We start from the raw sequence: 54,244 nt of genomic DNA, 5'->3' as shown, positions 1-54,244 counted from the left end.
GCATCCCCGGCGGCGCTGGACCGGTGGCGGGCTCGGGGCGTGCACCGGCGCTACCACCGTCGCATCGTGGAGTGTCGAGACGGCCTGGTGGACATCAGCCCGTACTTGCTCGACGGAGACGACGACGGGGCAATCCTGAGCATCGACTCCGGGGAGCTGGCCTCCAGGCTCCGACGCGCCTCGGCTCGAATCGAGCAGGGTTTCCCCGCGCCACGGCGGGCGGTCCCTCTGGCCATGGGGCTGGGAAGCGATCGGCAGTCGGATGTGAAACAACTGATTGCGGTGTCTGACGCGCTGCGTGATGCCGCATGATCCGTAATGATCAAGGAGACGAGATGCTGATCACCGGTGGACGAGTGCTTGTCGACTCGGGGACCTACCTGGAGGACGGCGCAGTTCTCATCGAGGGCAACTCGATCACTGCTGTCGGGCCGCGCGAACAGATCGCGGCGCAGGCCGGCCCCGACGTTCCTCACTTCGCATTCGACGACGGAACCATTCTGCCGGGGCTGATCGACGCACACGTCCACCTCGCCTTCGATGGCGGGCCCGACCCGGTTTCCACGCTTCAGGACTCGACAGACGAGGTCCTGTTCGAGGACATGCGGCGTCGTGCGGAACAGCTCCTGCTCAGTGGTGTCACCACGGCCCGTGACCTTGGTGACCGGGGTGGGCTGGCGCTTCGTCTGGCTGCGGAAATCAGCGATCGTCGTACACTGGGGCCGAGGATCGTGTCCGCGGGCACGCCCGCGACCACCGTGGGCGGGCACTGCCATTTCCTCGGCGGCGAGGTCTCCGGTGAAGCCGAGATCCGTGACCTCGTTCGCCGCAACGTGGCAGCGGGGGCCGGGGTCATCAAGGCCATGGTCACTGGCGGCGGCTTGACGAAGGACGGCCCCAAGAGCCACCAGTCCCAGTTCACAGTAGAGGAACTGACCGCCCTGGTGGACGAAGCCCACGCGGCGGGTGTCCCCGTCGCAGCCCATGCGCATGGGGCCGACGGCATCACTGCGGCCGTAGAGGCCGGTGTGGACACGATCGAGCACTGCACGTGGATGACAGGCGGCGGCCTTGACTTCCGGCCGGATGTGGTGGAGCAGATCATCGACCAGGGGATTACCGTCTGTCCGGCGGTCAGCCCTCACTGGCAGATGCTCCCCCGCGTCTTCGGCGAGGAGCGCGCCGCCGCGATGTTCGATCTGGTGCGGCAGATGGCCAACGCGGGTGTACGCCTGGTGGCCGGGACGGACGCGGGCGTGCAGCGCGCGGGCTTCGACGGCTTGGTCCCGGCTCTGTCGTTCTACTCCCACCTGGGCCTGGCGAACGCTTCGATCATCGACATGGCGACGTCTAAGGCGGCCATGGCGCTGGGGCTGGGTTCCACAACGGGGCGGATCGCCCCCGGATACCGGGCGGACCTCCTCCTGGTCGATGGAGACCCGCTCTCGGACCTCGGTGCGTTGAAGGGCGTCCGGGCTGTGTTCGCCGACGGCCAGCGCTACGAGCCCTACGCAGCGGCCGAGTAGGAAGTAGCCGTTCAGTGCCCTGTTCCCTCGACCTCGTGAGTCCTGGGTGCAGGGCACTAGTCGTTGGCGTCGGGGGCGGCCTTCTTCTCGAACTCGGTCGCGAGATCGTTCAGGATCGAGAGGACGCCGGCTGGCAGACCCTCTGCGCCGAGACCGCGGGCTCGGATTCGGCCCACCTGCCCGCTCTTGGCGGCTGACATCAGCCGAAGTCCTTCGTAAACCTGCCGGGCCACCGCGTCATCCGGCTCGAAGTACAGGCGTGCGACGCCGAAGAAGTCGGCGAGACCTTCCAAGACGACCGGGGCGGGGGCTTCGGCTTCGTCGGCGCCCGTTCGGAGCGCCGCCACCTTCTCGGCCGAGGTGACCAGCGATCCCGCGTAGGTGTTCACAGCCGCCGCGATCTCGGCGTCCGTCGGTGCGGTCCCCGCTGGGTAGGAGCGCTCCAGGAGAAGGGTGATCTTCGCAGCGAGCGTTCGGGGAGGCTCCTCGACTGCCGCGACGGCGGCGGTTTCGCCTTCCACCTCTTCGCCCCGAGCCTTCGCTATCGACCGCTCCTGGGCGCGATTCACCTCGTCCACGCTGACGCCATAAGCCGCCGCCAGGTCAGGGAGGTACCTGTCCTTGAGCCGCCGGATGCCGTTTTCCGCGCCGGCCACTGGACCGTCGCTCTTGGTGCCGATGACCGCTGCCATCTCGTACCGGTAGAGGCCAGCGTCGCACCGTAGGTCAGTGAGGTCGCGCAGGCCATTGCGGGGGAACAGGACGTCCAACGGTTCCTTGAGCACCCTGGCGAGGGCGGGCAACTTCTCCTGATCCGGCACGGACGAGCCCAGTTCCCACCCCGCCACTGTCGAATCCGCAGCGCCGAGGGCAGTTGCCACGTCGGACTGCGAGATTTCGGCGGCTCGACGTACCGCGCGCACACGAGTCCTATCGAAGCGTCGAGCTGGCACGAGACCTCACCTTTGCGTGAACCGAAGAAACATCGATTCGTTGACCTTTCCTGTGAACCGGGATAGCTTCAGGCTACCGAAAAATGCAGGGATTCGCATCCCCGCCCTCGGCAGCCAGGACGTGTGCCTGTCGAGGAGAACGTCGGTCAGGGGCGGACCGGGGAGGAGGCAGGGCGATGCAAGCGAACGCTCCGTGACGCGAACAGGCAACAAAAAACCGGCGCCCGGGAGCTATCAACTCCCAAGCGCCGGGCCGGCACCCCAAGGGGCGCAATTCACATCTCGCGGGCGGCGGGGCTTTTGCACGAGAACCGCCGCACCGCACTCCTACAAATAACGGAGTATCGCATGCTCGCCATGCCGAGCGGAACCCCGGCCTGCCCGGACACTGACCGCCAGCACCGCCTCGCCGCCCAGCTCGCCGACATGATTCCGGGCGCGGCCACAATCCGGGTCAGCCTCAACGACCCGAAGCAGGTGTGGCCCCACCCGCACGCCATCGTCAAGGACGAGGCCGGGGAGACCATAGAGCTGGCCCGGACAACCGCGAAGATCGCAGCACGCTTGGTCCTGCGGTTCTGGCCGGAGGCGGACTGGACGCGACCGCACACCTTCGACCTCGCCGATGCGACCCTCACCCGCAGCGACCTGATCACCGACGGCCGGGGCCGCTGACGTGGCGCGGATACGAACCATCAAGCCGGAGGCGTTCGTCTCCGAGTCGCTCGCCGAAGTGAGCGTCGAGGCCGAGCGGACCTTCTTCGGACTGCTCACGCAGGCCGACGACCACGGTCGCCACCGCGACAACGCCGCGATCATCGCCGGGCTGCTCTGGCCCCTGCGCGCCGAGCACAACTCGGTCCACGTCGAGGACGACCTCCACCAGCTCGGGAACGCCGGCCTGATCTGCCGGTACACCGGCTGCGACGGCCGCCGCTACCTCCATATCGTGACCTGGTCCGAGCACCAGAAGATCGACAAGCCGAGCCAGTCGCGCCTGCCCTCCTGCCCGCAGCACCAGGCCGCTGCCCGGTGCGCCCCCTGCAAGGGCACCTGCACCAAGCGGGAGGACTCGGCCACCGCTCCCCGCGCCGTCGCCGAGGCTTCGCCGAACCTTCCCCGCCCCCTCGATCCGGCCGCGCCCTCCGCTGCGATCCCTCGCGAGCACGCCGACGAGCGCCCCGCCGCCCGGGAGGACGCCTTCGACGACATCGTCGGCGCCCGCTCGTACACGGGAATGAAAGGCGCAGGTCAGAGCACATTCGCCGAGCCCTCCCCGAGCCCTCCCCGAAGCCCCGGGGAGGGCTCGGCGCCTGGATCTAGGATCTTGGATCCTGGATCTTCTTTCCCTACGGGGCGCACTGCGCCCGCAGCCGCCATCTCGGCCAACCAGCTCGTCGGCGAGTACATCGCTGCCTGCGACGAGCGCCCGCCCAGCGACGTGATCGGACACCTCGGGCGGATCGTCAAGCAGCTCTTGGGCGAGGGCATCGCCCCGGAGCACATCCGGGCCGGGCTGCAGAACTTCGCCGCCAACCCCAAGCACCCGAGCGTGCTGACCAGCATGGTCAACGAGGCCATGAACGCACGCTCCGCCGGTTTGGCGCGGCCGGGAATCCGCTCTAACGTGCCCGCCCACCAGGCGTGGACCAACCCCGCCAACGCTGCCGTCGCCTACGCCGAGGAGCTGTGATGAGCATCCGTAACCGCGAACCGCAGCCCCTTGGCGAGGGCACCCTGGACCGGATGGCACGCATCCTTGCTGCCCGGAACATCGACCAGGCCTCCGTCGCCGCACTGCCCGACGAGCCCGAGCCGTTTTCCAGGCTCGACGCCCTCTCGGCAGGGATGCCCCCGCGCTACCAGGCGGCCGTCGCCGACCACCCCCAGGTCCTGGCCTGGGCCAGGGAAGTCGTCGAGGCGGCTGTCGCCCCCAGCCGGGGAGCCCGGCGACAGGTCACCACCGGGCCGAGCCTGCTGATGGCCGGGGTCGTCGGCGCGGGCAAGACGCACCAGGCGTACGGCGCGGTCCGGCAGCTGGTGCAGAGCGGAGTCGGCGTGCGCTGGCGCGCAACCACCGCTGCCGACCTGTACGCCGACCTGCGTCCCCGCCCCGGCACAGACACCGAGCGGGAGCTGGCGGCCGTCAGCCGCTGCCCGCTGCTGATCATCGACGACCTCGGCGCGGCTCGGGCAACGGAGTGGACCGAGGAGATCACATATCGGCTGATCAACCGCCGGTACAACCACATGCTCCCGACCCTGATCACCACCAACCTGCGCATCAGCGATCTCCGGGCCTACCTGGGTGACCGCGTCACCTCCCGGCTGGCGCAGATGACCACCCGGGTCGAGTTCGAGCCGGTCGACCGCAGACGCCACCGCACCGCCGCCTGACCCACCGCAGGCCGCCACACAGGGCCGTGCGCCACGCGCCGCCCGTGCACCTCACCGACCTAGCGCACCTCTCCGCCGACGCCCCTGCGCGCGGAGAGCGATCGGAGCCAATCCGCATGACCACCACGACGATCAGCCCTGCCCGCCACCGGTCGCTCGGCGACCAGACCTGGCAGGACGAGGCCGTCTGCCATAGCACCGAGTACAACCCGGTGGACCCCGACATCTTCTTCCCGGAGCCCGACGAGACCGGCAAGATCACCGCCGCGAAGGCGCTGTGCGGCCAGTGCCCGGTCCGCCGCACCTGCCTGGACGCCGCGCTGGAAGGCGGCAACACCGACGGCATCCGGGGCGGACTGACCGAGGAGGAGCGGGGGCCACTGCACGAGAAGATCGCCCACCGCCTCAACTACAGCCGTGTCAACGACACGATCGCGGGGCGCGACGTCCACCTCACCAAGGCAGAGCGCCGCGCGGTCGTCTACGCCGCCTACCGCCACGGGGTCACCGAGCAGCGCCTGGCCTGGCTCCTGAAGATCACCGAGGAGCATGCCCAGAAGCTGTACCGCGAGACCCGCCGCGCCCTCGTACACCGTGACCTGGAGCCGGCCACGAGCGCCACCGCGCCTCCCGAGACCGACGGTGAGCGTCTGGGCCGCGACGACTTCGGGACGGCGGCGTGAGTACCGCGAGCATGCCGAAGACGGCGCACATCACCGGCTGGGACCGCGCGGTCGTCATCGCCCTGGGGGGCGCGGGATGTGCGCTGTCGTACGACGCCCTCCAGCAGATGGCCGTCGCTGTTCACGTCCGCGGTTTCCTCACCTACCTTTTTCCCCTGGTGATCGACGGGTTCATCGCCTACGGCATCCGGGCACTCCTGGTCCTGCGCGACGCGCCCCTGCGCGCCCGGCTCTACGTCTGGACCCTCTTCGGCACGGCCACCGCCGCCAGCATCTGGGCCAATGCCCTCCACGCGGTCCGGCTCAACGAGGACGCGGTCGCCGGCACCGGCCTCCGGCTCGGGGACATGGTGGTCGCGGTGCTGTCCACCATCGCCCCGCTCGCGCTGGCCGGAGCGGTCCACCTCTACATCCTCATCGCCCGGGGCCCGATCAAGGACAGCGACCGCGAGGACCCCGGTCAGGCCGGTCACGTCGGTCAGGCTGACCGGCCCGAGGACATCGCGGTCACCCGGACTGACCGGATCGGTCAGCAGCAGCCGCAGACCGGTCAGGTCAGCGCCGGACAGCCGGTCACCGCACTGACCGACCAGCGCCGACTGTCCCCGGACAAGCAGGCCCCGAGTCCTCGGCCGCTGACCGGGGACAGCGCTCCGGCGGACAGCAGTGACCCGGTCACCGGTCACCACGAGCAGCCGCCGCAGGCCGCTGACCTGCCCGGACAGTCGGACACTCCGCCGCCGGTCACTGCCCGCCCGGCCGCCACCGACCCGGTCACCGGACACCAGGACAGCCCGCCGCAGGCCACCGGTCGGCCGGTCACTCCGCCGCCGGTCACCGGCCGGGACACCCGGACACCCAGCGACCGGCGGTCTGACCCGGACACCGAGGACCTGCTGAAGATCGCCCGGTCAGCGGTCAGGGCCGAGGACAAGCTGACCCGCAAGGTGGTCGCCCAGGCGATCCGAGGCCAGCAGATCCCCCTGTCCAACGACACCCTGACCGCCCTGATGGCCCAGCTCCGCAAGCAGCACGGACAGCCGGTCACCTCCGCCCGGAACTGACCGGACAGCCCGAAGCGGGTGACCACGCCGGACACTCCGGCCGGTCACCCGCGCCGGACACGCACCCCCACAGACTCCCGAAGCGGAGCGGAGACCACCTCATGCGTACCAACCCGGCCACACCTGCCGAGGTCGATTCCTGGCTGACCGTCCTGCACCAGCACGGTCACCTCCACCGCGTGCATCCCGGCCCGGACAACATCTGGACCGTGCAACGCACCCCGCACGGCCGCCCCTGGACCCTGCACCACCCGGTCCTGGCCATGGACTGGATCGAGGAACTCGTCCGCGAAATCCGCCAGCAGAACCCGGAGACGAGCCGGTGACCGCCAACGAACCGTCGGTCACCACGCCCGGACAGCAGCGTGACCTCACGACGGCTCCCGGCGGAGCAAGCTATCGCGTACGACGGTCCTACGGCCCGACGTACGCACTTGCCCCCGCCCAGGAGGGCGGGGGAAGCCCGGCTGGTCCCCGAGCGGGGGCGCACGGGGACCAGCCGGGCAACCGGCACCAGGGGGCGCCGGTCACCGGGGGAGAAGCCGATCGCGACGACCACCGCGAGCAGCCGAGCCCGAGCACGCCCGCCTACCCCGACCGCAAACCGCGCCGCCGCACCCGCAACCCCAGCGAGCGCACCCGCAAGACGACCACCCGCCTCTCCGACACCGAGAAGACCGAGATCGCCGAGGCCGCCACCAAGCGCGGCGTCACCGTCGCCCGCTTCCTCGCCGTCTCCGGCCTGAGCGCCGCCCGCGGATGCGCCGCCGTGCACAGCAACGACCAGCTCGACACCGTCATCGACGAACTCGCCGCTCTGCGCACCGCGCTGGCCCGCATCGGCAACAACATCAACCAGATCGCCTTCGTCCTCAACAGCGGTGGCCAGCCGCGCGCCGGTGAACTCGAACACGCGCTGGGCGCGCTGACCGGACTTCTCGCCCGCGTCGATGACGCGGCGAACGACCTGGTGACCCGGCGGCTGTGATGGTTCCCGACATCGGACGCGGCTCCCGCACCCACGGCCTCCTCGTCTACCTGTACGGCCCCGGACGGCGCGAGGAGCATACTGACGCACACCTCGTCGGCTCCTGGGACGGCTTCGCCCCCGACCCCGGCCGCGACCCCGACCGCGACCCCGACCCGAAGGTCACCCTCGCCCGGCTCACCGCCGCCCTGGACCTGCGGGTCAAGCAGGCCGGCGACCGCGCACCCGCCAAGCACGTCTGGCACTGCTCGGTCCGCACCGCCCCCGGGGACCGGCGGCTGGACGACAAGGAGTGGAACGCCGTCGCCCAGCGCATGGTCCACGCCACCGGCATCGCCCAGGATGGCGACCCCGACGGCTGCCGGTGGATCGCCGTCCGCCACGCGGAGGACCACATCCATATCGTCGCCACCCTCGTACGCGGCGACCTGCGCAACCCGCGCCTGAACTACGACTTCAACAAGGCCCAGGCCGAATGCCGCCGCATCGAGAAGGAGATGGGCCTGCGGTGCCTGAACGCGGGCGACGGAACCGCAGCGAAGAATCCCAGCAGCGCCGAGAAGTTCAAGGCCGAGCGCACCGGCCGCCCGGAGACCTCGCGCGAGACGCTCCGCGAAGCCGTTCGTCGCGCCATGGCGGGAGCGGACTCGGAAGAGGAGTTCTTCACGCGGCTCCGAGAAGCGGGGGTACGGGTGAAGTTGCGGCACGCACCGTCCGGTGACGCGCTCGGCTACAACGTGGCCCTGCCCGGCGACCGCAACCGCGACGGAGACCCGGTCTGGTACCCCGGCTCCAAACTGGCCCCCGACCTCTCCCTTCCGAAGATCCGCCTACGCCTCACCGACGGGGCCGCCGAACCGAGCGCGCCCGCGGTCGGCGCTGACCGGACGAACTGGTCACCGCCCGCCCGTCAACGACGCAACGCCACCGTCATCGCAGAGCGCTCGGCCACGCTCCTGGAATGCGACGAGGACGGCGAGGCCGCCCCCCAGCTCGTCGGCGTCGGAGAACTCCTCGACGCAGTGGCCCAGACCTCACCGGCCACCACCCGCACCGAGCTGGCCGCCGCAGCTCGCGCCTTCGAACGGGCGACCCGCAGTCATGTCCGCGCCGAACGCGCCGACACCCGGGCCCTCCGCTCAGCCGCCCGGGGCATTGTCCAGGCCGGCGGGGCGCTCGGCCGGGGCGAGGACGGCGGCACCACCGCCATGCTCGTCTCCACCCTCGTCCTCGTCACCCTCGCCGCCGCCCGCTGGCACTCCGCCCGCGGACACGCCCAGCAGGCCCACGCCTCCCGACAAGCCGCCGCGCACCTGCGCACCGCCTACCGCCAGGCCGCCGCCACCCCGATGCGCATGCTGCACGACCAAGGCCGCGCCCTTCCTGACGCCCAGCGCCTCATGCACGAGGCCACCCTTCGCGCCGTACTGCCCGAGAAGGCCGTACGGGCAGGAGACACGGAAGCGAGGACCGACGCCTTGGTCGCCACCCTCGCCCAGGCCGAGCGGGCCGGCCACGACTCCGAAGCCCTCCTGCGCCAGGCCATCGACATGCGCGAACTCGACAGCGCCGACGACGTGAACGACGTCCTGGTCTGGCGCCTGCGGCGCATCGCCCAGCTCCCGGCACACCCGGGTGACGGTGCCCGTCGTCCGCAGGCCGCCACCCGCCAGGCCACCGCGCCGAGCAGCCGCACCAGTGAACGAAACGCGACGGCAGCCGTACCGCTCGGGACTGCTCAAGACCCCAATCGCCGCTCGCCACGTCGCTGACCACGTCGAACCGGACGTGGACCACCGTCCGAGCGGACGCCGCGAAATGTATGGACAGCCGGTTCCACCGGCTGTTACGGATGAAGACAGGACCGACAACCGGGAGATGACGCTCGTGCTCAGAACCACCACCCGCACCACGGAGCCGGCACCCGTCCTGCCCGTCGTCCCCACTGGTACCGACCCCCTGCTGCAGCTCCAGGCCGAGACTCGGTCGGCCGACGGCCCCGGGGCAATCCGCTGCGTCGGCCACTCACGCGAACTCGCTCTCGGGGGCATCCCCGTGATGTGCTCCGCCTGCAGTGCCCGACGCGACTGGCTGCTCATCAACCACGGGCGCAACGTCTGGGTCCGCTGCCGGTGCGGCAACCAGTGGCTCGAGCCCGAGATCGGCCGCGCCGACTTCGATGCCCTGGTCGGCGGCCCGCACGGGACGACCTACCCGAGTGTCGAGGCGGGCTTGACCGCGCTCGGGTTCGACGGCGTATTCGCCGGCATCTACCTGGAGTAGGCGAGCACCAGACGGAACGCCGAAGGGCGCCACCGGCATGTCGGTGGCGCCCCTTGGCGTGCAGGTGAGGTTCAGCCGCGTGCGCTGTCCTTCGCCAGCCCACCCCGGAAGTCGCACCCCGGGCACTCGTCTTCACCCTGGACGTGTCCCTCGTACCAGCCGTGGACCGCCGCATGCAGGATGGCCTCCTCCACGGTGGCCTCGCCGCTACGGACTGACTCGATGGCTCCGCCGACGATCAACCCGAGTACGGCGTTGTCGGTCGAGGGGAACGGGGGCGAGGGTATCTGCGAGTCGGGTGTCATGCCCGCAGCCTACGGGCGAGCACCCGCTCGGTCAGTCGGTCGACGTGGTCTCCTGTCGGGGGGAGCTGTGCAGGTCGCTGCGAAATCCCCGGCCGACCGGCCTCCAGTTCTGGAACGTGGACGGCTTCCAGCGGGGACGGTCCGGAACGCTGTCGTCGTCGGGCGAGGGCAGGCTGCCCCGGCTCTTGCGGCTGCGGGTCGCGCCGACGCTGATACCCAGGTGGGCGGCGACCTCCGGGTATCCCCAGAGCCTCTGGTCGTCGGCCATGGTGTTCTCCTTCGTCAGGTCGAGCGTACGCAACGAACGGGTGGACGCACGACGAGGCCGCCCCTGCCTGAGCGGCATGGGGCGGCCTTCGGCGGTCCTCGGTCAGACTCCGGAGAGCCGGTTGGAGAGGTCGAGGGCGTCGGTCGCGAATGAGAGGGCGGCGCACAGGCCGGTCACCTCGTACAGGGTCGGACGGACCAGGCGCGGCCAGTCGTCCGTGGCGGCGGGCCAGGAACCGAGGAGCACCTCGGCTGTGGTCAGCCCCAGGTACGCCGTGACGTCCCAGCCACTGCGCGAGGCGGGCTCCCAGCGCAGCCGGATGCGTCCGAGGGGAAGTTGGGGGGTTTCGGCAGCGAGCCAGGCGACGTCGAGGGGGCCGTCGGGGCGGGCGGAGATGCGCTGGAGAAGCGCGCTGTGCACGCCGTACGGCATTGGGTGCACGGCGACATCGTGCAGCGCGAGACGAGGTGCGGGGCGCGAGAGGGACGAGATGGAAGCCTCCGTGGTGGTAGGGAAGCGATCAAGCCCAGGTGAGGGCATCGCGCGCCCCCACCGGGAGGTAGTCCTCCTGGCCGTCATCGGCGATGTACGCCTTGCCGTCGCGGACGACGACCTCGGCCCCCACGAAGTGGGCGAAGGGGAAGTCGGGGTTGACGGCGAGACGGACCGGCAGGTTGGGGTCGAGTTCCAGGAGCTGGCGGAGCAGGTGGCCGACGGTCAGGTACTGGGGCACGGAAACCTCCGAGAGCGGTATGGGCGGGCGGGGCCGGACTGGCGGGGACATCGTCAGGGGCGTCGAGGCGGAGCAGGTCGCGTAGGGCCTTCGGGCCCTTGGTGTGGTCTGCGAGATGCTGCCGACGGTGGAGCCACTAGGTCAGCCGGTAGCGAGGTGGGAGGGGAACCGCGCCTTCCTCCGAGACGACCAGGCCGTCGGCGTGCAGGCGCTGCAGCGAGCTGGCGACCCGTTCCCGGCTCAGCCCCGTGGCGGCGCTGATCTTGGAGAGGTGCGTGTTCGGGTTGGCCGACAGGTAGGCGACGACACGGGTGTCGCGGCGGCGGAGGTAGTCCTGGAAGATCCCGGCGCTGTACACCAGCAGCACCCCGCAGAAAACCTGGGGGATACCGCGCGAGGCTATGCCGGAACCCGTGATGGCGTCGTAGGCCGCGAACATGGCGATGCCCGAGCCGACGATGTGGTTCGCGATTCTCATGAGGTCGTCGGAGTAGATGGTCATTGCAATGCCTTTCGGTCAGGAAGAGGGGGTGCGGCCGGTCCGCCGAGACGGGCGCGGTGAACGGGGCGGGCCGTCGTTTGCCCGCCCCGTAGTTCGGCGGTCAGCGCGAGGAGTGAGTGACGAGGGCGGCGAGGAATCCGGCGACGGCCTCGGAGGGGGTGTGGATGCCGAACTCCTGGACCCACACCTCGCCGTCGGCGGGCAGCACCTGGACGCGCCAGACGATCTCCCGCGCCCAGGCGGAGGGGTTTTCGGGAAGCCAGCCGACGTAGACGCCGCCGTCCGGGCTGGTCGCGTGGACGTTGGCCTCCGGGGTCTCGGCGATGGTCCAGCCGAGAGCGTCCAGGAGGTCGAGCACCGGAGCGGCGCAGTGGTCGGAGGAGAGCCAGTGGCAGTCTTCCACGGCGGGGCGGACGACGGCGGGCAGGAGGGTGGCGGAGGTGTTCACGGTGAGACGATCCCTTCGTTGACCTGCGGTTTTTCCCAACACCCGTACGTTGGCATGCGGCATGCCGAAGTGCGTAGTCGTTTCCCGGGGATGCCGTCTGCCGTGGGCGAACTGGAGACCACAGCCGAGCGGTCGGCGGGACGGGAATGGATCGGCGACTGCGGTTGTCGTACCTGGGTTGCGGTGAGGGACCGCACGTCGGTGAAGGGGAGCAGGGGATGGCCGAGGCGAGCAGACACTGGGACGGCGCCGGACTGGAACGCAAGATCCGCGCCGCCGGACGGCCCTGGACCGTGGGCGACATCGCGATGGTCGCCGACGGCCAGTGGGGAGTCGGCGCACAGCCCGACCGGTGGCCGGACGAGGAGACGGTGGAGCGCCGGGTCGCCGAAGGCCGACGCGTGGAGCTGACGGTGGAGGAACTGGCCCGCGCGGTGGGCCCCCGGGCCGAAGAGGGCCACCGCGACGAGAATCGGAGCTAAGCGTTCAACGTCGGGGCCCCGTTGTGGGCGCTGACGGCCCTACGACCGCCGCCGGAGAGGACGGTTCGGGCACGGCCCCCGGGGCGTGCCGCGTCTGCCCGGAGCGGGCGACCGCGGCCTGAGCCAGCCGTACCGCCGGTGCCTCAACCTCGGGTGCGGCGGCCTCCCGAGCCTCCACCACGCGCCGGATCGCCTGGAGGTACGCACGGCTCTCCGCGTGGGCGACGCGGAGCTTGACCGCCGTTTCGGTGATCCGGTCGAGTTCGTAGAAGTCAGGCACGTACCCATGCCGGGACAGGGCGTGAAGACGGTCCTGGTGAACGGTTACCGCGCTGTCCGTGATGGCCAGGGCCGCGCCGGTGTGCATGGCGCAGCGCAGGAGCGGGCCCTCGCTGGGGCGGCGGACCCCTAGGACCTCAAGAGCTTCGATGGGCTGGCCCCAGGCGTTCTCGATCATGGCCGTGGCCTGGTCGAGCATGGTGGTGGTGGGCATGGTGGAACTCCTGTTGGGCGGGGACGGTCGCGAGTGGAGTGCGGCCTGGGGTGGGAGTCAGCGTCCGCGCCGGGGCGTCGGCGAGCTGGCCGGCAGCCGGGCAGAGGTCGCGGGCGCGGGGTGTCCCGTCCGTTTCTGCGCCGCCCCCGTGGAGCGGCTCTGCGCGGCCATCACCCGGAGGTCGGCTGCTGTGCGTGGTGCCCGCGCGGCACGGTGTACGGCCTGGGTGACCGCGGTGCGGCGTACGTCCAGCGGAGTTGGAGCGCGCGGGACCTGAGCCTCGGCGATCGGCGTGGCCGAAGCGACAGGAGTCATGGTGACCAAGTGCTGCATCCGCCGGTCGACTTGGTGGCGCTCGCGGACCACCGGCGTCGACTCCGCCATCACAGCGGCGGTTGCGGCGATCAAATGCGATGGGGTGCGGGCCGTGAACGTCGCTTCGGCACGAGTGCCCCAGCCCGGCGGACCAGCCCACAGCTCGACGGTCGTGCGGTCGGAGCCGTAGCCGCGCCGATCGATAAGGATGCCCGCTTGGTCGTCAGGAGCGATGATCTCGACGGTGCCGAGTTCAGCAGCTCCGTCAAGGTTCCAGCCGGCATCGGTCAACGGCCGGACGGTGTCCCTCCAAGGGACGGTTGGCCCTGTCAAGAAGCGGCCGAGGGTGTCGGAGGCGATGGCTTCGTCGTAGTCCTGGACCAGTGCGGCGGTGAGGCCGGCGACCATCTCGGCCGGGGTGACGTGGTTGAACGTCGCCGTCCAGCGAGGCGCCGAGAAGGCGTCCTCGGCTGCGCTGATCTTCCACAGTTCGAAGTCGTCGCCGAACCAGCCGATTCGAATCCGTTGGTCGGGAGAGGTCACGAGGAGCTGGCAGGGGCCCTCATCGAGGTACTGATGGGGCCAGTGGGCGACGGGCGCGAAGCCAGCCTCGCCGGTCCCGTTGGAACCAGCCAGATACATGGGGCTGACCAGCACCTCTTGGTACCGGGTCGGGTCGTCAGGGGCGTACATGGTCGAGTCTCCGGAAGCGAAGGAGGAGAACGGATCCGCGTATGCAGCGGCGGGAGCCGCCAGAGCGCACGCGGATGCCGTAGTGGCGGCGAGCGGCCTCTAGTTCTCACCCCCGTCACCGGCCCCGGCCCGGTGCCGACTGAGCGGTCACGGCCGCCGGCACCCGCGGTTCCGGCTGAGGCGCGTGGCTGAACATGACGTTCGACGCGGCGGCGCTCCGTCGTAGGGCCGCCGCGGTCCGGGCGCTGTCGGCTCCCGCCCCCAGCGGAATGCCGACGTGGGTGCGCGTGGCTGCCGCTGTCGGACGCGGTGCCGCTGTTCCACCTCGCAGCGCGAAGGGCTGGCTCCAGTACTCGACACTCGCGTAGACGGCCCCCAACGCCTGGCCGGCATCGGTGAGCACGTAAGGGTCTCCGTGCCGGGAGCCCGTCCGCGTGACCAGGCCATCGGCCTGAAGCCGGACAAGTCGCTGCCGTGCGAGGCCGTAGTCCAGACCGGCCGCCTCGGCGATGTGAACGAACCGCATCTGGCCGTCAGCCGAGTCGAGGGCCTGAATCACGGCAGTCGAATGCCGAAGATGCAGGCGGCGCAGCGCGTCCTCGACACGCTCGGCTTCGGCCATAGGTTCCTGTGTCAGGTGGGTGCGGGACCAGTCCGACACCGTGCGGAGGACGGGGGCCAGAGACGCGCCGAGCGCGCTGAGCCGGTACGGCGCGCCCCGCCGGTCGTCATCGCGGATCACCAATCCGTCAGCGTGCATCGCGGCCAGCCGTTTGCCGACGAACTGCTCACTGACGAAGGGGAGCTGCGCAGCAACGTCGCGGACGCGCACGGGGCCGTTCACCTGGGCCAGGGTCATCGCGGTCCAGGTGGTCCACTTGGGCCCGATCCGGGCGAGAGCCTCCTCGACGCGCTGGGCGTCGATGGAAGCGATGGAGAAGGTGGGAGGCAGGCCGGGGGTAGGCACGGTGGGGTCCTTATCGGGATGAGGTCAGCGTGAGCGGGGGGTCGCGAGGGAGGTCCTGGCGACGGGCGCGGCGGCCGAGTCGGCGAGCGCGCCTGACGTGGTCCGCGTGGTGGTGCGGCCGAGGGCGGCGGACACCCGGAAGGTCGTCGCGCGACCATCACGCAGGGCGGCTTCCCCCCGCGGAGTGAGCGAGAGGAGCTGGCCGGGCCGGTACACGTTCTCGGTGATGTCCTGATGCAGTAGCCCGTCGGCGACCAGCCGCTGCACGGTCTGCGGGAAGACCGCCGGGTCCTGCCGCTGGGCCTTCTCCCGCGAGATGTACGGGTCCTCGCCGATCGCGTTGCGGCGAAAGCGAACACCTCCGGCCGCAACCGCTTCGAGGGCTACCAGCCCGCGCTCCCCAGCGACGGCCCAGTCGTTGTCCCGGCGGGGCCTCGTCTTCTGGCCCTGCCCGTGGCTCTTGTTGATCGCGTGTTGAGCAGGCTCGGGCGAGGAAAGAAGCCGGCGGTAGGCGGACAGGGACTCGACGAGCTGGCTGTATGCCCGGTCCTGCTGCGCCAGGCCGTCTCCGAGGTCCGGGAGAGCTGTGCGCAGCAGCGCGTATGAGACCTGGGCTCGGCCGACTTCACCCCGACCAGTGCCTTCGAGCAGCCGCTGAGCGCGCTGGACCGCGTTGAGCACGCTCTCGTGTCGCTCGTCCAGCGCCGCTGCGGCTTCGATGACGCGTGTAGCGGCCTGGTGCAGCGGCTCCTCCGGACCATGTGCGAGGGCGTGCACGCTGACATCCCCGACACCGAGCACTTCGACGACGAGATAAGGCCCAGGGTGTGTGTCTGCGTCGTACGGGTTCACTCCGTCGTCTCCATCCCGGCGAGCAGGGAGCGGACCAGAGCGGGCAGGCTCCCGGGATCGATGCCGAGCCGAGGGCGGTCGCTCACTTCGCTGAGGAGATCGGCGTCATCGAGCAGGCCGCTGGAGATCTCCATGCAGGCGTCGGTGATCCGGGCGGCGGCGAGCAGCGACTGGGAGAGAACCTCGACGTAGTCGTCCGGCGCGAGGCCGGCGGCCTCGGCTGCGTTGCGGACCGCCTCCAACTCAATTGCGTTGAAAGCGAAGTCGAACTCGTCGTCCCGCTCAGTACCACCGGGCGCGGCGACGATCGGGGCGCGTGGCTCCGTGGGTATGCCCACGCGGGTACAGATCTCGTCGACCGAGGAGGTCAGCTCGGCGAACGACTCGGTGAGCCACCCCAGCGCGGAGGCGTAGGAGGCCAGAGCGAACAGGCCCGCCGACCCGGCGGGGCGTGGCTCGGTGGCCACGAAGCCTTCGAACCGGTCGTTCAGCTCGGTGATCACGCGGGGCCCAGCGGCCAGCGGACCCAGGACGGGATGCAGGTAGGAGCGGGCGGCAGCCGTCGGATACTCGGCGGCAGGGATGCAGCCGACGTTCTGAGCGGCCTCGGTGAGGAGATCCGCCAGCTCTGAACGGGTCAGCGCAGTACGGTCGTTGGTCATCGCTGGGCGGCCTTTCGGGGGGCGGTGGCCGAGGACGGCGCTGTTGAGGGGGCAGTCGCGCGGCCCGTTGTCGGCCGTTCGGTGGTGAGCGTCGAGCGAGACCGGGCGGCCTGCACACGGGCCTCCGTGGCAGAGTCGGGGCCGACCTCTTGCTGGGGGCCGGTCCGTAGGTGGGCCGCGCGGTAGACCGCGTAGTCCTTCCGGCTGCCAGCCGCCACGAGGTAGATCTCGCGCTTGTGGGTCGAGGTCGGTGGCGCTTGGCGGAACTGGATGACCAGCCGGTAAGAGACCTCCGGGTCGACGTACACCTTGTGGAAGCCGGCGAGACGGCCCTTCAACGGCAAGCAGTCGTCGCTTCCGTGGACCAGGTTCTGCAGCTCCAGCAAGGCCAAATCGCGCATCTCGGCCGGGAGTTCCCGCAGGTCGGCGATGGCGTCAGGGTGCGCGGCGAAGGCGAAGCGGGCGCGGCTCACAGCAGCCTCCCCTGAACCGCGCGCTGGACCGGTACCGCCGCTGTCGCGCGGGGCGCGTCGAGCCCGGTCTGCGGTGTCGGAGAGGTTCCGGCGGACCGGGAAAGGGCGATGCGGGCCCGGACGACAGCACCGTTGTGGTCGCTGTACTCCGGAGGCTCGGGCAGCGGTTCGCTGCGCTCGTCCAGCCAGGTCTGGGCGACGCCGACGTCGGGGAAGGCGCCTTCGCGCATCGTGTACGTGCCGGCATCGTGGTTCCACTCCTCGTAGAAGAGGCGAACCGGTGCTTGGGTGGCCTGGGAGTCGTTGACGAGTGTCCACGCCGCGCTGGGGTTGTCGTCAGAGGTGTAGGTGTCGAGGACCTCGTAGCGGGTGCCCGACTTCTGGATCTGCTGTTCTACCTGGAGGGCGAGGTCGTCGGCGGGCTCGATGTAGTCGCCACCGCGCAGTGAGATCGGTTCGAGCGGGCAGCCGCGTTCTGCCAGCCAGTTCTGTGCGAAGGACGCCGTGGCGTGGTGACTCGTCTCGAACGTGAACGTGGACTGCCGCAGATCCCGAGCGACCGCGATCGCAACGAGCTGTGGTTCACCGGGTATCCCCCACGTGACCGATCGGTCGTGGGCGAGGACGAAGCTGTGTGAACCGTTGGGCGTGGTGTGGTGTTGGGACAGCACCGTCAAGTCGCCAGTCCAGAGGGCCTCCATCACTTCCTCGGAGTCGTCGTCGACCGGCGAGAGATCGTCGAGGTCGAAGTCGAGGATGTCGTTCACGCCGCTACCCCGCCTGCTCGGGCGCCGGGGTGGCCAGCACCCGGTGGTTGGGGCGAGTTGCGCTGGTCGTGCAGGCCGCGAAGGGTCCGTCGGGCGCACGCAGGTGCGCCAGGGTTTGGTCCAGGTGGTCGCGGTGCCAGGTCGAGGGGCCGGACAGGCCGGCCTCCGCGTCGGTGAACTGCTGCCAGGCGAGCCAGAGTGCGTGGAGCCGGGCGACGGCCTCGGGGTGTTCGTGCCAGTGCGCGCACCAGGGACGGCTCGTGCTGATCTCCCGGCCGTACACCGGCAGGAAGAGGTAGTTCACCCAGTCGCTGAGGGCAGCGAGTTCGACGGCGTATTCCTTGCCGCCCAGGGCGAGGATGAACACCGAGGCGGGGCCGTCGGGCTTCTTCCCGTCAGCCGCGTCGGCTTCCGAAGCGCCGCCCGGCGGCTGGATGGCGCCGGATTCGGGCTCGGAGCCGAGGCGGTCGAGGATGACGCCGTGCTGCCTGACCTCGGCCATGGTCTTGGCGAGGGTGCTGGCGAGGTCGTCGAGGTCTGCGTCGGGGACGCGGTACGGCTCGGGGCCGGGGGAGGTCGGGCTGGTGTCGGCCATGGGAGTGTGCTCCATCTGTGAGACGGCGACATGCCCGAGAGGATCCGGAGAATCAGCGGTTTGGTCCGGCCGGAAGAACGCGGTAGTGGAGCGCTATCGGTCGGCGCAACGGGAACAGCGGGGGAAGGGTGGTGCCAGCAACTGCAAGGCACGCGAAGCCTGTTGTGGGACGACGCCGTTGCCGAGCGCGGTGAGCTGCGCTGGACGGCCGAGCCCCGGAGTCGCGGTGACCCAGCCGGCGTCGAGGCCCTGCATCCACTCCACGAAGTCCGCGCGGAGTCGACCGGCCGCGTCCGTGGGGGCGGGGGCAGGACGGGTGAGGCTCTCCCACCGCGTGATAGCGGATCCGTACGCTCCCCATCGCCGGTCCGCACCCCCGCCTCCGGCGTCTCCTCCGCCCAGAGGGGCAGGACCACCGCGGACAAGGGAGGCCGCCGTACTTTCCTGGGGCGGCGGCCCGGGGTGCCCGTGTCGCTGGCCCTCGGCGTCGGCGACAGAGACGCCGCGGCACTGGGCAGGGTCATGTCGCCGTTGCCGTGCCGCTGGTTCGGCGAGCCCTTGATTCCGTCCGACGCCTTCGGGGTCGGCAGCAGCAGCCACTCGACCTCGTCGGCCAGGTTCGGACCGTGCCCCCCGCTCTTCCGCTTCGACGGATGCTGTGAGCCGCCGTTCTTCCCGATGTTGCTGGTCGGCGTCTTCAGCAGGGTGCCCGGCGGGCCATGCGGCGAGGAAGGTTCGCTCGCGGCGGTGCGGGGCCCCGACGTCGGAGGCGCGAAGCACGAGCCACTTCGCGTCGTACCGGAGGTCGGCCAGGGATCCGAGTACGGCACCGAGTGCCCGCAGAGGAGGCTGACCTGCGGTGTCTCCCAGACACCACGGGCAGGGTTCCACGTCGCCAGGGGAGTCGGCGGGGGAGGTGAGGAGGCCGCGCACATTCTCGATCACAACCAGGCAGGGTCGGAGGGCTGCGACCGCACGGGCGACGTGCAGCCAGAGCCCGGAGCGGGTCTGAGCGTTGAGTCCGGCCCGGCGGCCGGCGACCGAGACGTCTTTGACAGGGGAAGCCGGCCGTCAGGACGCACACCCGAGGGACGGTGGACCAGTCGACGGCGGTGATATCGCCCAGGTTCGGGACGCCGGGCCAGTGGCGGGCCAGGATGCGTGAGGCGTTCGGGTCGACCTCGGCGTGCCAGGCCAGCGTGCCGCCGAGCGCGGACTGCACGCCCAGGTCGAGGCCGCCGTACCCCGAGCAGAGAGACCCGATCAAGGGGGTGGCGAGGCTTGGGGCCGTGGCGCGTAGGTCCGGCGCGGCTGCGGAGATGGGGTAGATCAAGGCGAGTTCCAGGGGCAGAAGAGGTCGGTGGGGAGGGGGTCTCACGGGTGGCCGCGCGAGGGTGGTCGGGCTGCTGACAGCGTGGGGAGACGGCTGGCCGGGGCTGGGGGTGACGCGCCTGGGCGTGGTGTGCTGCGGGCGCGGGCGGCCTTCACTCGGTCGGGCGGCGGCTCGGCCGCCGGCGGCGCGGATGCCGTGGTCTTCGGAGCCGGACTGCTGTTCGCGGTGGCCCAGCGGGCACGTACCTCGTCGAGCGGACCGAGTTCGTGCAGGACGTGGTTGATCAGCCGGCCGGGCCCCAGAACCTCGTCCTGGGCCAGGGTCCGGATGGCTCGCGCGGAGGCGGCGGCGGTGCGGGTGACGGAGGAGCGCATCACCCGCTGCCCGAACCAGTCAGCGCTGCCGGGGACCATGCCTTCGCAGACGGCGGTCAGCTGCTCGCTCGACACAGTGCCGTCGGCCAGCAGGCCGCGTCGCTGGGCCTCCCAGCGCAGGGTGATCCGGTCGATGGGTTCGCCCCGGTGGTGCAGCGCGCCCAGGCACCGGTAGAGCTGCCCGTGGGTCGGGTCGGCGAAGTCTCCCGGCCGAAGCCAGGCCGCCACCTCGCCCATGGCCCCCGGCTGTTCGGCGAGGACGGCCAGGAGGAACCGCTCGTCCTCGGCGACCTGACCGCTCTGTGCCGGAGGAGGGATGTCCGTGGCGGCAGAGGGCCCAGCGGTGGGTGGGACCGGTCGAGGATCGGTTCCCCAGCGTCGCGCAAGGTCGGTGAGTACGCCGGTCAGGACGTCCGCCGTGCGCAACGCTCCCTCGACCTCGCCCTGGACGGCGTCGGCCCGAGCCGCCTGGTGGAGACGGATCGCGTGCTGGGCGACGGTGCGGTGAATCGCCCCCTCCAGCACCATGCGCCGTACACCGGGGCGTGCTCGGTTCGGGGACACGCCTGGATCAGGGTATGGGCGTACGCCGCGGTCAGCCCGCGCACGTGCTGTCCGGCCTCCTCGACCGCGTCGGTCACCCACGACAGCGGCAACGGACCATCGGCCGAGAGCGCGGGATGCCCGTCGTTGCGCAGCTTGCAGAGCGCGGCGAACAGCGCCTGGTGGACGGGCCGATAGAAGTGGTTCGGAGCGAGCCACTCCAGGTGCGTGAGCTGCTCGGGGTCGAGGAGTGCGGCACCGAGGACCGCTTGCTCGGCACTCATCAGCGGGTTCATCGCCGGCCTCCAGGATCAACGCAGGACGCCTTGTCCTGCCGGATGAGGAGGTTGGCGACTGCCTGGTCGGCAGCGGCCATCGACAGCGCGAAGTCGTCCAGGACGGCGGTGAAGGCGGGATCGGAGGCGGGAACCGAGCCGGCCCCGCCGTCAAGCCACCACCGGCCACCGCGCAGGACGACCGGAGCGTGGGCCAACCGCCCCTGCTGTGGTGTGGGCGCGCTCATGCCGACAGTCCAAGATCGTCCTGGCCGATGCTCTTCGCGAGGGCACGCTCGGTGATGGCCTTCGTGGCGCGAGCGGAAGCCGGGCCGACCACCTTGGCGGAGGGCTCCTTGTACCAGGGCTTGAGGTTGAGCATGGCGACCCGGATGCCGGTGGCCAGCAGCAGCACCTTGCCCTTGGGCAGGGCGCGGATGGCGTCCGGCGGCAGGATCCGCTCCGTGCGCATGCTCACCGAGGTGGACTTGCCGCCCTCGCTGGTCGACACCGAGGTGGTCTGGACGTCGTGATCGCCGACCTGACGGCTGAGCCGGTCGGCGAAGTCCGCGTCATCGATGCCAGACCCGATGATCTTGATGGTGGCGGCGGAGTAGAGGGCGTCCATACCGGCCTCGCCCCAGCACCGCTGACCCTGACGGTAGGACTGCAGGATCGTCATCGGGATGACGCCTCGGCTGCCCAGGTGGCTGTAGAGATCAGGGAGGTCCGAGATGCGGCAAACGTTCGCCGCCTCGTCGAGGACGCATAGGGCGGGCGGGTCGAGTCGCCCGCCGGAGCGCTCGGCGACGATCACGGCCGCGCGCATCACGGCGTCGGCCGCCGCCGCGATGATGGCGGACGCACTGCCGCCGCCGTCCTTGCTCAGCAGGTACAGGGTGTCGCGGGACGTGGCGAAGGCGAACGGCTGGAACTCGGGGAGGTCCTCGTTCGGGGTGACCCAGGCGGCGACGTCCGGGTCGAGCAGGCAGCTCGCATACTGCCTCGCCGTCTCGTAGATGCCGTCGCGCGTTTCGGTCGCGCCGGAGACGGTGCCCTGGAGCTGGGCGGCGACCGCATGGTGGCCGGCGTCGGTGAGCAGGTCCACCGGGGTGCGGTCGGCCGGCATCGCGAGCCAGGCCAGGACGTCGGTGATCGGCTGCCGGTGGGACGCTGCGGCGAGGAAGAGGGCGCCGAGGGTGTTGCTCGCGGCGGTGGACCAGAAGTCGGAGCCGCTGGACTCATCCACGCTCGCCGTCACGAAGTGCCCCGCCAGCCTCTTCGCCCCGGCGAGATCGCGGGCGTCAGCGAGGATGTCCCACCACATCTCGCGCGGGTGATGGGCGATCTGCTGAGGGTCGAGGGTCCAGATCGTGCCGACCTCGGCGCGGGCGTCCACCGTGGTGGTGAAGGCGTCGTTCGCGGCTTTGTTGCTGGTGAGCAGGACCGGCCCTGGTGCCGAGAGGATCGCGGGGATCGCCAGCCCGGACGTCTTGCCTGAACGCGGGGCCATGATCGCGACGATCACGTCCTCCCAGGACGCGCGGACCTCCGCACGACCGGGATCGAGGGTGCCGAGCAGGATGCCGCGGTCAGCGGGCAGGACCTCTTTTACTCTCCCGGCCGCCCAGGCTCGGGCGGAGGCTCTTCGCCTTGGCGACGATCTCCTTGTCCAGCAGCGGCGCCAGGTCCGCCTTGCGGGCAAGGCCGGACTTGGACCCGGCACGCCAGCGCATCCACAGCACCGCAGCGGTGATGACCAGGGCAACGGTGAGCAAGCCGGGGACGACGCGGGCACCGACCATCAGCATGCTGGTGCTCAAGGCCGGCCACAGCACCTCCGGGTGCAGCAGCGCGTCCGTGGCACGGAAGGGGGCCCATGACCCGCTCCCGACAACGGTGTTGGTGAGATTTCCGGTCAGCCAGGCGAGGGAGCCGAAGGCCATGACGGCGCCGAGGATGCCGAACAGGAGGTAGAGGAGCGCGTCCGACCCGGTGGTGGTCGAGGGCGCGCTGGTGCGCGGGGAAGGCACGGCGGTTCCTTTGGTGTGCGAGCGGGCAGGGGCGGGGCGCGCTCGGCTCTCGTGCAGCTCATGGGGGTACTCCTGGACGTCTGAGGAGGAACGTTTCAGCGGGGTCGACCGGCAGAACGAGGCGCGGGCGGAGGTGCTGTGGTGGCCGGCGGACTGCCGGTCGACGGCGATGTTCCGGCGCGCGGCGAGGAGGCGCGGGCCGCCCGCTGCCGGTCTGAATCGACGTTCCGGGCAGCGGACGGCGCAAGAGCAGCCTCGGCATCGAGGACATCGTCGAGCAACTCCCGGCTGCGCAGGACGTTGACCATCTGGTGGTGCCGGGGGTCCGTGCGCTCTGCGGGACAGGCAGCGAGACCGTCCTCGGCGGCTTCCAACTGCTCGCGGACGTCCTGGAGCATCCCGTACGCGGCTGCCAGTCGGGTCCACGTCTCGAAAGTCGGATGGTGATGCGGGTCGTCGAAGTCGAGACGGGCGCGAGTCCAGTCGGCGGCAGAGGCGACGAGTTCGGTCAGCTCGGGCAGAGCCCCGACCAGTGCGCCGTTGGCCTCCTCGATGATGCCCGCCACCTCATCGGGCGAGGCGTCCTCGTGGAGGCGAGAGATCATTCCGCGGACCGAGTACGGATCGGCGGAAGCGTTGGGCAGGTGCCTGACCTGCTGCGGCTTGTCGGAGCCCGGTGCCGCGCTGTGGTGGGCGAGCCGGATGTTGTGCTGCATGGCGGCACCGACGGCCTCGCCGATGCTGGAGTAGTGCTCGGGCACGTTTGCCTCTTCGGGTGAGTGGTCCTTGACGGGTGAGTCGAGCGGTGGCGCGCGACGTACTGGTGGCCTACGGCGAAGAGAGCGGCCGGAATCACCGTCGGGGGGTTGCGGCGCGCGGCGGGTGACCCGTCGGAGTGAGCGGCGCCGTCTGGGAACCGGACGCCGACGAGACCTTGACCTGGTTCGCCGCAGGAGAAGTGGCCAGTGCGGCACCTCGGTGATCACGGACGGTCCGTGCTGCGGAGTAGCTCGTCGAAGCGGCGCCGACGCGGCGTAGCTCGGCCTCGGAATCGACAAGTTCGGACTGGGCCGAGCTGACGAACTCCGAGGCGAAGCCGAACCGGTCGGCGAGCGCATACGCGTCGTCGTCCAGGTCGTTGACCTGTTCTCCCGCTGCTTCCAGCGCCTCCCGGACACGCTCCAGCGCACCGTGCTCGGGGTGAAGGAGGTGGTCAACTGCCCGCTGAAGGCTGGCTCCGTCTTCGGCCGCACGGATCTGGTCCGTGATGCTGAGAAGTTCAGCTCCGGCGGCGTAGGGCCCCAGCGCATGCACCGGAGGGCTCATCCGGGCCGTGTCGAGAGACGGCGGAAGGGTGACGTCATAGCGAGCGGCTCGAAGCATCTCGGCCGCATGGCTGGCGATGGCGACCTGGTCGGCGAGCGGAGTGGTGGTGGGCAGGCGATGGCGTCGGCCATGCCAGTCGTCGATCTGCTTGAAACCGGCATGACGGAGGAGCTGCGCGGAGAGGTCATCAGTAGCGCCCTTGGCAACGACGCTGCCGCTGAACTCGGACGTGATGGTGATCGAGGTAGGCACGGAAGTCTCCGGGGGCAGAGGGAGCGAAGGACCCGTTGGAGGTGGGCCAGTGGGCAGAGCGTCCGGCAAATCCGGGGTTTGGTCCGGCCGAGAATCGCTGGTAGAAGCCGCACGGCGGCGGTCAGCCGGGCGCCCCGCCGCAGCAGGGCACCCGGTCGGTCAGAAGAAGGGATTCTCCGTCGGCCGGTCGGCCCCGGTGGCGGCCATGAGCAGTTCGGCGAGGTCCTCGGGCTCGGACGACCTCTGGTCTATCCACCACCCGGCACGGGTCACCGTACGAGCGTTCTCCTCGATCTCCGCCCAGTCCGCTTCGCTGGTCGTGCCTTCGGTGACCAGCGCGGTGTAGGCGTTGGTCAGGATCTGGTGACGACAGCGCACGCCCCAGGGAACGGCCCGCTCGGTCCCCTCCAGGGGAGGCATCCGGTACTGCTCGGACCAGGCTTCGGACGCCGCCTGCTCCTCGGCGCGCTTCGCCTTGAGCCAGGCGGCCTTGTCCTGCTCGTCGCCCTCGTTCGAGGCGCGCCAGCAGTCCGTGCACTCCTGCCTGGCGAGCCACTCGGCGAAGCCGGCGCGGCGGTCAGCCGGTCGGTCGGACAAGTCGCGGTCGGCATGGTGACCGCAGGTGTGGTCGATAGGCCAGATCGTCTTCACGGCCATGGAAGGACCTCCTTGAGGAGTTGGATCAGCGGTCGCGGGAGTACGCGACGCGGGGGTCAACCGGCCGGACCGCCGGTGTGGTGACGGCGGCGGGGACCGGCGCCCTGCCCGGGATACCGGCACGGGCCGGGCTGGCGGCGAGCGCGGCGGCGCTCAACGGAGACGCGCGGGCGGGACCACGACCGCGCTCACGGCCGGCGGTCGGCGTGGCAGCAGGGCGGGGCCGAGCCGTCACCTCTTGAGCGAGGCGGGGCTGCACTGCGACCTGGAGCCCCGAACGGTGCAGGGCCACCGTGGCGTCGGCGACTTTCCCCAGCGCCTCGACGCGATCGGTGGTCGCGGGGAGCGTGTAGATGTCCAGGCTCGAGTTGTGCCGCCAGCCGTCCTCCACCAGCGCCAGCCCGCTGAGGCCGGAGACACGGTCGTCGAGGGCTGCGACGATGCCGAGCTGCGGGTGATCGGCGAAGGCGACGTCTGGTTCACCGAGCGGACCGCGGTCGCGTACCTGTGCCGTGTCGGGCGCCGGTGCAGGGTCAAGTGCGACGTCCACATCGACCTGGTAGCCGGCCTTGCGCAGCAGCTCGATGGCCCGGCTCGTACGGCCGTGTCCGTCACGGTTCTGGTCTGCCAGCGCGTACAACGTCGGCTGGTCGGGGACGGGATGGAAGTCGAATCCCCTGAGCATCCAGCTGCCGGCCGAGAGGTTCTTCGGGTTCGCGGCGACGATGCCGTGGACGGGGTGGTGGCCGAAGGCCAGGTCGGGCAGCACGTCGTAGTGGCTGGGCATGGCAGATCCATCCGAGGTGGGTGCGGTTGCAGGTGCGGGCGACGGGCGGATCAGTCCTGAGGCTGCGGTGCACGGAGGACTCCTGGATCGCGGTCGGTTAGAGCCGGGGAGCTGATGAGGAACTGGCCGGTGGCGGCGCGGCCCGCGCGGAAGACTCCGACGGTGGACCGGTCGGGAGCACGCGCTGGCCGACCGACGGTGAAGAGGCGAGAGCGACCCTCACCCGGGATGGAGCGGAGTCGGGCGGGAGCACGGTGGAGGCGCGCCTCGCCGGAACGTTCCTGCTCCTGGCGTGTCGGTACGCCAAGCTGGTCCAGGCGGGCGTCGACAGCGAAGAGGAGATCCGGCACGCTGCCGCCGTGACGCGCATGCGGACCGCCCGGCTCGGAGTCGTAGATCACCTCGTAGACGGCGGGCTCGGCGGACCGGTGGCGGGTGACCATCCAGCTTTCCGGGGACTCGGGGTGCTCGGAGGGTGGCTCCTGCGGGGGCGAGATGATCAGCGAACTGCCGTCGGGAAGCTCGGCGTGGACGATGTAGTCGCTGAGGCCGTACTCGACGGTGCCTTCCAGGCCGCGCTGCCCGAGCGCGGAACAGAGGGCAGCCTGAATGCGACGCGGATCGGACACGGCGGTCGGGGGCGAGGTTTCGAGGTGCATGGAGTTCTCCGTTGCGAACGTCCCGCCGCACGGCGGGAGCCGACGGGGCGTGGAGCTTGAAGGAGCGCGGTGGTCCATGAGGGTCTGGTGATCGGGCAGTTTGGTGCAGCCGTGACTGCGTGCTAGGGATCACCGCGAGCGACCGGGAGCCGGCGGTTGCGATGCCCGCGGGACCTGGGGCGAAGCAGGTGATCCGGCAGGGGCGTTGTGCGTCGAGCGGGTCAGGGCGACGCGAGCCCGCTCGGTCTGCGCCGGCCGTTCGGTGTCCGCCCGGTGAGCTAGATATTCGCCGACGCGCACCAACGCCGGTCCCTTGGAGCCGAGTTCGTGTGAGTAGTGCCAGCCTTCGGTGTTGCGGTGCTCCTCGGCACGCTCCTGGTAGAGGTGGAGCAAGCTCGGCTGCGAACCGTCCATAAGCGCCATGACGCCGTCCCACTCGTGCCGCAGCTCCTCCGCCCGGAACAGGATGGTGTCGATCTCGCGTATCCGACGGAGGTCGTCACTGATCGGCCCCTCGACGTAGTCGGGGCCGTCGGCGGCGGCGCGGACCCCGGCTAGCACCTCGGGTCCGTGGTCGAGGAACACCTCGGCGTGCTTCCACGCTTCGGCGTCCCGCTTGACCTTCCCGTCCCCATAGACCTTGTCGTCCAGCGGCCAGCCGTCCGCGTCGCAGAGCGAGTCCGAAACCGCGTCCCAGGCGTCGCACGCCTTGTTGATCCCGGCGGCGGCCGAGGCCAGTGCCGGGAGGTGCCGTCGCCACGCCAAAGGGTCGGTCGCCTGCGACGGCTGGTTGCCACCGGAGGAACGAGTGGAAGAAGCAGACATGATCGATTCCCGTTGCTGTGCCGGTCGTTGGGCTTATGTCCCTACTGTCTTGGGTTCGTTCTGGTCAGAGTCGTTCCGATGACCTGGGAGGCCAGGTCGGACAGGGTTCACTCGAAGGTGCGAAGAATCCGCCGTTTCGTCGAGAATCCCGAAGCCTCGGCGATATCCCTGACGCATGCGCCCTTTTGGTGAACGGAGCGGCCGATGACTCTGGCCGTGGTCCGGAACCTGTCGTCCTCGCAGGCCTGCGGACTCCGCAGGACGTCGAGGACTTCGAGCAGGAGATCGTTGATCAGTACGCGTTGTCGATGGCCGCGGCGGGGCTGACCGACGGACACATCACGACGTCCCGTGCGGCGGTCGTGGAGTTCGCCCGCTCGCTTCCCGGGCCGCTGTGGTCGGCGTCCTGCGATGACGCAGACCGGTTCCTCGTCGAGCTCCGCCGGTCCGGACGGTGCGGAAGTCACACGCTGGCCACCAAGTCCGCCCTGCTGGCAAGCTTCTACGACTTCGTGATCGTGCGCTACCAAGGCGACATCCACGCCCTGACCGGCTGCGTGGTCGAGCAGCCGATCGACGAATACAACCGGCCCAAGGGCCCTGCCCGTGGTGAAGTGCGCGTTCCGCCGTCGGATGCGGAGGTGGACGCGTTGTTCGCGCAGTGGGGGCCGTCGATCGTTCGGGCCCGCAAGTACCTGCCTGCCGCGCGGGACTACTTTGCCGCGTCGCTGTGGCGTCGGCTTGGCTTGCGGATCAATGAGACGGCGATGCTCGACATCCGTGACTGGCGGCCGGACCTGGGAGAACTCGGCAAGCTGCATGTCCGTCACGGCAAGGGGAGCCGAGGGCGAGGCCCCAAGAGCCGCTTGGTCCCGGCCATCAACGGTGCCGACGAGCTGATCGACTGGTGGCTGGCTGAAGTCCGTCACCAGTACGGCAGCGACTGGAGCGACCCGGATGCCCCGTTGCTGCCGAGTGAGCGACGAGACCCGGACCTCGGCCGGTGCATGCGGGTGGGGACCGATGCCCTTCGTAGCGGGCTGGCCGCGCAGACCGAGCAGTGGCTGCCCGCCTGGTCCGGCCGGCTGACTCCGCACGTGCTGCGGCATTACTGTGCCTCCTCGCTCTATGGCGCGGGTATGGACCTCAAGGCCCTCCAAGAACTGCTCGGACATGAGTGGCTGTCCACCACGACGCGATACATCAACCCTCGGGAATTGCATCAGCCGGGCGAGAAGTCGCAGGTCACCTGGTCACGACAGGAATCGGAAGGAGTCCATGGAGTCTACGAACTGGCCGCCTGAGCAGGGATGTTGCCGAGTAGAGCCCTTCTGATGCATGATCTGCCCTCCAGAAGGGATGGTCTGGAGTGGTGCATCAGCGCAAGGTGACCCTGGCCGGGGCGGCTCACATGGAGCTCGTCTCCGGGGTGGTCCAGCTGCGTCCCGAGGACGCGATGTTCGACGCGATGTTGCGGGGCTGGCGTGCTCAGCAGAAGTCGCGAGGGTTGAAGGACGACACGATCGCCCCGAGGGAACGGCTGATCCGCCGGTTCCTGGACTTCACGAACGAGTACCCGTGGCGATGGATGCCAGCCCATCTGGACGAGTGGTCGGCGTCGTTGACGAGCGAGAAGCACTTGGCGCCGTCGACGATCCGCAGCTACCAGGGCATCGTCCGGCTGTTCACCGAGCTCCTCATCGACGCCCGATACGGCTGGGGTCCGGCATGCGAGGAAGCCTTCGGCACGTTCCCGGTGGCGATCTGCCATGAGTGGAATACCCTGCCTCACCTGCAGGATTACGAGGGCGATCCAGAGGCGAGGCCCTTCACGCGGGAAGAGTTGCAGCTCTTCCTCGACTACGCCGACGACCAGGTCGAACGAGCGGTACGGGCGAAACGCAAGGGCGCCCTGGCGGCCTATCGCGATGCCACCCTCTTCAAGGTGATCTACGGGTGGGGGCTTCGCCGGACCGAGACCTCCAAGCTCGACGTGGTCGACTTCGGACGCAACCCGCAGGCCCGGCAGTTCGGCCGGTACGGCACGCTCAATGTCCGCTACGGCAAGGCGAAGAAGGGCCAGCCGCCGCGACGGCGGAACGTGCTGTCGGTGATGGACTGGGCTGTCGAAGCGGTCGCCGACTACGTCGAGAACGTCCGCCCCCGCTTCGGATTCCCCGATCATCCGGCCTTGTGGATCACTGAGCGTGGCGGCCGCCTGCAGCCCGGCTCGATCAACGACCGGTTCGAGGCATACCGGGATGCCTTGGGGCTTCCCAAGGAGTTGTCTCCGCACGGACTTCGCCACTCATACGTCACGCATCTGACCGAGGACGGGGTGGACCGGCGCTTCATCCAGCAGCAGGTCGGCCACGAGTGCGACAGCTCCCTGGCCATCTACACGCACATCAGCGATGACCTCATGAACACTTCCCTGTACAAGGCACTGGCTCCGGCGTTCGCCGGGGTCCGATGAGGAGGGATCCGGCGATGGCCGCCAAGCTCGACTACCACTGGCACCTGCGCAAAGTCATGGCCGACCGTGGGTTGTTCTCCACTACCGACCTCCTGCCCCCGCTCGCCGAACGCGGCATCACCCTGTCCTCCAGCCAGGTCTACCGGCTTGTCGTCGAGCGACCTGAGCGACTGAGCCTGAGGATCCTCATGGCCCTGCTCGACATCCTCGACTGCACCATGGACGACCTCATCGAGCCCATCGCGGCGGCCGGGACCATGAAGAAGCCGAAGAAGGCCGCCACCGGCAGCGGCTCGGCGCCCGATGCGGAGGGACTCGGCGGACTGCGGCCAAAGCGAGCACGGATCAGGGGTGTTGACCGCTCATGACCATGGTCGACCAGCTCGACCGAGCCGTCACAGACCCGATCGGTTTGATCACGGACCTCGTCGCCGGAGTTGAGAAGGAACTCGGCGTTGAGACGATCCGGGCCGTGGTCACCGCGGTCGCGGGTGGCCGCGCGAAGTCGCGCCAGGTGGCCAAGGCCCTGGCGATACGGCCCGCGGTCCTGACCGACGGCCGGTCCCCGGCGCCCCGGGCCATCGGCGATCTGCTCATCGAGCTCCGCAAAGCCGGCGCCTCGGCAATCGCGCCGCCGGTCTGCGCCGAGTGCGGCAAGCAGCTGCGAACTCTCCAGCGCAAGGGCCAGGACTGGTATTGCTCGGTCTGCGGACAGGAGAGGGCCGAGTGCACTGCCTGCGGAAACGTCCGACGCGTCGGCTTCCAGGACCGCAAGGGCCTGCCGCGCTGCAAGATGTGTCCCGACACCGACGACCGTGATCCCGCCACGGTCGTCCACGAGCTGATCGCCGCGATTGCTCCGGGCGCCGACCGTGACGTGGTTGCCGAGGCCCTCCGGCGGACGGCACCGCACCGTCCCCACTATCGCCAGCGAGTGGTCTGGGCCCTGGAGGAGAACCCTCGTCTGCTGGCCGGGGAGGGCTATCTGGCGCCGCACCGCGCCATCTTGAGGTTCATCGACCTGCTGCACGAGGCCGATGTCGCGGGGATCGCCCGGCCCGCCTGCCCTCGCTGCCACCGGGTGGTCCGCATCGACAAGCCGCTTGACGGGCAGCGGGTCTGCCGCAACTGCATCGCCAGGTCCCGCATCGAAGAATGTGTACGCTGCGGCGCTCGGCGCGAGCCGGCCACCCGCGATGATCAAGGGCGACCGCTGTGTCCGAACTGCCTGATCACTGATCCGGCGAACCTGGAGATCTGCATCGTCTGCGGCAAGTCGCGCATGGTCAACTCCCGCACCGCCGAAGGGCCGATCTGCCCGAACTGCCGTCCCCTGCCCGTGGTGCTCTGCTCGATCTGCGGCCACACCGCACCCTGCACACTCTCGAAGCTCACCGGCCTGCCCCGCTGCAGCGGCTGCCGACAGCGCCAGGTCCACTGCACCGTCTGCGGACGGCTCCGCGGCATCCACTCCGGCACCGCCGACGCCCCCGTCTGCGGCCCCTGCGCCACACCCGACGCCGAGCTCTGGCGCCCCTGTCCCACCTGCGGACAAGCCGAACGGCTACACGCGCCAGGACCGTGTCCTCGCTGCACCCTCAAGCAGCGGCTCCACGAGCTCCTCGCCGACAACACCAGCTCCATACCCCCGAAGCTGCAGCCCCTCCACGACGCCCTGGCCGGCTCCGAACGCGCGGCCACCGCGATGAGCTGGCTCTCCAAGGACATCGTCTCCACTGTCCTTTCCGATCTCGGCTCCGGCCGCCGCCCTCTCTCCCACGAGGCCCTGGACGAACTCCCCGAAGGCAAGGTCATCGAGCACATCCGCACTGTTCTCGTCGCCACCGAAGCCCTGCCCAAGCGGGACGAGCAGATGGTCCGGCTCGAACGGCACGTGAAAGACCTCGTCACCTCCCACGTGACGGCCGAGGGACGGAAAATCCTGCACCGGTACGCGACGTGGCACCTCTTGCGGCGGCTCCGCCGACGCAGCCGTGGCAAGGAAATCACGCACTCCCAACTCGCTGTCGTGCGGCAACATCTGCGGGCGGCCGTCTATCTCCTCGACTGGCTCGAGGAACAGAACCTGACCCTTGCCACCTGCCGACAAGCCGACCTCGAACACTGGATGACCAGCGACGATGTCCGCCTCCGTCGAGAGGCAGGCCATTTCGTGCGCTGGGCCCGCTCCCAGAAGATCACCCGCGCTCTCAGCTTCCCGGCCGAGCGATGGAACGGCCCCTCCCAGCCGATGGACGACGAGGCCCGCTGGGCCACCGCCCAACGCCTGCTGCACGACAACACCCTCAAGCCCGAAGACCGCCTCGCCGGTCTGCTATTGCTCCTCTATGCCCAGTGGCCCGCAGCGATCTCCCGGCTCACCGTCGACCACATCGAGGAGACGGAGGGAGTGGTCCGCATCCGCCTCGGCGCCGTCCCCGTCGAGCTTCCCGCACCCGTCGCTGAACTGGCTCTCCGACAAGTCGCGGTCCGCCGCAGCCATGCCGTCCTCGGCCGCACAGACTCACCCTGGCTCTTCCCCGGAGGCCAGCCCGGCCGCCCGATCAGTGCCTGGGCCATGGGCGAACGGCTCCGCAAACTCGGCATCCGGCTCGCGGAAGCCCGCTCGACCGCCCTGTTCCAGCTGGCTACCGAGCTGCCCGCCGCGGTCCTCGCCCGCACCCTCGGCATCGACATCACCGTCGCCGTCAAGTGGCAGCGAGCCGCCGCCGGGGACTGGGCCGTCTACGCAGCCGAGATCAGCCGCCGGACGACTGTGGAGCAAGCGTGAACTACGCGGACCGGCTGAACAACGCCGTGGTGTCCGCAGTGCCGTGGCAGAAGACGTCCAATCAATGAGGTCGATTTCAAAGATTCCCTTCCGTGAGTACGGATCGCCGGACCCATGAGCGATCCACTGGGTTTTGCTCCCGGGTCTCAGTCAGGGGCAGCGGTGGTTTAGCGGCTGCCGAGCTCTCCCTTGGTGAACCCGTATTTGTGTGCCGCGAGCACAGTGGCGAGTGCAGGGACGAGCAGTGCGAGCGTGACCCAACTCAGCCAGGATGCATCCAATCCGCTGAGGACGATGCCTCCGATGATGCCACCACCGGCGATTCCGACGTTCCATCCGGTGGTGAGGAGTGCTTGGGCGACATCGCCGGCGTCGCCTGCTGCTTCGGCGACTGCGGTCTGCAACAGGGTAGAGGTGCCGCCGAACGCGAGCCCCCAGAGCGCCGCGCTGGCGTAGACGAGCGAAGGCACGCCGGAGAAGATGCCGAGCAGCAGCGCGCATGTCGCGAAGAGCACACACGCGAGGATCATGAGGAGGCGCAGGCGCCGATGGACGAGCGCTCCGGCGATCCAGATGCTCACCAGCGACACCAGGCCGAAGGTGAGCAGCACGGCGTCGACTTGACCTGCCATGTCGAGCGGCGTGAGGAACGGGGCGATGTAGGTGTAGAGGATGCTGTGGGCGAGCACGAACGTGAGGGTCACGAAGAGCACGGGCGCTACGCCGGGAATGCGAATGGTACGGGTTAGCGGGAGCCGTGAGCCCTTGGGTTGTCCGGGGAAGCTCGGCACCGCCGCGATGACCCACACGATCAACGCGAGCGTGAGGACGGTCATGATCCCGAACGCGTATCGCCACTCGACGAGCTTGGCCAGAAACGCCGCAGCAGGAACTCCGACGGACAGGGCAACGATTGCGCCCCCCATCGCGATCGCCATTGCCTTGCCGCGCTGATGTGAGGGAACCATCCGTACCGCGTACCCGGCCAACAGCGCCCAGAGCAACCCGCCGACGATGCCGCCGAGGCACCGGGCGGCTAGCGTAAGTGCGAAGCTCTCGGAGAGCGCGGTGACGGTGTTGGCGATCGCGAATCCTGCGATCGCCACCAGCAGCAAGTGTCGGCGCGGCCAGCCGATCGTCGCCTTGGTGAGCGGGATCGCGGCGAGGATCGCCCCGATCGCGAAGACGGTGACGCTCTGCCCGGCAGCACTCTCGCTCACACCCAGGTCTCGGCTCATCCCGGGAAGCAGCCCGGCGGGCATCGTCTCGGTCAGGAGCGTAATGAACCCGGTGGCGGCCAAGGCCAGAAGACCCGCCAGTGGGAGCCGGGCGTTCGTTATCGAGGGAGATGGCACAGCATGTGTTCGTGTCATGGCCTCATGATCGAAGGGTGACATTAGTGTGAGGGTCAATTCGGTGTCCGCTGAGTCACACGACGCCAGCCACAGAGGGCGAGGAGAGGGATATGCGGATCGGTGAGTTGTCGACGCGCACGCGGACTCCGGTGAGGTTGCTGCGCTACTACGAGGAGCAGGGACTGATCGCGTCAGATCGACTGCCCAACAGATACCGGGACTATGAGGAGTACGTCGTTGACCGGGTTCTCCAGGTACGAGGCCTGCTCGACGCAGGGCTGCCCACACGGATCATCAAGCAGATCCTGCCCTGCCTGAACACCCCCCGCACGATCCACATGCCCTACGTCACGCCAGACATGGTCGCAATGCTCGAACACGAACGCGACCGCATGGCCGAAAAAATCGAATGCCTCACCAAGAACCACCGAGCCATCACCGACTACCTCGACGCCGTACGCCTCGATATCCGAGCCTCCTAGTGGGTGTCTGAGAAGCCTTGTTCAGGGCAGGCGACTTGGTAGTTCCTGCACGTCGGGGAGGTAGGGATGGCTGGCCGACGTGCCTATCCGACGGATCTTTCCGACGCCGAGTGGGGGTGCTCGAGCCACTGGTTCCGCCGCCGAAGCCGGGCGGCCGCCCGCCCAAGCACTCACGCCGAGAGTTGATCGACGCGTTGGCGTACTGGGTGCGGGCCGGCTGCGCCTGGCGGCTGCTCTCGCACGACTTCCCGCCGTGGCAGACGGTCTACCACTACTGGCGGCGGTGACGGATCGAAGGCCGCTGGGAGGAGATCCTCGACATCCTGCGTGCTCGCGAACGCACTGGTCAAGGCCGGGAACCGACGCCGAGCGCGGGGGTGTTGGACAGCCAGAGCGTCAAGGCCACCGAGCGGGGCGGCTGGCACGGGTACGACGGCGGCAAGAAGGTCCTGGGCATCAAGCGCCACCTCCTGGTCGACACCCTCGGCCTCGTCCTGGCCGCCTGCGTCAGCCCGGCCAACGTCAGCGACCGCGACGGCGCCGCGGTGCTGCTGGCCCGGTGCGCCGACAAGTTCCCCCGTCTTCGGCACCTGTGGGCCGACCAGGGCTATCGTGGCCGCGACTTCCTGGCCTGGGTCCAGGAGGAAACCGGGATCACCATCCAGATCGTGCAGCGCAAGGACGGCGGCTTCCGCGGTACCTGGGCCAAGGCCGACACCCCACCACGCGTAGTGCCGATTTTCGCAGTAGTTCCGCGCCGTTGGGTGATCGAGCGGAGTTTCGCCTGGCTGGGCCGCTATCGCAGGCTGTCCAAGGACTACGAGTACCTGGCCGCCAGCCAGGAGAACGCCATCTACCTGGCCACGGTCATGCTCCTCCTGCACCGAGCCGGTAGATCACTGCCCTGAACGGGGCGTCTCAGACACCCACTAGCGCAGGGCGATGAGCCCTGCGTCCGTCGGTCTGAAGCCGCACGCGTCGAAGTAGAAGGGACGCAGATGCTCTTCAAAGTCAACGTGGAGCCATTCGCAGTCCGCTGCACGGGCGCCTTGCCCTGCGGTCGTCACGAGTCCGGTCCCGACACCGGTCTTGCGCATGTCCTGAGCGACCATCGTGTCGAGAATGAAGGCATGGACGCCACCGTCCCAGGCGACGTTGACAGACCCTACGAGCCGGCCGTCTTCTCGGGCACAGACCCAGCCGAGGCTGTGACGGGGCACTTGTGTCTGCCAATCGATGGGTATCTGGGTGTGACCGAACGCCTCCGCGTGGAGCGCGTTGACGGCAGCGTTGTCGAAGTCGCCGCGCCACTCATACGTGATCGTCATGGGCCGCATCGTAGGTCGAGAGACGTCCGGCTCCGCCCTCTTTTTTTCGGGTCCTATGCCCCTTCAGCCAGAGGCATTCCGGCAGTTCCAATACCCGAGCCCACCATTACACGTCCGCAACGACCACATCGAGCAGGCATGGACGCAGGCCAACCAGCGCCTGGAGTCCCGCTTCGGGGGAGGTGTGTGAGGCCATGCTGTGGAACCTGCGGATGAGAGCCGCCGAGCGCGGCATCTGGAAGTCCACCGAGATGCGCCGGCTTCTGGCGGACGCAGGGCTGGAGATCAGCGCCGGGAAGATGTCGGCGCTGTGGACGGGCACCCCGACCACGATCCGCCTCGACGACCTGGAGGTGATCTGCTCGGTGCTGGACTGCGACCCGGCGACTCTGCTGATCTGCGAGCCGGAGAAGGCCGCCGCCCGGCGCCCGCAGAAGGAACAGCAGAAGGCAGTAGGACAGTCCCCGGGGCAAGTTGTGACGCCGCGGTTCGGGCGCCACCGTTCGGCGCCGCCGCTGTGAGCACCCCACCACCGCGTTGCAACGCCTGCCAGGTCAACCGGGTCGCCTGGACCAAGCCCCGTGTCGATTTCTGCTACGACTGCCTGCCCGGCGGGCCGTTCCCGGCACCGCCGTGCCGCAACTGCGGGTCGGCCGACTACTTCAGTCAGGCCCAGTGCGGGACCTGCCACCCCGGCGCCCCAATGCACCCATTCTCCTGCCGGGGCTGCCTGGCCTGGGGCGTCTACCGAGTCCACAACTGGCACTGCTGGAGCTGCCGCTGGTGGCAAAACCACTACCCGGTCGGCGAGTGCCTGTACTGCCACCGGACCACTGGCTTTATTCACGAGTAGTGGTTCTGGCTCAGCTTCCGTGCAGCGGCCACTGTGAGTGACATCCGCCCCTCTCGGGAGAGCTTCGGAAGTCGCCCGAAAATCAGCCGTCGCCGCGGCGGCTGGGCTGAAAGTCCGGGCTGTGGAAGAGGTTGCACTCCGGTTGGAAGAGCTGTTGTTCCCGTCGATCGCGGACGTCGCGGTGCTGTCGGTGGACGTGAGCATCGAGATAGTGCGTGTTGATGCGCAAAGCATCACGGTCGGCGCCGCCTGCCCAGGGTGCGGAGCCTGGTCGACTCGGGTTCACAGCTCCTACCTGCGGTTTCCCGCCGACGCGCCGAGCGCAGGGCGAAGCGTCGTGCTCCAGTTGCGGGTTCGGCGGTTCCGATGCGGGAACAACATGTGCCCCCGCCGGACCTTCGCGGAACAGATACCCGGCCTCACCCGCAGGCATGGTCAGCGCACCGAGCGACTGCGTTCCACCCTGGCCGCACTCGGTCTCGCCCTGGTCGGCCGGGCCAGCGCCCGGCTGGCTTCCGTCCTCGGCGTGTCCATCAGCCGGAGCACGGTATTGCGCTTGGTCAACGCTCTGCCTGAGCCGGAGGTACCCGCACCGCGGGTGGTCGGCGTCGACGAGTACGCCACCCGAAAGGGCCGCCACTACGGCACCGTACTGGTGGACGTCGTGAGCCGCCGTCCGATCGATCTGCTCCCGGACCGGGAGGCATCCAGCCTGGCCGCCTGGCTCGCACAGCGGCCCGGTGTCGAGATCGTATGCCGGGACCGCGCGCCTTTCTTCGCTGAAGGTGCCACTGCCGGAGCACCACAGGCGGTGCAGGTCGCGGATCGGTGGTATCTCTGGCACAACCTGAGCGAGGCCGCCGAGCGAAGTGTCGCCCAGCACCGTCGCTGCCTGCGCGTCCTGACGCCCGCAGCGTCTCAGCCCGAACTGGAGAACGTTCCCGCCCCGGACCCGTCCGCGTCGCCATGGCCGACGGGTCACCGCTTTGCCGACCGGACTCGGACCCGGCACGCAGCCGTTCATGCCCTGCTGGAAGCGGGACACAGCCTGCGATCGGTCCAGCGGCAGCTCGGGATGAGCTGGCACACCGTCAAACGGTTCGCCGACGCCGCAAAGCCGGAGGAACTGTTCACCGGCCAGTGGCAGAACCGCTCCTCGGTCCTCGACGACTACAAGCCCTACCTGGACGACCGCTGGAACGAGGGCTGCACCAATGCGTGGAAACTCTGGGAGGAGATCGTGCCGCTCGGTTACAAGGGCAGCTACCAGCGGGTTCGCGCCTACCTGCACGACAAGCGCACCTCACCACGACCGGTGACCGCCCGGCCGCCCTCCCCCCGGGCCGTTGCCGGATGGATCCTCCGACACCCGGACACCCTCACCGAATCCGAGCAGCTCCAACTCAAGAACGTGCGGACACACTGCCCCGAACTCGACTCGCTCACCCGGCACGTCCGTTCCTTCGCGGCCATGATCACCGGGCGTCAAGGCAAGCACCTGCCGGACTGGCTCGACGCCGTCCGACAGGACGACCTGCCCAGCCTCCACACACTCGCCGCAGGCATCGACCGAGACCACGACGCCGTCATCGCCGGCCTCACCCTGCCCTGGAACTCGGGCGTCGTCGAGGGACACGTCAACCGCATCAAGATGCTGAAGAGGCAGATGTTCGGTCGCGCCGGCTTTGCTCTCCTGCGGAAGCGGGTCCTCCTTGCCCGGTGACAGGCCGCTAAACGATCAGACAGCGGCTTTGGCCGCCACCCGGGCGACAAGCTTGTCGCGCACGGATGGCCACTCGTCCACGAGAACGCTGTAGTACAGCGAATCACGACGCGTACCGTCCTGGCGCACCATGTGGCTGCGCAGCGTCCCTTCATAGACCAGCCCCAGCCGCGTCATCGCCTGCTGGGACCGTACGTTCAGGTTGTCGGTTCGCAACGCAATTCGGGCAAGGCCCAGATCATCGAAGGCGTGCGCCAACAGCAGAAGCTTGGACTCGGCATTGTAGGGACCGCCCCAACAAGCCCGATCGAACCAAGTCGCACCAATCTCCGCACGGCCCTCCGCGAGGTCGAGCTCGTACAGGCTGGTCGAGCCGATCACTGTCTCGTCCGTGAGGCGCTGGACGGCGAAGCATCTCCTCGCCCGATCCGCCAACATCTGGCTGATCATCTCCCGCGTCTCTATCACGGAGCCGGGGCGAGGCCGAGGCATCCAACGCCAGACCTCAGGATCCGACGCTGAGGGGAACAACGCCTCTGCATGATCGACGGACAGCGGAACGAGACGGACAGCGCGGCCGAGGAGAGAGTCGTTGCTCATCGCTGCACCATAGCTTCGGGATTACTGCCCCATCATCGAGACGCAGATCATGTCGCCTTCATCACGCACAGCAACCGCTGCACGGAAGCTGAGCCAGAACCATTTCTCGTGAACATCCGCGAGCCCGCCGACCGCCAATCGCTGTTGAAACTCGTCGACAAACGCTGTCGCTGAACGTGAACGAAGCCAGACCACGCGCATCGGCGACTCGGGAGCGTGCCGACTGTGCCTCGAACAGGCCCGTCGGCTCAAAGAGCCAGACCGAGCCGTCGACATGGTCGGAGCCAACCGGTTCGGGCAGCAGCTCTACCTGGCCAACCTGCACGCTGCCCGGAACGGGAAGCGACGCGACTGGGTCGCCCACCAGCGCCGACGGGCGCAGGCGCCACCGGTGCAGTTCGCTCCCGTCCGTTGGCGACAGCTGCTGCTGTTCCGCATGCCGCCCAACCACGCCGCCCTCAAGAACCGGGCAGCGGCCGTCAACTCCGAGATGGTCCGCTTCTGCGACGCCATCCTGCGCGATCACGCTGCCCGGCACGGCTGGAGCCGCAAGCAGATCAATGACACCGCGCGGTCCCTCAAGCTGTTGCAGGTCCTTCAGGACACCCCCGGCGCGAAGATCAACGCCAGTGACGTCCTCGAACTCCCTGGCCTGGGAGGAACCGCCGCGTCCACCATGGAGATCCTTGCGGCGGCCGACCTGCTGATCGATGACCGGACCGCAGCCGTCCACCGGTACTTCACCAAGCACACGGTCGGCCTGCCGCCGGAGATGCGGGACCAACTGGGCATCTGGTTCCAGGTCATGCTCGGCGGCAGCAAGAACGCACCCCGCCGCCTGCCGAGGCATCCGCAGACCGCCCACCTGCACATTCTCGGGATGGCCCCGATCTGGCACATGTGGGCAGCCCGAGGCGTCCAGTCCCTCGCCGAGATCAGCCGGGAGGACGTCATCGCGGCCCTCCCACCCTCGGGCGCCAACCGGTGCTTCGCCGAGCAGGGCCTGCGGGGACTCTTCGACATCCTCAAGGCCCGCAAGCAGGTCTTCACCAACCCCGCCCGCGGCCTGCCCGCCACCCACAGCGGCAGCACCATCCCGCTGCCCCTGGACACCGAACTGATCCGAGCAGCCCTCAACTCCGACGACCCCGCCTCCGCGCTGGCCGTCGCCCTGGTCGCGTTCCACGGGCTGACCGGTCCCCAGCTGCAAGAACTCGCCCTGACCGACATCCGCGACGGCCGCCTCACCATCGACGACCGGACCATCCCCCTCGCCGGCCCCGTACGCACCCGCCTGGCGGCATACCTCGACCACCGGGCCCGGACCTGGCCGACCACCATCAACCCGCACCTGTTCATCAACCGGCGCACCGGCCCCCGTACGAACCGCGTCGGCAGGGGCTTCCCGTGGGTCAAACTCGGCGTCACACCACAGGCTCTCCGCGAAGACCGCATCCTTCAGGAGATCCACGCCACTGGTGGTGACGTACGCAGAATCTGCGACCTCTTCGGGCTCACCGTCGCCGGCGCCATGCGCTACACCACCGGGCTCGAACACCCCGACCTGACCGGTCGGCCTGTTGACGGCCACGCAATTCCCCACCCTGACAGTCATGAGTCCTCATAGCGGCGATGGCCGTGGGCGGTCCGGCTGGTCGCACACGACCCAAGCTGGCAGCCCGATAGTCCGGTGAACCTTGCCGGGATACTGGCGTCATGGCCGTCACCCAACAGCTCGCCCGCATCCCGGCGCAGTACCTCGCCGCGTGCCGCCAGTCCGCCAGCATGTCGCCGGACCGCGATCCCCATTGGGATCCGCCGGCGTACGACGTGCTGGACCTGGACTGGGCTCCGAGACTGCTGGAGCGAGTCGGCGAGATAGCCGGGCTCGACGAAGTCCATCTGAGTGCTCTCCGCGGGGCCACAGACGGCGACACTGCTCTCGACCTGGCCTTCCTCAACACCCACCCGCACGCCATTGCCCCCTTCGGGCCCGCCCCCACAGCCCTGTCCGCCCCTCAAGTGGCGCGCGTCTCCGAACTGCTCGGCCAGATCAACATGCCTGCCCTCCTCAACGCCTTGCCGACCGACGATCGCGAAGCCGGATCCTTGATCGGGCACGAGGCCACCAAGATCACCGGCGGTCCGAGGGCGTACCTGCTGAGGCACTTCAACGCCCTCCGCGACTTCTACCTCGACGCGGCAAAGCGCCACCTGCTCGTCGTGCTCTGGTGGGACTGAACCGGGACCAACCCGGCCGTCCCAACCACGAGCACCCGCGCCAGCACGGGACTGCCGGGCTCGGCATTTGCGTGACCGTCCATACGGCCAGTCGTCGGTTCCCCAACCGGCGACCCCACATAGGCTCTCCACAACGCCTACCCCTTGGGTTCCAACCACTGGACGCTTCAGAAATGACGAACCCACGGGCTTAGGCCGACATGCGGGCGTCGGTGTCGAAGAGCTCTCGCTCGGCCGGGTGCAGGATGTGCTGGGTGATGAAGGAGCGGCCTGCGACCTTCCACAGGCCCCGGCCCTTGGTGAGGGCGGACACGGCCTGGGTCTCGACGCCGGTCAGTCCGAGCAGGGACGCGGCGGCGGTGAGCTGGTCAGGCTCCTGGCGGTAGATGATGCGCGTGCTGCAGTCCGCGAGGAGCCCCTCGGCAAGGACCCGGCCGCGCGACCCGGCGTCGCCAGCCGAGAGCAAATCGCTGAGGCGGTGGATCACCATCAGGTTCGCGATGCCCAGCCCTCGGGAGAGCTTCCACTGGCTCTGCATCCGCTCCAGCAGCCCGACGTGCCGCATCAGCCGCCACGCCTCGTCGTAGATCACCCAGCGTCGACCGCCATCGGGATCACTGAGGGCTGACTCCATCCACGCGCTCGCGCACGTCATCGCGAGCACCAGTGCCGTGTCGTCACCGGAGCCGCCGAGACGGGAGAGATCGATGGACAGCATCGGTGTGGTCGGGTCGAACGACACGGTGCTCGGCGCGTCGAACATGCCGCTCAAGTCGCCGTGCACGAGACGTCGCAGGGCATGGGCGAGGTCTTGGGCGGCTGAACCGAGGTGCCCCGCCTGGTGGCCGAGGGCCTGGTCGAGGCGTTCGGGGGAGCCGAGTACGTGGGCGATCTCGCCGAGCAGCGGCACCGTGCCCCGGGCGGCGGCGTCAGCGACGACCAGATCCAGGGCCAGGTCGAGGGCGGTGTGCTCCATCGGCAGCAGGTCGCGCTTCAGCACGGTGCGGGCGAGGCCGGCCAGCAGCAGCAGACGGCGCTTGCGAACCTCCGTGAACCAGTCCTCCTCGCTCACGGAGGCGGGGCGAGCCGGGGCGTCCAGCGGATTCAACCGTCCAGGGAGCCCCGGGCCCAGGGCGATGGTGTATCCGCCGAGGGCCTGCGAGACACCGGTCCACTCCCCCTTGGGATCGCAGGGGATGTAGATCCGGTAGCCGTGGGCGATCGACCGGGCGGCGATCGACTTCGCCAGCGCCGACTTGCCCATGCCGATGATCCCGGCCAGGACCGCGTTGGGGTTGGTGAAGCCCTCCACCCTGCCGCTGTTGTAGAGCGAGAACGGGTCGAAGCAGAAAGCCGCCTCCGCGTGCACATCGCGGCCGATGAACACCCCTTCGGCGCCCAGGCCGCCCTCGGCCACGAACGGGTAGGCGCCGCTGGCTGTGGCGGTGGTCATCCGGTGGGCGGGCAGGGCGAGCTTGCCGCCGCGGGCGGAGGCCGGACCGGGGCGACCGGCGGGCGGGTAGGTGGGCCGCAGATCCGGGTCGAGGGTCTGCTCGGCGCGGTGCTTGGGCGGGTTTCCGGCGAGGCGTGCCTGGCGGCGGGCTTCGGTGAAACCGGCTCGGGCGGCTCGCTGTTCGGCGCGTGTCGTCTTACGGGGCACGAACAGGGGGGAGGCGCTGGCGCGGGTACGGGGCATGAGCGTTTCTCCAGGTGAGGGGTGGGTCAGCGGCGGACGAGGCCGGTGAACGGTGCGTGCAGGTCGGCCGGGGTGGTGCGCCGCCGGACGAGATGAGCGGTGCGCTGGTGGCGCTGGCAGATGGTCAGTTCCGGTGCTCCCTCTGGAAGGCCGGCCTGGCACGCCTCCGGCGCGGGGATCTCGCCGGAGCCCGGCCGGGGCGCCGCGTGGTAGGCGGCGTGGAGGTGCTCAGCGGCCTGCCAGACGCGGGTGCGGGCGGTACGGAGCTGGTCGCCTTCGACCGCGACGAGCTGCCCGGTGTGACCGGTGTGGGCGTCGAGTAGCCCGTACAGCGAAACGAGGTGCGCGTGCAGGGCGTCCAGCTCGGCCCGGGTGGTGACCAGCGGGCCGCCCGGGATGTTGAGCGCCTGGTGGAAGTCGAGCGCGGCGGTGGCGAAGGGCACGAAGTCCTGCGCGGTCGGGCTGGTGGTGCGGGACATGAGGGTGCTCTTTCGAAGGGAAGGGTCAGGCAGCGAGCGCGAGCGGCAGGGCGGCGGCGGTGAACGCCTCGGCCTGCTGCCAGGTCAGCGGCCGGAGATCGAGCTGGGCTCCGACAGCGGCGGTCTCCACGACGGCGCAGGCGGTGCGCAGCTCGTCCTCGGTGTCGGCCGAGACGGTCAGCAGACCGGTCAGGGCGACGTCGGCGTGCCCGGCGATGAGCTGGCGTTCGCGGGACTTGATGTCCTGGTACTCGATCGAGTCCGCCTCGGAGTCGACCTGGCCGCGCCGGGCCCGTTCGGCGGCGTCGGCGATCACGCTGGACTTCTTGCGCTGCACGTCGCGCAGGGCGGCGTCGAGGTTCTTCGGCTCGTAGGAGAGCGACAGCGTGCGCCGGACGCCGCCGGTGAACAGGAGCTGGTGCAGGAAGCCGGCGCTGGTCTCGGTGCGCGGCCAGTTCTCCACCCAGTAGGTGGCGTGCACGGCGGAGTCGGTGGCGATGTGGTCCGCCTTCTCGACGACCACGACGGGGCCGGCGGCGGCGGGCTCGGCCTCGGGGCGACCGGCCGTGGACCAGCGGTCGAGTGTCGCCAGCGCCTTCGGGTCATAGGAAGTGCGCACCACGGCGGCGATCTCGTGGGCGGTGAGCCAGCCCGTCGGGGTGAGACCGGCGGTCCGCGCCGCCTGGTCGAACGTGGAGGTGAGCTGGGCGAGGACGCTGAAGGCACCGGTGAGACCGCCGCCAGCCTGGTTGATCAGCCGACGGGCCGCCTTGGTGTCCAGGGATACCGCGACGTACGCCTCGTGCGGGGCGGCTGCGGGACCGGCGCTCTGGAGCAGCTCGTTGTAGATCGCGCCGGCCATCGGGGTGTCGGGGCGGCCGTGCTCTTCCCAGTAGCGGCGCAGCGCGTCGCCGGAGTCGGGGATGGTGCGCTCGATCACCTGGATGCGGGCGATCTGCCCGGTACGGGCGAGAGCTGCCAGCGCGCGTCCCCAGCCGCCGACGTTGGCCTGCTGGGTGCCGGGGTCGAGCAGGGCGTAGGCGCGGGAGGAGACCTTGACCACCGCGGTCAGCGTCCTGGTGTGCGGGTTGTGGACTGCGCCGTACTTGCCGTCGGGAGCGGTGGTCACGCGCAGGCTGGCAGCGGTGCCGGGAAGGTGGAGCAGTCCCTCGCGGGTCGGCCGGCGGGAGGGCCGGGTGAGCCAGACGAGCTGGCCTCGCATCCGGCGCAGCGCGTATCGGACGACGATCGGGGTCCAGTCCGCCAGTGCACGGCCTCGGTGGCGGACGAAGATGAGCAGGGCGATGACGGCCCACAGCGGGATGAGCTGGAGGGCGCCGACCACACCGCGGGCGAGGATCACGGCGAGAAGGAGAAGGCCGGTGAGCCCGGCGACGGCCAACTGCGGGACGGACAGGCCGAGCAGGACGCCGCGCCTGCTGCGGTGCGGGAACTTCACGGTGGGCGTGGAGGACTGGTGCTTGCCGGACATGGTGGTTCCAGACGGTGGGAGCGGGCGGAGGACGGGGCGCGCGGCGCTCTTCTGGACGTCATGGCGGAACCTTCCTGCTGGTGGGGGGCGGGGGCGGGCCGTGGAGTGCGGCCCGCCCCCGGGGGATGTGGGTCAGGAACCCGACGGCGGCTGGGTGGGATACACCCAGTTCGTCGGCGTCGGAGAGCCGGTGGCCGACGGTCCGGACGCGGATGCCGGAGTACCCGACGGCGAAGGTGCGGGACCGACTGGCGGCATGGAGGCCATGTCGCCGCCCGGAGCCGATGAACCTGTGAGGTGACCGGAGCCGCTCGCAACGCCTTGGGCAGTCACTTCGGCTCCTTCCGGTTCGTCCTCGCCAGGACGTGTGATCAGCGGCGGGATCCCGGGGCGCTGGATCAGAGCCCGGCCCTTGTCGCCGCTCGCGTCCGGGTCTTCGCCGTACCGGAAGCGGGTCTGCTGCTTGGGCGGCCCGGCGTCGATGCCCTCCTTGCTGAGGTTGCCGCCGGAGGGGTTGATGCCGGAGGCGACGCCATCGGTGCCCGCGCCCGGGACCTGGTTCGGACCCTGCGGCGCGGGGGCACCGGTACCGGCCCGCAGCGCGAGGCTGCCTGCGGTCTTCGCGGCTCCTGCGGCGACCGCCATGCCGGCGACACCGGTGCGGTGCATGTCGTCGTGGCCGCCGCCGTCGCTGGCCCAGTGGACGAACTTGTACGTCGCGTAGGGGCACAGCAACACCAGGACCATCACGACGATGCCGGCCATCGCGTCGGACAGGGCCGCCATTCCGTCGCTGGCGTCGGTCTTGCCCATGGCGGAGACGCCGATGAGGAAGACCACGGTCATCAACAGCTTGGAGACGATCAGGGTGCCGGTGGCCTCGATCCAGCCGCGCCGCCACCGTTTGGCGACTTCCCAGCTGCCGCCTGCCCCGGCGAACACCGCGAGCGCGACCATGATCAGGACGCCGACCTTGCGGGCCACCATCACGCCCCAGTAGAGGAAGGCCCCGATCGCGCACCCGAAGGCCACCAGCGCGGGCACCCCCCAGCCGAGGCCGTACATGGCCCCCATCTGATCAACCTTGATCACACGACGGATCGCGTCGTCGATCGAGGTGTTGGCGGCTTTGAAGAGGCCGTCGGACAGCGCGTCCACCACGGTGATGGCAACGGTCGTGAAAGCGATGGCGGAGAAGCTGAAGAGGACTCCGGTCATGGTGCCGAACGCCGCCTTGGCGAGGGCACGCTCGTCTCGACGCCAGGCAGCGGTCATGAGCTGGATGCAGAAGATGCCGACGGTCAGGGCGAGGCCGATGGGCAGCAGCAGCTCGTAGTTGTCGCGGAACCACCCGGCGTTGAGGTCGATGGCCGTCGTCTTGTTGACGGCCTTGGCGGCCAGGTCGGCCGCGCTGGACGCCAGCTCGCCCGCCGACTTTGCGATCCACGCGCCGAGACCGTCGGTGACGGTGCCGGCGGGGTTGGTGGCGAAGTCGATAGCGCCGCACACCTTGTCCATCAGCGGGAAGTCGCAGACTCCCATGGGTCGTACCTCCGTTCTGGGGCGAGGGTCAGGGCGCGACGGACGGCATGACGCCGACCAGGGCGCAGGAGTGGTTGGGCCGGCACTGGACCGCGAGGGTGGTGGACCGGCTCTCCGCGCCGCCGGCGGCCGAGCCCTTCCAGCGAATCGACTGCTTGCCGGAGACCGTGACGGCGTAGACGTACGCCTGGGTGATCGCCCCGGCGTCGTCCTGGAGAGCCTGGGTGAAGGCGTGCGGGAAGTGCCCCTCGTTGATCTTGGCGGCGGCGACCTGCTTGTTGGCCGCCATCTCCTTCCACAGCACGGCCGAGGGGACCGCCTGGTCGACGGAGGCCGGGTCGGCGTACTTCGACTCCGTGGTCAGCCAGCCGCGCAGCGCCTTGCGCAGCTCGGGCTGCGAGTACGCACGGGTGTCGTACGACCACAGCGCTGCGGCGGCGGCCTTCCCGTACGTGATCGGGTCGTGGGTCTTCGGCGGAACGGGCAGAGCGCGGGGCCGGGTGTGCGGCCCGGACGGCGCCGCGGGCGACGAGGAAGCCGTGGGCGAACTCGGCGGTGGGGAAGCGGTATCGGAGGGGCTCCGGCCCTCGCGGGTGAGGTAGGCGGCCAGGCCGGCGAGGGCGACGAGCACCGCTAGGACGGCAGTGCCGAGCAGCGCCCGGCGGCGCACGCGAGATGCGCCGCCGGGGTGGGTGGCGTGCTGAGCCATCAGTGGACCTGCGTCCCGAGCGTCGAGAAGAACGCCACCACACCATTGGCCGCACCGAGAAGAAGGGCCGCGCCCGCGCTGACCAGCACGCCCTTCTTCCCGTTCGCCTCGGCCTGGTGACCACCGGAGTGGTGACCCCAGGCCCACACGCCCGCACTGACGGCGAGGGCACCGACCACGGCGATGAGTCCGAACAAGTTGATCGAGCCCATCACCTGCTTGAGGACGTTGAGGCCAGGGAGCCCGCCCTCGTTGGGCTTGATTCCGGGGTCGTAGGCGAGCTGTATGACCTGTTCAGCGAGATACATGGGAACTCCAGTTCGAATGAACGCACGCCAAAGCCCGGTGGGGCGAACCAGCGGTGCGAGGGGAGGTGAGGAGGGGGAGGAGCGCCGGTCAGACGACTCGGCGGACCGCGAGAATCCGCGATTTCCAGGACGCGACGGTGGTGATCCGTACGACGTCACCGGTGTGCGGGGCGTGGACGATCAGGCCCTGCCCGATCGCCATCCCGACGTGTTCCGGTATGGCGGCCGTCCCCTCGGTGAAGAGGAGGTCGCCCGGCTTGAGAGCATCGACCGAGACGGCCTTGCCGTCCTTGACCTGCGTGTACGTGGTCCGCGTCAGGGTGACCCCGGCTGCCTTGTACGCGCCCTGCATCAGGGAGGAGCAGTCGCAGCGGCCCATCGGGTTCTTGCCGTGGGAGTCGGTGCACGTGCCGCCCCACTGATACGGGGTGCCGAGTTGGCCGAGCGCCCACCGGATCGCCGTCTGCACCTTCGGCGGCGCGGAGGCGGGAATCTTGTACTCCTCCGGCAGGGCGCCCGCCGGGATGGTGCCGAAGTCCGTCCCGTCGCCGTCCGCCGAACAACCCCCCGCGGAATCGGGAGAGGGGCTGGCGGTGTCGGCAGATCCTGACGGCGACGGGCTCGGCGATGCACCGCCGGCCTTCTCCAGCAGGGGCTCGATGGCCTTCTGCAAGGCGGTGGCCAGCGGCTCCCATTTGGCGTACGCCTCCGGGAAGCCCGACTTCTGTACCGCCTGCGCGGCCTGGGTGACAGAGAGGGACTGCCAGCCGGAGACCTTCTTGAGCCCCTCGTAGAACTTCGTCGAGGCGTGCACCGGGTCGAGGATCTGGCTGGCTGTGCCCCAGCCCATCGACGGCCGCTGCTGGAAGAGACCCAGCGAATCGCGGTCGCCGTAGGTCAGGTTCCGCAGGCTGCTTTCCTGCAGCGCGGTCGCCAGGGCGACGACCTGCCCGCGGGCGGGGATGTTCATCGCGACGCCCGTGGCCTGGATCGTCTTGGCGTTGGGCACTTGGTCGGCAGGCGCGTCCAGACCCGGCACGGAGACCGAGCCCTTGTCGCCGCCGTCCAGGATGGCCTTCACCTGCTTGGCGACGGCGGAGGCGTCCACACCCTGTGCACCGTCGGTCGAGCACGAAGCCGAGGCGGTCCCGGCACCGATGCCGAGGATCGGCAGTGCCAGCAGGAGTGGTCCGGTGGCGCACAGACCGACGAGGGCTCCCGTCGTCTTCTTCACGGCCGCCGCCGTTCAGCGCGACGGCGGTGCGTACCGGTCGAGGGAGGTGGGTCGGGGCGCGGGTGTGTCAGGGCATGCTGCATCGCAGCGGCTCCTCGGTGTTCGAAGGAGACGCGGTGCCGACTTCTCGTGCAAAGCCGTCGGCACCGCGCCGATGTGCATCCGCCTCTCGGCGGGCCCGGGTCAGAGGAGTTGGTAGCTCCAGGACGCCGGTTTCAGGTCACGCGCGGCAGCCAGCCGCGCTCGTAATCTCAGGCAGTGCACAGGGGCCTCCTCACGGCGCTCGCGGGCAGATGGGCAACATGCCTCCGACGCCGCCCGATTGGACGAGACAGCACAGATAAGCACAGCTCAACGGGGGTGGAGCAGCGCTCCTTCCCGGTGGCACGGCGAGACAGTAGACCGGGATGCCGGCCGCGCCAAACGACTGCCATCCAGGGGCCCGAAGCAGGGAGCCACCTCGTTAGGCGCGGCCGGAATTCGCCGTTAACCTCCCCTGCAACCTCGCACCGGATGCACGCCGTTGAGCGCTGCCCGGAGCAGGTCCAGACTCCGCCGCGCCCGAAGAGAGGCCCTCCCCATGAGCTACACGCTGCACCGAGGCGACGCCCTGACCGTCCTGAAGTCCCTCCCGGACGAGAGCGTCCAGGCGGTGATCACCGATCCGCCGTACAACTCCGGGGGCCGCACCAGCTCGGACCGAACCGGCCGTACCGCACGCGCCAAGTACGTCACGAGCAACTCGGCGCACGACCTCGCCAACTTCCCCGGCGAGAACCGCGACCAGCGCTCCTACCGCTCCTGGCTCACCGAACTGCTCACCGAGGCGTACCGGGCCTCGACCGAGCACGCGGTCGCGATGGTCTTCACCGACTGGCGACAGGAGCCGACCACCTCCGACGCCCTGCAGATGGCGGGATGGACCTGGAGCGGCACGATTCCGTGGATCAAGCCGTCCAGCCGGCCCCGCAAGGGCGGGCCGAAGCAGGACTCGGAGTTCATCATCTGGGGCGTCAAGGGCTCCCTCGACAACACCCGCGATCTCTACCTGCCGGGGCACTACATCGCCTCCCAGCCCCGCAAGGGCCGGGTTCACATCACCCAGAAGCCGGTCGAGGTCATGCAGCAGCTCGTCCAGGTCTGCCCCGAGGGCGGCACCGTCTTCGACCCGTTCACCGGCAGCGGCTCCACCGGGGTCGCGGCCCTGCGCGAGGGACGCCGCTTCGTGGGCGTCGAGCTGTCCGCGCACTACGCCGACGTCGCCGAGGAGCGGCTGCGGGCCGAACTGACGAAGGACGACTTCGAGCTGGCCGGACCGGAGGCATGATCGTGAGAGCGAAGAGAGGCCAGGGCCGGCGGCCCACAGACGCCAGAGGGGCGGCTGGAGCATCGACTAACCGATGCACCAGCCGCCCCTCCTGTTACGTCAGGCCGCCTCGAACGCCCGCCGGATCAACGGCGCCGCCTTCTCCAGGTCCGCCGCCGCGGCGAGACGGACCTCCAGGTCCCCGGTCCCCAGGTGCCCGATGCCGCGCATGTCCCGGGTGAAGCCCTCCTCCAGCACGACCGAGTCCGGGTCGAGTCTGAGATAGACCAGGATCGCCTTGTGCTTCGGACGGAAGATCACCGACGCCACGTTCACCAACCGCCGGTAGGCGATGTAGTGCCGCAGCGACGCCACCTCCACCTCGCCCCATGCCGTGAGCGCCTCGTCCAGTTCCGCGTACAGGTCCCGCAGGCACTCCGGCACCGCTCCTCCACCCGCAGGCGGAGAGACCGTCGAAGCCATCGGCACTCTGTCCGCCACGGGTGCCTGCTCCCGGCCCCGGCGAGACGAGGCAGCGCTCGGGAAGCCGGTCGCGGAGTCCACGAGCAGCAGCCCCAGCAGGCCACCGTCGAAGATCCGGTAGCGCACCAGGTCGATCCGCTCGGGCAACCGCTGCACCGCCACCCGGTCGTGATGCGAGAAGCCCGCCGCGATGCAGATCATCCGCGGACGACGCCAGTCGACGAACTCGGCGGCCTCCGCCCCCAGCACCTTCCGCACGAGCGTCTCGAACTCGTGGTGCGCCGACTCCAGCCAGGACAGGTAGGACACCGCCTGGGACATCACCCCGCTGTCCGAGCCCTTCTTGAACTCGATCACCACCGGGCTGCCGTTCTCATCGAGCCCCAGGGTGTCGATCCGCCCCCGGTGCCAGGGGCCAGTCGGATACTCCGATGCCAGGAAACGGACGCCCAGCATCTGCTCCAGGCCGGCCTCGACCCGCCGCTGCAGCTCCACCTCCAGTGCCACCGTCGAACCGGACAGCTCCACGTCCCGTCCGTCCGCGTCTCGCCGGAACAACATCAGCTCCGCCACCAGCGCCCCCTCACGCGATCTCTGCAAGGAAGCCAATCGAACGAACGCCCTGCATATTCCGCCTATGGGGGGCCGATCCCTCGGTGAGCCTAAGATTGGCTTTGATCGGCAGCGAGCGAGCGGAAGGGATGTCTGTGAGTGAGGTTCACCCCGTCGAGGCCGTCGCTCTGAAGCTCGAAGAGCTAACCGGCAGCGTTCCGACTCGGCAGTTGATCCACGGCATCGCCCGACTCGAATTTCCCGTGACTGCCGCAGCCGTTTCCTGCTGGGAGCGGATCCTCGAACAAGTCCTTGACCATGGTGAGCAATACGGACTGAGCGACATACCTGCCGGGCCGATCGCCTGGTTGACGATGGCCGCCGCGCCCCGGATCACCCCTTGATCGAGTGTCCTCACCGTCGCGACGTCACCAGTGGTGACGGCCTGGCCGCCCTGGGCAACTCCAATACTCAGCGTCACCGCTGCGAACCTGGTGTCGATCCGATCGTCATCGTGTGAGCCAACCTCGTTGGGCCGCGTGAACCCCTGCTTGGAAGCGGCTGCGTGCGTCCAGGCGGTCCATCAGGTCAGCGGCGATGCGACGCGCGGTCCGTGGGGAGATGCCGAAGCGGTGGGCGATGGCCTCGTCAGTGAGGCCGTCGGCGAGGAACCTGAGCATCTCGACCTGTTGACGGGTGAGATCGTGCTCGACTACGTCCGGAGCGCCTCCGAGCGGGGTGGCGGTGGCCCAGGTGGATTCAAAGAGGGCGCAGAGGGCGGTGATGGTTCCCTCGCCATTGACCAGCACTGCTCCGGTGCGCGCATCGGCAGTATGGGTGGGGAGCATGGCTTGCTGCCGATCAAAGATGACCATGCGAACAGGGAGCGAGACGGCGGTACGTACTTGCGCGCCGTACTTGTTCAGCCAGTTGACGTGTTCGAGGGTCGGCTTGTCGTTTCGGACGCTGTCGAGGTAGATCGTGCGGCTGGCGACTCCCCGGCTCAGCAACTCATGATTGGGGCCTCGGCTCGCCGCCAGATCTGCAGCGCTGTGCGCGCCGCCCGGGGCGAAGGTCATGATTTCGTTTTGCGTCTGGTCCGCGAGCTGTGCCAGACGCTGACGTATCTGGTCAGCGTTCTCGAAGTGTTCGCCCTTTGCGCTCTGAGGTCGTATGCCAGAGCACTCGGCGATGAGTCGGGCTGCGGCTGCACGCGACGCCTCGATGCGGGACTGCTGTTCGGCTAGGTCAGCCTGCTGCCTGGCAAGGAGGATTTCCATCGCCATCTCCGGGCTGATCGGACGTAACTGGCCCTGCCCACCCTCTTGCAGGGCGGGCTGGACGATGGACAGCGAGCTGAGCAGGGAGAGGCTGTCTCGAACGGCTTCCTCGGTGGAAGACAGGCGCTGGGCCAGCTGCGTAACCCCCTCCTCGGGGTGGGCGAGCATAGCCCGGTACACCTTCTCCGCCGTGGCTGAGAGACCCAGAGACTCCAACACCCCTACTCCTCCTGTTAGTTGGCGAGACGGACAGGATACGAGACGAGCCGGACCCAGGTGTCCTCTTTATGCAATGTCATAAAGAGCGGTGCGCGCCCGGCTTGAAATGGAAATTCCATCGCCTCGAAGCTCATCCTCATGTACTTGATTCATGCACATTTCAGCCATGCGTGCCGCATCCCCCTGCCTGCCGAGGCGGCACAGCTGATCCGGGATGGATGCGAGGAACAGGGAATCGAGCACGCCGTCGTCCATCCAACCGCAGAGGGAAACGACTCGCTTGTTGGCCTGTTTGTCCTGGCCGGAAGCGTGGAGGAAGCGGAAAACCTGGCGGCGCGGGCCTGTCGACGTGCGCTCGCCGGGCACGCTGAACTGGCTGGGTTCACGCTGGCCAGCTGCGACGTCCGTCTGGTGCCGGACTTCTACGACCAGCAGTTTCGCCCAGGCCCGGATGGACGGGATATGCCAGGCCCTAATTAGGACAGCAGAAGTCTCTTCACCTGCGGACTTGGATCTACGAGATTAGTGCTCGCCTTCACCGCCGGTCCTTCGACGGACCAGAAATGACTCGCACTTTACTTCGCTGCACAGATCATTGAGAGGCGGAATCATGTCCTTGACCCGAGTCACTATCCGTACCTTCCTCGGCACCCTTGCTATCGGAATTGCGGTGGCTCTTGCCCTGAACGCAATAGCCCTTCCGGAGTCGCAGGTCGCCGCCGCGAACTCACCGGTCACGGCGAACGACGTCACCTGGGGCGGCTGAACCCTGCACCGTCCCTGTCGGTCCAGGCGGCCTACCGTCCCGGGTCCGGCGAGAGCCCGGTCACGTCCCTTCGCACATGAGGAGATCCGTCAGATGGGCACAATCACACAGCCTTCCTCCATCGTCACCGACTTCGCATCGGTATGGGCCACGCGACAGCCGGCCCACAACGGGGATGTTCCCGTCCCGCTTGAGCTGGCCTCCGGCGAGGGGATCCCCGTGTTCATCACCCCGTACACGGCGGGCAACATCGCCTTCATGCGTGACGTCGTGGACAACTTCCGTGACGGTCATCCCGTCTACGGGTTCGAGGCGATCGGGCTGCGGGACCGCACGGAGCCGCCGCGTTCGGTTCCAGCGATCGCGGAGCAGTATCTGCGCGCCATCCGCCGCATCCAGCCGCACGGCCCCTATCTGCTGAGCGGCCTGTGCGGCGGCTCCCAGATCGCCTATGAGATCGCCACCAGGCTCGTCCAGTCCGGCGAACAGGTCGGGCCGCTAAACCTGGTCAACGCAGCGCGCGGCGAACTGGACACCAGCCCCCGTCTCGACCTCTGCGATCTGTACGACATGCGGCTTGCGTCACTGGCGCAGCGGTTCACCGCCACGGACCTGGACGCCGACCTCGACCATGTGATGCAGCAGATGTGCGAGCTGCAGTGGCTTGACGAGCCGGTGCCGGCCTCGGACTTCTACTGGCGGCAGGCGCTGTGGGCGGCGTCGTACGACGCGTTCGTACGGTGCTCGCTTGGCCGGCTCGACATCCCCGTCAACATCTTCATCGCCGAGGAATCAGCGCACGACCCCGAAGTCCGG

At 69.3% G+C, this 54,244-nt stretch carries 62 protein-coding genes and 4 pseudogenes (2 of these 66 only partly in view); 27 read left to right on the top strand and 39 right to left on the bottom strand.

Features of this window, described 5'->3' with window-relative positions:
- Positions 1–312, top strand: partial view of an MAB_1171c family putative transporter gene (locus ACFVWY_RS29630; RefSeq protein WP_389877774.1) — the 3' portion only. It extends 804 nt beyond the left edge of the window; 312 of the gene's 1,116 nt are visible here — the last part of the coding sequence; the start codon falls outside the window, past its left edge; its stop codon occupies positions 310–312.
- 23 nt (positions 313–335) lie between these two features.
- The gene (locus ACFVWY_RS29625) at positions 336–1,526 is read left to right on the top strand and encodes an amidohydrolase family protein (protein WP_389877772.1); all 1,191 of its coding nucleotides are present in this window, start codon (positions 336–338) and stop codon (positions 1,524–1,526) included.
- A 56-nt stretch (positions 1,527–1,582) separates the two neighbouring features.
- Here ACFVWY_RS29625 and ACFVWY_RS29620 read toward each other — a convergent pair whose 3' ends face one another.
- The gene (locus ACFVWY_RS29620; protein ID WP_389877770.1) at positions 1,583–2,449 is read right to left on the bottom strand and encodes a helix-turn-helix transcriptional regulator; all 867 of its coding nucleotides are present in this window, start codon (positions 2,447–2,449) and stop codon (positions 1,583–1,585) included.
- Between the two features lie 378 nt (positions 2,450–2,827).
- Here ACFVWY_RS29620 and ACFVWY_RS29615 point away from each other — a divergent pair, with 378 nt between their 5' ends.
- From ACFVWY_RS29615 to ACFVWY_RS29575, 9 genes are all read left to right on the top strand, one after another.
- Positions 2,828–3,154: a transcriptional regulator gene (locus tag ACFVWY_RS29615; RefSeq protein WP_389877769.1), complete on the top strand. Its 327-nt coding sequence runs from the start codon at positions 2,828–2,830 to the stop codon at positions 3,152–3,154.
- Between the two features lies 1 nt (position 3,155).
- Positions 3,156–4,172: a hypothetical protein gene (locus ACFVWY_RS29610; protein WP_389877768.1), complete on the top strand. Its 1,017-nt coding sequence runs from the start codon at positions 3,156–3,158 to the stop codon at positions 4,170–4,172.
- Positions 4,172–4,876 (top strand): ATP-binding protein, encoded by a 705-nt coding sequence (locus ACFVWY_RS29605; protein ID WP_389877767.1) that lies wholly within the window; start codon positions 4,172–4,174, stop codon positions 4,874–4,876. The genes ACFVWY_RS29610 and ACFVWY_RS29605 overlap by 1 nt, the downstream gene beginning before the upstream one ends.
- Positions 4,877–4,992: 116 nt before the next feature.
- The gene (locus ACFVWY_RS29600) at positions 4,993–5,559 is read left to right on the top strand and encodes a WhiB family transcriptional regulator (RefSeq protein ID WP_389877765.1); all 567 of its coding nucleotides are present in this window, start codon (positions 4,993–4,995) and stop codon (positions 5,557–5,559) included.
- Positions 5,556–6,623 carry a DUF2637 domain-containing protein gene (locus tag ACFVWY_RS29595; protein ID WP_389877764.1) on the top strand — a complete coding sequence of 356 codons (1,068 nt, stop codon included), beginning with the start codon at positions 5,556–5,558 and terminating at the stop codon, positions 6,621–6,623. Before ACFVWY_RS29600 ends, ACFVWY_RS29595 begins: the two co-directional genes overlap by 4 nt.
- Before the next feature lie 101 nt (positions 6,624–6,724).
- Positions 6,725–6,949, top strand: coding sequence for a hypothetical protein (locus tag ACFVWY_RS29590; RefSeq protein WP_389877762.1), 225 nt, complete (start codon positions 6,725–6,727; stop codon positions 6,947–6,949).
- Positions 6,946–7,611, top strand: coding sequence for a plasmid mobilization protein (locus ACFVWY_RS29585; RefSeq protein WP_389877761.1), 666 nt, complete (start codon positions 6,946–6,948; stop codon positions 7,609–7,611). Before ACFVWY_RS29590 ends, ACFVWY_RS29585 begins: the two co-directional genes overlap by 4 nt.
- Positions 7,611–9,383 carry a relaxase/mobilization nuclease domain-containing protein gene (locus tag ACFVWY_RS29580; RefSeq protein ID WP_389877786.1) on the top strand — a complete coding sequence of 591 codons (1,773 nt, stop codon included), beginning with the start codon at positions 7,611–7,613 and terminating at the stop codon, positions 9,381–9,383. The genes ACFVWY_RS29585 and ACFVWY_RS29580 overlap by 1 nt, the downstream gene beginning before the upstream one ends.
- Positions 9,384–9,489: 106 nt before the next feature.
- On the top strand, positions 9,490–9,894 hold the full coding sequence (locus ACFVWY_RS29575; RefSeq protein ID WP_056704975.1) for a hypothetical protein: 405 nt from the start codon (positions 9,490–9,492) through the stop codon (positions 9,892–9,894).
- Between the two features lie 71 nt (positions 9,895–9,965).
- Here the strand turns inward: ACFVWY_RS29575 and ACFVWY_RS29570 are convergent, their stop codons facing one another.
- The 6 genes from ACFVWY_RS29570 to ACFVWY_RS29545 all read right to left on the bottom strand — a co-directional run bounded on the left by ACFVWY_RS29570 (position 9,966) and on the right by ACFVWY_RS29545 (position 12,150).
- Positions 9,966–10,199, bottom strand: a complete 234-nt coding sequence (locus tag ACFVWY_RS29570; protein WP_389877760.1) for a hypothetical protein — start codon at positions 10,197–10,199, stop codon at positions 9,966–9,968.
- Between the two features lie 31 nt (positions 10,200–10,230).
- Positions 10,231–10,467: a hypothetical protein gene (locus ACFVWY_RS29565; RefSeq protein WP_056704972.1), complete on the bottom strand. Its 237-nt coding sequence runs from the start codon at positions 10,465–10,467 to the stop codon at positions 10,231–10,233.
- Positions 10,468–10,569: 102 nt separating this feature from the next.
- Complete coding sequence (locus ACFVWY_RS29560; protein ID WP_389877784.1) at positions 10,570–10,899, bottom strand: esterase; 330 nt, start codon at positions 10,897–10,899, stop codon at positions 10,570–10,572.
- Positions 10,900–10,987: 88 nt separating this feature from the next.
- On the bottom strand, positions 10,988–11,200 hold the full coding sequence (locus ACFVWY_RS29555) for a hypothetical protein (protein WP_093761009.1): 213 nt from the start codon (positions 11,198–11,200) through the stop codon (positions 10,988–10,990).
- Between the two features lie 136 nt (positions 11,201–11,336).
- Positions 11,337–11,702: a winged helix-turn-helix transcriptional regulator gene (locus ACFVWY_RS29550; protein WP_389877758.1), complete on the bottom strand. Its 366-nt coding sequence runs from the start codon at positions 11,700–11,702 to the stop codon at positions 11,337–11,339.
- 100 nt (positions 11,703–11,802) lie between these two features.
- The gene (locus ACFVWY_RS29545; protein WP_389877756.1) at positions 11,803–12,150 is read right to left on the bottom strand and encodes a DUF317 domain-containing protein; all 348 of its coding nucleotides are present in this window, start codon (positions 12,148–12,150) and stop codon (positions 11,803–11,805) included.
- 218 nt (positions 12,151–12,368) lie between these two features.
- Here ACFVWY_RS29545 and ACFVWY_RS29540 point away from each other — a divergent pair, with 218 nt between their 5' ends.
- Entirely contained in the window at positions 12,369–12,632 is a 264-nt protein-coding gene (locus ACFVWY_RS29540; RefSeq protein WP_097930480.1) for a hypothetical protein, read from the top strand.
- Between the two features lie 4 nt (positions 12,633–12,636).
- Here the strand turns inward: ACFVWY_RS29540 and ACFVWY_RS29535 are convergent, their stop codons facing one another.
- The 20 genes and pseudogenes from ACFVWY_RS29535 to ACFVWY_RS29440 all read right to left on the bottom strand — a co-directional run bounded on the left by ACFVWY_RS29535 (position 12,637) and on the right by ACFVWY_RS29440 (position 27,513).
- A complete protein-coding gene (locus ACFVWY_RS29535; RefSeq protein ID WP_389877754.1) occupies positions 12,637–13,125 on the bottom strand; it encodes a hypothetical protein in 489 nt (162 codons plus the stop codon).
- Positions 13,126–13,182: 57 nt separating this feature from the next.
- Positions 13,183–14,133 carry a DUF317 domain-containing protein gene (locus ACFVWY_RS29530; RefSeq protein ID WP_389877752.1) on the bottom strand — a complete coding sequence of 317 codons (951 nt, stop codon included), beginning with the start codon at positions 14,131–14,133 and terminating at the stop codon, positions 13,183–13,185.
- Positions 14,134–14,248: 115 nt separating this feature from the next.
- Positions 14,249–15,100: a winged helix-turn-helix transcriptional regulator gene (locus ACFVWY_RS29525; RefSeq protein ID WP_389877750.1), complete on the bottom strand. Its 852-nt coding sequence runs from the start codon at positions 15,098–15,100 to the stop codon at positions 14,249–14,251.
- Positions 15,101–15,124: 24 nt separating this feature from the next.
- The gene (locus ACFVWY_RS29520) at positions 15,125–15,952 is read right to left on the bottom strand and encodes a large ATP-binding protein (RefSeq protein ID WP_389877748.1); all 828 of its coding nucleotides are present in this window, start codon (positions 15,950–15,952) and stop codon (positions 15,125–15,127) included.
- Positions 15,949–16,614, bottom strand: coding sequence for a hypothetical protein (locus ACFVWY_RS29515; protein WP_389877747.1), 666 nt, complete (start codon positions 16,612–16,614; stop codon positions 15,949–15,951). The genes ACFVWY_RS29520 and ACFVWY_RS29515 overlap by 4 nt, the downstream gene beginning before the upstream one ends.
- A complete protein-coding gene (locus ACFVWY_RS29510; RefSeq protein WP_389877745.1) occupies positions 16,611–17,087 on the bottom strand; it encodes a hypothetical protein in 477 nt (158 codons plus the stop codon). Before ACFVWY_RS29510 ends, ACFVWY_RS29515 begins: the two co-directional genes overlap by 4 nt.
- Complete coding sequence (locus ACFVWY_RS29505; RefSeq protein WP_389877744.1) at positions 17,084–17,854, bottom strand: glycosyl hydrolase; 771 nt, start codon at positions 17,852–17,854, stop codon at positions 17,084–17,086. Before ACFVWY_RS29505 ends, ACFVWY_RS29510 begins: the two co-directional genes overlap by 4 nt.
- A 4-nt stretch (positions 17,855–17,858) precedes the next feature.
- Complete coding sequence (locus ACFVWY_RS29500; protein ID WP_389877742.1) at positions 17,859–18,449, bottom strand: DUF4913 domain-containing protein; 591 nt, start codon at positions 18,447–18,449, stop codon at positions 17,859–17,861.
- 93 nt (positions 18,450–18,542) lie between these two features.
- A pseudogene (locus tag ACFVWY_RS29495) lies at positions 18,543–19,448 on the bottom strand (DNA cytosine methyltransferase); the annotation flags it as partial.
- A 121-nt stretch (positions 19,449–19,569) separates the two neighbouring features.
- A pseudogene (locus tag ACFVWY_RS29490) lies at positions 19,570–19,671 on the bottom strand (DNA methyltransferase); the annotation flags it as partial.
- Between the two features lie 152 nt (positions 19,672–19,823).
- Positions 19,824–20,995 (bottom strand): annotated as a pseudogene (locus ACFVWY_RS29485) (DnaB-like helicase N-terminal domain-containing protein).
- Positions 20,992–21,222, bottom strand: a complete 231-nt coding sequence (locus ACFVWY_RS29480) for a hypothetical protein (protein WP_389877741.1) — start codon at positions 21,220–21,222, stop codon at positions 20,992–20,994. The pseudogene ACFVWY_RS29485 and the gene ACFVWY_RS29480 overlap by 4 nt, the downstream one beginning before the upstream one ends.
- The gene (locus ACFVWY_RS29475) at positions 21,219–22,487 is read right to left on the bottom strand and encodes a type IV secretory system conjugative DNA transfer family protein (RefSeq protein ID WP_389877739.1); all 1,269 of its coding nucleotides are present in this window, start codon (positions 22,485–22,487) and stop codon (positions 21,219–21,221) included. Before ACFVWY_RS29475 ends, ACFVWY_RS29480 begins: the two co-directional genes overlap by 4 nt.
- A 79-nt stretch (positions 22,488–22,566) precedes the next feature.
- Positions 22,567–23,007, bottom strand: a complete 441-nt coding sequence (locus ACFVWY_RS29470) for a hypothetical protein (protein WP_389877737.1) — start codon at positions 23,005–23,007, stop codon at positions 22,567–22,569.
- A 95-nt stretch (positions 23,008–23,102) separates the two neighbouring features.
- Positions 23,103–23,768: a hypothetical protein gene (locus ACFVWY_RS29465; protein ID WP_389877736.1), complete on the bottom strand. Its 666-nt coding sequence runs from the start codon at positions 23,766–23,768 to the stop codon at positions 23,103–23,105.
- Between the two features lie 91 nt (positions 23,769–23,859).
- On the bottom strand, positions 23,860–24,585 hold the full coding sequence (locus ACFVWY_RS29460) for a hypothetical protein (RefSeq protein WP_389877734.1): 726 nt from the start codon (positions 24,583–24,585) through the stop codon (positions 23,860–23,862).
- Between the two features lie 159 nt (positions 24,586–24,744).
- Complete coding sequence (locus ACFVWY_RS29455) at positions 24,745–25,242, bottom strand: hypothetical protein (RefSeq protein WP_389877732.1); 498 nt, start codon at positions 25,240–25,242, stop codon at positions 24,745–24,747.
- Positions 25,243–25,267: 25 nt separating this feature from the next.
- Positions 25,268–26,029 (bottom strand): hypothetical protein, encoded by a 762-nt coding sequence (locus tag ACFVWY_RS29450; RefSeq protein WP_389877731.1) that lies wholly within the window; start codon positions 26,027–26,029, stop codon positions 25,268–25,270.
- 50 nt (positions 26,030–26,079) lie between these two features.
- Positions 26,080–26,688 carry a hypothetical protein gene (locus ACFVWY_RS29445; protein WP_389877730.1) on the bottom strand — a complete coding sequence of 203 codons (609 nt, stop codon included), beginning with the start codon at positions 26,686–26,688 and terminating at the stop codon, positions 26,080–26,082.
- Between the two features lie 129 nt (positions 26,689–26,817).
- Complete coding sequence (locus ACFVWY_RS29440; RefSeq protein WP_389877728.1) at positions 26,818–27,513, bottom strand: hypothetical protein; 696 nt, start codon at positions 27,511–27,513, stop codon at positions 26,818–26,820.
- 188 nt (positions 27,514–27,701) lie between these two features.
- Between ACFVWY_RS29440 and ACFVWY_RS29435 the strand changes: the two genes are divergently transcribed.
- The 4 genes from ACFVWY_RS29435 to ACFVWY_RS29420 all read left to right on the top strand — a co-directional run bounded on the left by ACFVWY_RS29435 (position 27,702) and on the right by ACFVWY_RS29420 (position 32,780).
- On the top strand, positions 27,702–28,817 hold the full coding sequence (locus ACFVWY_RS29435) for a tyrosine-type recombinase/integrase (RefSeq protein WP_389877726.1): 1,116 nt from the start codon (positions 27,702–27,704) through the stop codon (positions 28,815–28,817).
- A 65-nt stretch (positions 28,818–28,882) separates the two neighbouring features.
- The gene (locus tag ACFVWY_RS29430; protein WP_389877725.1) at positions 28,883–29,989 is read left to right on the top strand and encodes a tyrosine-type recombinase/integrase; all 1,107 of its coding nucleotides are present in this window, start codon (positions 28,883–28,885) and stop codon (positions 29,987–29,989) included.
- A gap of 14 nt (positions 29,990–30,003) precedes the next feature.
- Entirely contained in the window at positions 30,004–30,357 is a 354-nt protein-coding gene (locus ACFVWY_RS29425; protein ID WP_389877723.1) for a helix-turn-helix domain-containing protein, read from the top strand.
- Positions 30,354–32,780 carry a site-specific integrase gene (locus tag ACFVWY_RS29420; RefSeq protein ID WP_389877721.1) on the top strand — a complete coding sequence of 809 codons (2,427 nt, stop codon included), beginning with the start codon at positions 30,354–30,356 and terminating at the stop codon, positions 32,778–32,780. The genes ACFVWY_RS29425 and ACFVWY_RS29420 overlap by 4 nt, the downstream gene beginning before the upstream one ends.
- A gap of 167 nt (positions 32,781–32,947) precedes the next feature.
- Here the strand turns inward: ACFVWY_RS29420 and ACFVWY_RS29415 are convergent, their stop codons facing one another.
- Entirely contained in the window at positions 32,948–34,081 is a 1,134-nt protein-coding gene (locus ACFVWY_RS29415) for an MFS transporter (RefSeq protein ID WP_389877720.1), read from the bottom strand.
- 164 nt (positions 34,082–34,245) lie between these two features.
- On the opposite strand from ACFVWY_RS29415, the gene ACFVWY_RS29410 reads away from it, so the two are divergent.
- Together ACFVWY_RS29410 and ACFVWY_RS29405 are read left to right on the top strand one after the other, a co-directional pair.
- Positions 34,246–34,617, top strand: a complete 372-nt coding sequence (locus ACFVWY_RS29410; RefSeq protein ID WP_389877718.1) for a MerR family transcriptional regulator — start codon at positions 34,246–34,248, stop codon at positions 34,615–34,617.
- 66 nt (positions 34,618–34,683) lie between these two features.
- Positions 34,684–35,525, top strand: a pseudogene (locus ACFVWY_RS29405) (IS5 family transposase).
- 21 nt (positions 35,526–35,546) lie between these two features.
- Here the strand turns inward: ACFVWY_RS29405 and ACFVWY_RS29400 are convergent.
- A complete protein-coding gene (locus tag ACFVWY_RS29400) occupies positions 35,547–35,945 on the bottom strand; it encodes a GNAT family N-acetyltransferase (protein WP_389877716.1) in 399 nt (132 codons plus the stop codon).
- Between the two features lie 194 nt (positions 35,946–36,139).
- Here ACFVWY_RS29400 and ACFVWY_RS29395 point away from each other — a divergent pair, with 194 nt between their 5' ends.
- Positions 36,140–36,466 (top strand): helix-turn-helix domain-containing protein, encoded by a 327-nt coding sequence (locus tag ACFVWY_RS29395; protein WP_389877715.1) that lies wholly within the window; start codon positions 36,140–36,142, stop codon positions 36,464–36,466.
- A gap of 453 nt (positions 36,467–36,919) precedes the next feature.
- A complete protein-coding gene (locus ACFVWY_RS29390) occupies positions 36,920–38,521 on the top strand; it encodes an ISL3 family transposase (RefSeq protein ID WP_389877714.1) in 1,602 nt (533 codons plus the stop codon).
- A 15-nt stretch (positions 38,522–38,536) separates the two neighbouring features.
- Here the strand turns inward: ACFVWY_RS29390 and ACFVWY_RS29385 are convergent, their stop codons facing one another.
- On the bottom strand, positions 38,537–39,121 hold the full coding sequence (locus ACFVWY_RS29385) for a GNAT family N-acetyltransferase (RefSeq protein WP_389877712.1): 585 nt from the start codon (positions 39,119–39,121) through the stop codon (positions 38,537–38,539).
- Here ACFVWY_RS29385 and ACFVWY_RS29380 point away from each other — a divergent pair.
- The 3 genes from ACFVWY_RS29380 to ACFVWY_RS29370 all read left to right on the top strand — a co-directional run bounded on the left by ACFVWY_RS29380 (position 39,062) and on the right by ACFVWY_RS29370 (position 41,362).
- Positions 39,062–39,295 carry a hypothetical protein gene (locus tag ACFVWY_RS29380; RefSeq protein ID WP_389877788.1) on the top strand — a complete coding sequence of 78 codons (234 nt, stop codon included), beginning with the start codon at positions 39,062–39,064 and terminating at the stop codon, positions 39,293–39,295. The two genes, ACFVWY_RS29385 and ACFVWY_RS29380, sit on opposite strands and share 60 nt — an antisense overlap.
- Positions 39,296–39,395: 100 nt before the next feature.
- Positions 39,396–40,748, top strand: coding sequence for a hypothetical protein (locus tag ACFVWY_RS29375; protein ID WP_389877711.1), 1,353 nt, complete (start codon positions 39,396–39,398; stop codon positions 40,746–40,748).
- An 89-nt stretch (positions 40,749–40,837) separates the two neighbouring features.
- Positions 40,838–41,362: a DUF1877 domain-containing protein gene (locus ACFVWY_RS29370; protein ID WP_389877709.1), complete on the top strand. Its 525-nt coding sequence runs from the start codon at positions 40,838–40,840 to the stop codon at positions 41,360–41,362.
- Positions 41,363–41,552: 190 nt separating this feature from the next.
- On the opposite strand, the gene ACFVWY_RS29365 is transcribed toward ACFVWY_RS29370, so the two are convergent.
- From ACFVWY_RS29365 to ACFVWY_RS29335, 7 genes are all read right to left on the bottom strand, one after another.
- Positions 41,553–43,058: an ATP-binding protein gene (locus ACFVWY_RS29365; RefSeq protein ID WP_389877707.1), complete on the bottom strand. Its 1,506-nt coding sequence runs from the start codon at positions 43,056–43,058 to the stop codon at positions 41,553–41,555.
- 26 nt (positions 43,059–43,084) lie between these two features.
- Positions 43,085–43,537: a DUF6238 family protein gene (locus ACFVWY_RS29360; RefSeq protein WP_389877706.1), complete on the bottom strand. Its 453-nt coding sequence runs from the start codon at positions 43,535–43,537 to the stop codon at positions 43,085–43,087.
- Between the two features lie 25 nt (positions 43,538–43,562).
- Positions 43,563–45,029 (bottom strand): SCO6880 family protein, encoded by a 1,467-nt coding sequence (locus ACFVWY_RS29355; RefSeq protein ID WP_389877705.1) that lies wholly within the window; start codon positions 45,027–45,029, stop codon positions 43,563–43,565.
- 132 nt (positions 45,030–45,161) lie between these two features.
- Complete coding sequence (locus tag ACFVWY_RS29350) at positions 45,162–46,571, bottom strand: ATP-binding protein (protein WP_389877703.1); 1,410 nt, start codon at positions 46,569–46,571, stop codon at positions 45,162–45,164.
- Between the two features lie 28 nt (positions 46,572–46,599).
- Positions 46,600–47,280, bottom strand: coding sequence for a hypothetical protein (locus ACFVWY_RS29345; RefSeq protein ID WP_389877701.1), 681 nt, complete (start codon positions 47,278–47,280; stop codon positions 46,600–46,602).
- Positions 47,280–47,588 carry a DUF6112 family protein gene (locus ACFVWY_RS29340; protein WP_011029048.1) on the bottom strand — a complete coding sequence of 103 codons (309 nt, stop codon included), beginning with the start codon at positions 47,586–47,588 and terminating at the stop codon, positions 47,280–47,282. The genes ACFVWY_RS29345 and ACFVWY_RS29340 overlap by 1 nt, the downstream gene beginning before the upstream one ends.
- Before the next feature lie 88 nt (positions 47,589–47,676).
- Positions 47,677–48,822, bottom strand: coding sequence for a C40 family peptidase (locus tag ACFVWY_RS29335; RefSeq protein ID WP_389877699.1), 1,146 nt, complete (start codon positions 48,820–48,822; stop codon positions 47,677–47,679).
- Between the two features lie 580 nt (positions 48,823–49,402).
- Between ACFVWY_RS29335 and ACFVWY_RS29330 the strand changes: the two genes are divergently transcribed.
- Positions 49,403–50,149: a DNA-methyltransferase gene (locus ACFVWY_RS29330; RefSeq protein ID WP_389877698.1), complete on the top strand. Its 747-nt coding sequence runs from the start codon at positions 49,403–49,405 to the stop codon at positions 50,147–50,149.
- Positions 50,150–50,248: 99 nt separating this feature from the next.
- On the opposite strand, the gene ACFVWY_RS29325 is transcribed toward ACFVWY_RS29330, so the two are convergent.
- Positions 50,249–51,184 (bottom strand): DUF5655 domain-containing protein, encoded by a 936-nt coding sequence (locus ACFVWY_RS29325; RefSeq protein ID WP_389877782.1) that lies wholly within the window; start codon positions 51,182–51,184, stop codon positions 50,249–50,251.
- Between the two features lie 134 nt (positions 51,185–51,318).
- On the opposite strand from ACFVWY_RS29325, the gene ACFVWY_RS29320 reads away from it, so the two are divergent.
- Positions 51,319–51,567, top strand: a complete 249-nt coding sequence (locus ACFVWY_RS29320; protein ID WP_389877696.1) for a hypothetical protein — start codon at positions 51,319–51,321, stop codon at positions 51,565–51,567.
- A 105-nt stretch (positions 51,568–51,672) separates the two neighbouring features.
- Here the strand turns inward: ACFVWY_RS29320 and ACFVWY_RS29315 are convergent, their stop codons facing one another.
- The gene (locus ACFVWY_RS29315; protein ID WP_389877694.1) at positions 51,673–52,611 is read right to left on the bottom strand and encodes a LuxR C-terminal-related transcriptional regulator; all 939 of its coding nucleotides are present in this window, start codon (positions 52,609–52,611) and stop codon (positions 51,673–51,675) included.
- 189 nt (positions 52,612–52,800) lie between these two features.
- Here ACFVWY_RS29315 and ACFVWY_RS29310 point away from each other — a divergent pair, with 189 nt between their 5' ends.
- Together ACFVWY_RS29310 and ACFVWY_RS29305 are read left to right on the top strand one after the other, a co-directional pair.
- A complete protein-coding gene (locus ACFVWY_RS29310) occupies positions 52,801–53,142 on the top strand; it encodes a hypothetical protein (RefSeq protein WP_389877693.1) in 342 nt (113 codons plus the stop codon).
- A 379-nt stretch (positions 53,143–53,521) separates the two neighbouring features.
- Positions 53,522–54,244, top strand: the 5' portion of a protein-coding gene (locus ACFVWY_RS29305; protein WP_389877691.1) for a thioesterase domain-containing protein. The gene runs 123 nt beyond the window's last position; only the first 723 of its 846 coding nucleotides appear in the window; it begins with the start codon at positions 53,522–53,524; its stop codon lies beyond the right edge, outside the window.

This window comes from Streptomyces sp. NPDC058195 (assembly GCF_042883525.1).
Taxonomy (GTDB): domain Bacteria; phylum Actinomycetota; class Actinomycetes; order Streptomycetales; family Streptomycetaceae; genus Streptomyces.
The sequence above is the reverse complement of the archived record's forward strand: the minus strand, read 5'-3'. Positions and strand labels throughout refer to the sequence as shown.

Bases quoted from the DNA above. Each gene is read 5' to 3' on its own strand.
- ACFVWY_RS29535 (WP_389877754.1), bottom strand. From the start codon at position 13,125: ATGCCCACCACCACCATGCTCGACCAGGCCACGGCCATGATCGAGAAC.
- ACFVWY_RS29385 (WP_389877712.1), bottom strand. From the start codon at position 39,121: ATGAGCAACGACTCTCTCCTCGGCCGCGCTGTCCGTCTCGTTCCGCTG.
- ACFVWY_RS29600 (WP_389877765.1), top strand. From the start codon at position 4,993: ATGACCACCACGACGATCAGCCCTGCCCGCCACCGGTCGCTCGGCGAC.
- ACFVWY_RS29515 (WP_389877747.1), bottom strand. From the start codon at position 16,614: ATGACCAACGACCGTACTGCGCTGACCCGTTCAGAGCTGGCGGATCTC.
- ACFVWY_RS29480 (WP_389877741.1), bottom strand. From the start codon at position 21,222: ATGAGCGCGCCCACACCACAGCAGGGGCGGTTGGCCCACGCTCCGGTC.
- ACFVWY_RS29395 (WP_389877715.1), top strand. From the start codon at position 36,140: ATGCTGTGGAACCTGCGGATGAGAGCCGCCGAGCGCGGCATCTGGAAG.
- ACFVWY_RS29380 (WP_389877788.1), top strand. From the start codon at position 39,062: ATGATCGACGGACAGCGGAACGAGACGGACAGCGCGGCCGAGGAGAGA.
- ACFVWY_RS29530 (WP_389877752.1), bottom strand. From the start codon at position 14,133: ATGTACGCCCCTGACGACCCGACCCGGTACCAAGAGGTGCTGGTCAGC.
- ACFVWY_RS29345 (WP_389877701.1), bottom strand. From the start codon at position 47,280: ATGGCTCAGCACGCCACCCACCCCGGCGGCGCATCTCGCGTGCGCCGC.
- ACFVWY_RS29615 (WP_389877769.1), top strand. From the start codon at position 2,828: ATGCTCGCCATGCCGAGCGGAACCCCGGCCTGCCCGGACACTGACCGC.
- ACFVWY_RS29540 (WP_097930480.1), top strand. From the start codon at position 12,369: ATGGCCGAGGCGAGCAGACACTGGGACGGCGCCGGACTGGAACGCAAG.
- ACFVWY_RS29550 (WP_389877758.1), bottom strand. From the start codon at position 11,702: ATGACCATCTACTCCGACGACCTCATGAGAATCGCGAACCACATCGTC.
- ACFVWY_RS29605 (WP_389877767.1), top strand. From the start codon at position 4,172: ATGAGCATCCGTAACCGCGAACCGCAGCCCCTTGGCGAGGGCACCCTG.
- ACFVWY_RS29565 (WP_056704972.1), bottom strand. From the start codon at position 10,467: ATGGCCGACGACCAGAGGCTCTGGGGATACCCGGAGGTCGCCGCCCAC.
- ACFVWY_RS29440 (WP_389877728.1), bottom strand. From the start codon at position 27,513: ATGTCTGCTTCTTCCACTCGTTCCTCCGGTGGCAACCAGCCGTCGCAG.
- ACFVWY_RS29450 (WP_389877731.1), bottom strand. From the start codon at position 26,029: ATGCCCAGCCACTACGACGTGCTGCCCGACCTGGCCTTCGGCCACCAC.
- ACFVWY_RS29475 (WP_389877739.1), bottom strand. From the start codon at position 22,487: ATGGCCCCGCGTTCAGGCAAGACGTCCGGGCTGGCGATCCCCGCGATC.
- ACFVWY_RS29400 (WP_389877716.1), bottom strand. From the start codon at position 35,945: ATGACGATCACGTATGAGTGGCGCGGCGACTTCGACAACGCTGCCGTC.
- ACFVWY_RS29315 (WP_389877694.1), bottom strand. From the start codon at position 52,611: ATGCTCGCCCACCCCGAGGAGGGGGTTACGCAGCTGGCCCAGCGCCTG.
- ACFVWY_RS29425 (WP_389877723.1), top strand. From the start codon at position 30,004: ATGGCCGCCAAGCTCGACTACCACTGGCACCTGCGCAAAGTCATGGCC.
- ACFVWY_RS29570 (WP_389877760.1), bottom strand. From the start codon at position 10,199: ATGACACCCGACTCGCAGATACCCTCGCCCCCGTTCCCCTCGACCGAC.
- ACFVWY_RS29330 (WP_389877698.1), top strand. From the start codon at position 49,403: ATGAGCTACACGCTGCACCGAGGCGACGCCCTGACCGTCCTGAAGTCC.
- ACFVWY_RS29410 (WP_389877718.1), top strand. From the start codon at position 34,246: ATGCGGATCGGTGAGTTGTCGACGCGCACGCGGACTCCGGTGAGGTTG.
- ACFVWY_RS29575 (WP_056704975.1), top strand. From the start codon at position 9,490: ATGACGCTCGTGCTCAGAACCACCACCCGCACCACGGAGCCGGCACCC.
- ACFVWY_RS29350 (WP_389877703.1), bottom strand. From the start codon at position 46,571: ATGGGAGTCTGCGACTTCCCGCTGATGGACAAGGTGTGCGGCGCTATC.
- ACFVWY_RS29370 (WP_389877709.1), top strand. From the start codon at position 40,838: ATGGCCGTCACCCAACAGCTCGCCCGCATCCCGGCGCAGTACCTCGCC.
- ACFVWY_RS29500 (WP_389877742.1), bottom strand. From the start codon at position 18,449: ATGGCCGACACCAGCCCGACCTCCCCCGGCCCCGAGCCGTACCGCGTC.
- ACFVWY_RS29590 (WP_389877762.1), top strand. From the start codon at position 6,725: ATGCGTACCAACCCGGCCACACCTGCCGAGGTCGATTCCTGGCTGACC.
- ACFVWY_RS29625 (WP_389877772.1), top strand. From the start codon at position 336: ATGCTGATCACCGGTGGACGAGTGCTTGTCGACTCGGGGACCTACCTG.
- ACFVWY_RS29375 (WP_389877711.1), top strand. From the start codon at position 39,396: ATGGTCGGAGCCAACCGGTTCGGGCAGCAGCTCTACCTGGCCAACCTG.
- ACFVWY_RS29445 (WP_389877730.1), bottom strand. From the start codon at position 26,688: ATGCACCTCGAAACCTCGCCCCCGACCGCCGTGTCCGATCCGCGTCGC.
- ACFVWY_RS29455 (WP_389877732.1), bottom strand. From the start codon at position 25,242: ATGGCCGTGAAGACGATCTGGCCTATCGACCACACCTGCGGTCACCAT.
- ACFVWY_RS29360 (WP_389877706.1), bottom strand. From the start codon at position 43,537: ATGTCCCGCACCACCAGCCCGACCGCGCAGGACTTCGTGCCCTTCGCC.
- ACFVWY_RS29560 (WP_389877784.1), bottom strand. From the start codon at position 10,899: ATGCCGTACGGCGTGCACAGCGCGCTTCTCCAGCGCATCTCCGCCCGC.
- ACFVWY_RS29355 (WP_389877705.1), bottom strand. From the start codon at position 45,029: ATGTCCGGCAAGCACCAGTCCTCCACGCCCACCGTGAAGTTCCCGCAC.
- ACFVWY_RS29580 (WP_389877786.1), top strand. From the start codon at position 7,611: ATGGTTCCCGACATCGGACGCGGCTCCCGCACCCACGGCCTCCTCGTC.
- ACFVWY_RS29310 (WP_389877693.1), top strand. From the start codon at position 52,801: ATGTACTTGATTCATGCACATTTCAGCCATGCGTGCCGCATCCCCCTG.
- ACFVWY_RS29420 (WP_389877721.1), top strand. From the start codon at position 30,354: ATGACCATGGTCGACCAGCTCGACCGAGCCGTCACAGACCCGATCGGT.
- ACFVWY_RS29365 (WP_389877707.1), bottom strand. From the start codon at position 43,058: ATGCCCCGTACCCGCGCCAGCGCCTCCCCCCTGTTCGTGCCCCGTAAG.
- ACFVWY_RS29340 (WP_011029048.1), bottom strand. From the start codon at position 47,588: ATGTATCTCGCTGAACAGGTCATACAGCTCGCCTACGACCCCGGAATC.